Raw genomic sequence first — 57671 nt, 5'->3', positions numbered from 1 at the left:
CATAATTTATCAAGATGGCAATTTAGAAAGCAGTATAGTTAAACCAAATATGTCTTTCTCTTGGCCAAATTTCATAAAAGGGCTAATCATATTAATAGGGTTTGTATTCGAATTAGGATTCTTGATAACTAGTGATCTAGATAATTTTGATGTTGGGATAATACTTTTGGTTCCAATGGTCCTTGTTATCTTGCAACAACGCATTTGGTATAAATCTTACGATTTGAAAAGCTTTACGGATTTGTACGATGCTTTAATGGACAAAAGAATAAAATATTATGATTCTGGTTCATTGTTTTCTGTTTTGACAATACTTTTCATTTTATTCACAGGTTTCAGCATACTTGTTCTAGGATTATTTTTTTAAACTCTAAGGTTGAAAATTCAATTTAAAGAAAAGGTAGCTCCTAACGAAAGCTAAATTTCATGGGTGCTGAAGAACAGTTTGAAAGTTTAGAGTATTTAATAAACACAAGTATATGAGTTTATTCTGCTTTAAAAATCGGCCAGAAGAAATTTGATTCGAAGAAAGAATTTCCTGCCGGCTGGAGTAACTATATTCCTTTTGTGGAGGTTTTTCTTTGTGGTTTTTGTGACTGCTTAGTGTTCCTTTGTGCAATAGCCAATATAAAAACAGAATACAGATTTCTATTTATAAGCACTCCAAAATCTCCCCACAAATAAACTTAGAAGCTTGACCATCTCCAAAAATCCCTTCAAAGTCTTGAGGAGGGTTTGACATGAAGTTTCTATAAGATTTTAAAATGATGTCTTTATCAGCATCACAAATACGAGCAGCGCCTGCTTCTACTATTTCTACCCATTCGGTTTCTGGTCTTAATATCAAACATGGTTTTTTAAAGAAGAAGCTTTCCTTTTGTACCCCTCCAGAATCGGTAATAATCATTTTTGAGGAGTCTTCTAATAAGACCATGTCTAAAAAGGAGACCGGTGCTATCAATTGTAAGTTCTGGCAATTAGTAATTTGTGTTAACAAGTCAGGGGAGAGGACTTCCTGCATCTTTTTCTTGGTGCGTGGGTGAAGCGGTAATATGATTTTATTTTCTTGGGCAATCTCTAATAAAGCTTCAAAAATAGCTGTCAATCGCTCCGGAATATCAGTATTATTATCGCGGTGTATGGTCCCCAGAATGAAACTTCCAGCTTCCAATTTCTCGTCCACCAAAATGCTCGACTTCTCTTTGGCCAAGGTGCTAAAGTGTAAACTATTATCATACATCACATCGCCAGAATGATAAACCTTAGGACGATCTACACTAAACGGGCCCTCCTCTAATTCTTTAAATCCTTCATTTATCAAATTACGATATCCAGTGGGAGTAGGCGAGAATAAAAGGGTAGAAGCATGATCGCACATAATTCTATTGATCTCTTCGGGCATGCTTTTATTAAAAGAGCGCAGTCCGGCTTCGATATGAACTATAGGAATGTGGATTTTGCTAGCAGCAATGGCTCCAGCTAATGTAGAATTGGTATCACCATATAAAACCAGAGCATTGGGCTTTTCGCTAATTAGAATTTCTTCAATCCCTTGAATCATCTTAGCAGTTTGCTCACCATGTTTCCCAGAACCCACATTCAGATTATAATCAGGACGTGGAATACTTAACTCCTCAAAAAACACCTCCGACATATTCGCATCATAATGCTGACCCGTATGAACAATAATCTCTTTCAATTGGTCCTGAAAGTGATTTTTAATGGCTCTGCTTAATGCTGCTGCTTTTATAATTTGTGGGCGAGCCCCAATAATAGTAACGATTTTCTTCATGCTTTTGCTTTATGATGCGAAATTAATAAAAAACCTGTTGAATACTGTAAAGTAAAAGCGTCACTTTGTTCTTGGTTTCATTAGGTCATTGAGCTTGTCGAAATAGCAAAGGTTTTAACAATTTTAAGCCTTTAATGAGTGGCAAATAAATCCCTAGTTCAAACAACTTGGTGCAAATCACACTGCATAAAAAAACCAGACTTCAAGCCTGGTTTTATATCTTAGTTTAAGACAATTTCTATTGTCTGATTTCTTCTACTCTTCATCACATTAAGTGCACGAGAGTAGTTTAGGATGTTTTGTATGGCCATATCCGAAGGTCCAGATTTGATCTTTATTCCTTCTTGTTTACTTGATATGGTTTTTGCTTCTCGAGTGTAAAATTTATTCATAAATCGACTTTTGTTATTATTTATTTCCTAAAGGAAACGGCAAAAGTCGAAGCTTATTGTTTAACGTGTTAAAATAATATCTCTTTCCGAAGCAAACTTACGTAAGTTAATAATGGCATAACGCATTCTGCCTAAGGCTGTATTGATGGAAACATCAGTAGAATCAGCAATATCCTTAAAGCTCATGCCCATATAATGACGCATCTTTAAAACCTCTTTTTGGTCTGCTGGTAATTCTTCTACTAGAGCTTTTACATCCTTATGTATTTGCTCTTCTATTAATAAATCCTCCACAGAAGGGGAAGGTAAATAGATTCTCTCAAAAGGATCTTGATCATCTTTTTGTGATTGAATTGGCATTCTGTTATTTCTTCTGAAATGATCGATAATTAAGTTATGAGCAATTCTAGTTACCCAATGAATGAACTTTCCTTCTTCATTGTAAGTGCCCATTTTTAGGGTGTTGATTACCTTTATAAAGGTATCTTGAAAGATATCATCGGTAGTTTGATGACATTTAACCATGGTAAATATATAAGCGTAGAGTTTATCTTTGTGTCTGAGAATGATTTTCTCAAGGGAAGACTCGCGGCCATTCAAATAATCTCTGATGAGCTCTTTATCACTTGGTGTGAGCGCATTCATAAAACCTCCTTTTTTGATTTGATTTTTCTATAAAGAGTAGAGATTTATTCTATATGGTATCCTCCAAAGATTTAAGATTGTTAATAAAACGTGTTTTAATCAACGCAAATTAAGGAAAAAAAACACTCAGATGCAAATTTAATTAATAATTTTGCTGGAATTTTGTGAAAACAACCTCAAAAAACCTTGTTTTAAATGCAAATCAACCTTGAAAAGCTTGATCCTAAGAAATATATACTTATAAAGAATGCGCATATCCATAATCTAAAAAATGTAGATGTGGCCATTCCTCGTAATAAATTGGTCGTAATAACGGGACTTAGCGGCTCTGGAAAGTCATCATTGGCCTTCGATACGCTTTATGCCGAAGGACAAAGACGTTATGTAGAGAGTTTAAGTAGTTATGCTCGCCAGTTTTTGGGGAGGATGGATAAACCAGATGTGGAGTATATTAAAGGCATATCACCTGCCATTGCTATTGAGCAAAAAGTGATTTCTCGTAATCCTCGTTCTACGGTTGGCACGAGTACCGAAATTTATGAATACCTTAAACTTTTATTCGCTAGAGTTGGTAAGACTTATTCTCCCATTAGTGGTAAAGTGGTGAAAAGGCATGCTGTGGCCGATGTTATTGATAAAACTTTATCATGGGCTGAAGGAAGTAAATTAATGATTTCAGCTCCTGCGGAAGTACCAGAAGGTAGGGATTTCTATGATCAGTTGAAGATTATGCTTCAGCAAGGCTATACTAGAGTTGGATTAGATGGACGAGTGGAGAATATATCTACGGTTATAGAAATAGATGGTCTTGAAAAGAATAGCCTTGTTCATGTTATAATTGACAGACTTGTTGTAAAACATAATAATGAATTTGAGTCGCGCCTTGCGGATTCAGTTCAAACTGCTTTTTTCGAAGGGAAAGGAATTTGTCATCTTCATCAGATGAGCCCAGAAGGAGAAATCATTCATGAGTTCAGTAATAAGTTCGAATTGGATGGAATTACTTTTGAAGAACCTTCCTTAAATTTATTCACTTTCAATAATCCTTATGGTGCTTGTAAGCGTTGCGATGGTTTTGGGACCATCATCGGAATAGATCCCGATTTGGTGATTCCCGATAAATCCCTATCCGTTTATGAAAGCGCTATTGCTTGTTGGAAAGGTGAGAAAATGAGCGAATGGAAAAATCAATTATTGATGAATGCACACCATTTTGATTTTCCAGTACATAAACCCATTAGTGAATTATCTAAGAAAGAACATAGCCTTCTGTGGTCTGGAAATAAATATTTCGCTGGTTTAAATGAGTTTTTTAAAGAAGTAGAAGAGCAAGCCTATAAAATCCAATATAGAGTCATGCTTTCTCGTTATAGAGGAAAAACAGAATGTCCTGAATGTGAAGGGACGCGTCTTCGACATGATGCCAATTATGTAAAGATAGATGAAAAAAGCATTAGTGATTTGGTGAAGCTCCAGTTAATTGATCTTAAAGTATTCTTCGATAAAATAGAGCTTAACGATCATGATTTGCAATTGGGAAGCCGTATTCTTATAGAGATTAAAAGAAGATTGAAATTCTTGATTGATGTAGGATTGGGATATTTAAGCTTAAATAGATTGGCTGGAAGTTTATCAGGTGGAGAATCCCAAAGAATTAATTTGGCTACTTCTTTGGGGAGTAATTTGGTGGGCTCTATTTATATTTTAGATGAACCTTCCATAGGACTTCATTCTCGAGATACCTCACGATTGATTAAAGTATTGAAAGACCTCAGAGATTTAGGAAATACGGTGGTAGTGGTAGAACATGATGAAGAAATCATACGTACTGCCGATCATATTATCGACTTAGGACCCAAGGCTGGATATTTAGGCGGAGAATTGGTTTTTTCTGGCAATATGGAAGAATTACAAAAAGAAGAAAAGGGGCTTACCGCACATTATATACAGAGAAAGATGAAGGTGGCCTCTTTAGAATATACTCGAAAGTGGAGAGATTATATTGAAATCACTCATGCGGTAGAGAATAACCTGAAGAACGTAACTGTTAAGTTTCCGCTCAATAATTATACAGTGGTCACTGGAGTCAGTGGTTCGGGTAAAACGAGTTTGGTAAAAGGGATATTATATCCTGCCCTAAAGAAACATTTTGGGGGCTATGCTCAAAAAACTGGAAACTTTGGTCAGCTAAAAGGGGATTACGATAGAATCAGCGATGTGGAGATGATAGATCAGAATCCAATTGGGCGCTCCTCTCGTTCCAATCCGGCTACTTATGTAAAAGCCTGGGATGATGTTCGACAACTGTTCTCTAAAGAAAAACTTTCGACTATGAGAGGCTATAAGCCTGGTTATTTCTCTTTTAATATTCCAGGAGGTCGTTGTGAAACCTGTGAAGGCGAAGGAACGGTGAAGATTGAAATGCAGTTTATGGCTGATATCAGTTTGGTTTGTGAAGAGTGTAAAGGAATGCGTTTTAAAGATGAAGTGTTGGATGTTCAAGTTGGAGGAAAGAATGTTTTTGAAATCCTAGATATGACCATCAATCAAGCCTTGGAATTCTTTACTGAACATCAAGGACAGTATAAACTCATGACTAGCATTATCAATAAGTTAAAGCCATTGCAAGATGTGGGATTAGGCTATTTAAAAATGGGACAGGCCAGCAGTACTCTAAGTGGTGGAGAAGCCCAAAGAATTAAATTGGCCTATTATTTGTCTAAAGGCCAAAATATTGACCCTATCTTGTTTATCTTTGACGAGCCAACTACTGGTTTGCATTTCCACGATATTGATAACCTATTGAAGGCATTCTATGCATTGATAGACCAAGGGCATTCATTAATTGTGATAGAACATAATTTAGATATGGTGAAAAATGCGGATTGGATAATAGATTTGGGGCCAGAAGGAGGAGACAAAGGAGGAGAAATTGTATTTGCTGGGCTTCCGGAAGATTTATTGAAATCGGATACCCACACCGCTCAATCCTTAAAAATACATTTAGAACTTTAGAAAACGACATATTTTGGAAGAATTATTAAGTGGTTTAAACGATAAGCAGCAAGAAGCAGTAGTAAGAACAGATGGACCAATTATGGTAGTGGCGGGAGCAGGATCAGGTAAAACTAGAGTTTTGACTTATCGTATAGCCTATTTACTGAAAAAAGGAATAGATCCCTTTAATATTCTCTCCCTTACTTTTACCAATAAGGCAGCTCGTGAAATGAAAGAGCGTATCGGTAATTTGGTAGGGCATGGAATTGCTCGTTCCCTTTGGATGGGAACTTTTCACTCTGTTTTTGCTAGGATTTTGAGGGTGGAAGCCAGTTATTTAGGCTTTCCTTCCAATTTTACCATCTACGATACCGATGATAGTAAAAGCACCATGAAAGGGATTGTGAAATCTCAAAATCTAGATCCTAAGGTTTATCAAGATTCTTTTGTTTTAAGTAGAATTTCTTCGGCAAAAAATAATTTAATTTCTCCTGATGCTTACATTCAGAATGGGGAATTGATGAATCAAGATAAAAGCAGTGGGAGACCTCAAATAGCTAGTCTTTATAGACTCTATCAAAAGAAATTATTAGCCAATGCAGCAATGGATTTTGATGATTTACTCTTTAAAATAAATGTGCTGTTTAGAGATTATCCTGAAGTACTTTATAAATACCAGCAGAAGTTTAAATATGTATTGGTGGATGAGTACCAAGATACTAACTTTTCTCAGTATTTAATTGTGAAGAAGCTGTCAGCCAATAATTTAAATGTTTGTGTGGTAGGAGACGATGCACAGAGTATTTATGCTTTCCGTGGTGCTAATATTGAAAATATCCTCAATTTTCAAAAAGATTATCCAGAGCTTTTAACCGTAAAACTAGAGCAAAATTACCGTTCTACTCAGAATATTGTGAATGCTGCCAATACCGTAATTCATAATAATAAGGCTCAGATTTTTAAGAAAGTTTGGACAGAGAACAAAGTTGGCGAAAAAATAAAACTGATTAGAGCCAGCAGCGATAAAGAAGAAGGAAGCATGGTGGCTCATCAGATTTTCTCCGATCAGATGAATGAGAATAAACCATTGGATTCTTTCGCCATTCTATATAGAACCAATGCCCAATCGCGTTCTATGGAGGAGGCCTTAAGGAGATTGAATTTACCCTATCGCATTTTTGGTGGATTATCTTTCTATAAGCGTAAAGAAATAAAAGATTTATTGGCTTATTTCCGTTTGACTATCAATTCTGCCGATGAGGAAGCTTTGAAAAGAGTCATCAATTATCCCGTCCGAGGTATTGGTAAAACCACCATGGAAAAGATAATTGTTGCCAGTGGACAACATGGAATGCCTTATTGGGATATCATGAAGCAATCGAAATCTATGCAGTTGGGATTGAATTCAGGTACCACTAATAAACTAGTAGATTTTGTGACCATGATAGAAAGTTTCAAGGCACAGTTGAAGGATTTAAATGCTTATGATTTAGGGCAAGAGATTGGTAAATCAACAGGATTATTATCCACCTTATATATTGATAAAACGCCTGAAGGAGTCTCCCGTTTCGAAAATGTAGAAGTGCTGATGGGCGGTATTAAAGAGTTTGTGGAGACAGACAATGCTGATCCTGTAACTGGAGAAGTACGAGTGAAAACCCTGGAGGAATTTATGCAAGATATTGCTTTATTAACAGATGCTGATGAGCAAGATAAAGATGATAGACCAAAGGTTTCTCTGATGACCATCCACCAAGCTAAAGGTTTGGAATTTCCTTTTGTGCATATTGTTGGCGTGGAGGAGAACCTTTTCCCTTCTATGATGTCATTAAACTCTAGAGCTGATTTGGAAGAGGAGAGGAGGCTGTTTTATGTGGCTTTAACTAGAGCAGAAAAGAAAGTGAGTATATCATATGCTGAGTCTAGGTTTAAATGGGGAAAATTAGATTATTGTGAGCCAAGTCGTTTTATCGATGAAATAGCTCCAGAATATCTTGATTTACCAAGAAGGCCGAAACCCAAGAAAATGGAACCCATGGGAGGTGGAATTAGAATTAAAGCAAAAACTGTAGAAGCCAAAACTCCTCCAAGACCATCCTACAAAAAAGTAGAAACAAGTACTCCTACATCTAATATTGTAAATAGACCTACATCCTCATTAAAAGCTAGTGATCCAGATGATATTATTGAGGGAATGAATGTAGAACATCAAAGGTTTGGTCAAGGTGTAGTTATTAAATTAGAAGGGCAAGGAGCCAATAAAAAGGCAAAAGTGAAGTTTAAAGAAGGAGAGAAACAATTAATTTTAAGGTTTGCAAGGCTTCGAATTGTAAAATAATTTTATATTTGCAATGATTTCCTACAATAAGCATCAAATATTTACAGGATTTAATAATATTACCCAAAAAAGTGAATCTTTTCACCTAACAAATTTTTAATGGATTATAATACTTCACGAAACAAACTTGTTATTCCAGAATATGGTCGTAATGTTCAGAAAATGGTAGAATATGCCAAGAGCATCGAAGACAGAGACAAGCGAACAGAATCAGCTAAATACATTGTAAAAGTAATGGCTAATTTGAATTCTCAAGCTGGGACCTATGGCGATTACAATCAGAAAATCTGGGACCATTTTTATATTATCGCTAATTTTGACTTAGATGTGGATTCTCCATATCCAATGCCAGACCGAGATAAGATTGCGGCTAAACCCAAACCAATGAAATATGCCGATGATAACTTGAAATTTAGAACTTATGGCAGAAACTTACAAGGTATCATAGATAAAGCATGTGAATTTGAGGAAGGTGAAGAGAAGCAAGCCTTGATTAAATTGATCGCATACAATTTAAAGAAAACATACCTTACTTGGAATCGTACATCAGTTGATGATGATCATATAAAAGATGATTTAGTAAGAATGAGTGGAGGTAAACTGTCTGTTCCTGATGATTTTGTATTTCCTAGTACTCAAGAAATTATTGGTAATAAGAAGTCTACAGGTAGCCAGCAAAAAGGTGGCTATCAATCCAAAAGCAATAGTAAGTACAAGCAAAAGACTGGTCGTTACGATAATAATCGTCCTAGTGGTCGAAGCAATTATACTTCAAATAGAAAAAGAACCAATTAAAAAAAACACCATTCCCATGAGTTCATTTCTGATAGAGGGAGGGCATAAATTATCAGGTGATATTCATCCGCAAGGAGCTAAAAATGAGGCTCTTCAGATTCTTTGTGCTGTTCTGTTAACACCAGAGGAGGTTATTATCAATAACATTCCAGACATTCGTGATGTCAATAAATTAATAGATATTTTAGCTGAAATGGGAGTGAAAGTTGAGAAACTAGCTCCTGGTAAATTTAGCTTCAAAGCTGATGAAGTAAATTTAGATTATCTACATTCTGAAAATTTCATTAAAAAAGGTGGAATGCTAAGAGGCTCGGTAATGCTTATGGGGCCATTATTGGCCAGGTTTGGAAAAGCCTTAATTCCAACTCCAGGCGGTGATAAAATCGGTAGAAGAAGATTAGATACTCACTTTATTGGATTGGAAAAATTAGGAGCTCAGGTTAACTATAATAAAGAAGGTAACTATTATGAGGTAATAGCTAAACAGCTTACCGGTAATTATATGCTTCTAGACGAAGCTAGTGTGACAGGTACTGCTAATGTATTGATGGCTTGTGTAATGGCTAAAGGTAAGACAACTATCTTTAATGCTGCTTGTGAACCTTATTTACTCCAATTGGCACGTATGTTGAGTCGAATGGGAGCTAAAATAGATGGTATAGGAAGTAATTTATTAAAAATTACTGGTGTTGATAGATTAGGAGGAACAGAGCATACTATGCTTCCTGATATGATTGAGATAGGTAGTTTTATTGGTTTAGCAGCAATCACAAAATCAGAAATTACCATTAAAAATGTACATTACGAGGAATTAGGGATTATTCCTCAAGTATTTCAAAAACTAGGAATACAAATGGAATTAAGAGGAGATGACTTATATGTTCCTGCTCAAGATTCATATCAAGTACAAAAGTATAGGGATGGAGCCATCCTTACCATTTCTGATGCACCCTGGCCTGGGTTTACTCCAGATTTAATTAGTATTGCTATTGTTACCGCTATACAGGCTAAGGGTAGTGTACTTGTACATCAGAAGATGTTTGAAAGTAGACTGTTCTTTGTGGATAAACTGATAGATATGGGTGCTCAGATTATTCTTTGCGATCCTCATAGAGCTACAGTGATTGGTAGTGATCATCAAAATAAACTACATGGTATACGAATGACCTCTCCAGACATTAGAGCTGGGGTAGCTTTGCTAATTGCTGCATTATCAGCTGAAGGAACTTCAATTATTGATAATATCGAACAAATAGATAGGGGTTATCAAAATATAGATGAACGTCTTAATCAACTAGGGGCAAAAATAAAACGCATATAAAACGTTTGATCATTATACCCGTACATTAATCCTTAGAAATCCTTGGTTTGTTCAATTGTATATTTTTCTTTTTATATTAGAAGTAATTTTAATCTTTTAATACTCATCTTGAAGATATCATGATATGAACAGTGCAAATCAAATTAATTCTAAGAAAAACAATTTAGAGATTGTTGAGCTTGATTTGCATTTAATAAAGATTACTATTAAAGGTGACTTGTCATTGGTTTCTCTGTTAGAAATTGAAAAATATTTTTCTAAAGAAAAGGAGAATAAGCAAACCATATATGTAATTCTCGATTTAAACGAATTTATTTCCATAGAGTTTAAGGCCAAGCAATATGTTTTTGAAAATAATTTCTTTCCACATAAAGGTTTCGAAATTCTTGTATATGGATTAAAGATAGGGTATAGTGCAAATTTGCATTTACTATTTCATAATGATTCCAATATTACTGTATTTGAATTTGATACTGAAGATCAGGCATTAATCAAAGCTAAAGAGTTAAGTAGCCTAGAGAAAATGAATACTTTAGCCATCGGACCTTCCTCATTTACTGGGATAATAAAGGATAATATTAAAATTATCGATAAGAGTTTTATTATGATTCATGATAAGAGTTGGAATTATCAGCACCCAAGCAATTCATATTATTATAAAATAGATCTCTTAGATGCCAATATTTTTATTTCTCGGCCAGTGGGTTATATAGAAGAAGAAAACTCCCTATCAGCAAATGTGCTTTTTGATAAAGTAGTTTATAAATTATTAGGAACGAAAGCCCATTATTATCGAATCCAGGATTATACGGAGGTATTGAGTAGTAGCTTGTCAGCTCGTAGAGACTTTACCAATTATATCATTAATAATATAAATCGAATAGATTTAATGGTTTTTTATGGTTTGAATTCATTTATGAAGGCCATTGTTAAGTTTGGGAAACTCATTCATCCAAAGTTCTATAAGGTGAAAATCGCTGATTCATTTGAGGAGGCAGTAAAGTTAGTTTTGAATCATAAATATGGCCAAACTTATTTTAAAGAAAACGCTGAAATTGAAGGAAATAAAAAGGAGAATGGTGATGTTTTTAATGAATTATTGGCTCTAAGAAAAGAAAATGAGAAACTTAAAATAGCTAGTGATGTAGAAAAAAGAAAGATTCTCGAAGCTATTGGAGGGGTTTTGTGGTCAGATGATTATGAAATGGAAAATGTTTTGGATAACCCTAGTAGTGATTATAAAGATATATATAATGCCTTAAAGGTGTTAAAGCAAGATATCAATGAGATTAATCAAAAGAGAGAGAAATCAACAAAGCAATTACTCAACCAAACTCAAATTTTGACTAAGGAAGTAAAGGATTGTAAAGAATTTATTTATCGAAGTAAAAATAGTAAAAAGGAATACTTTGATATGTTTAATTTTGAAATTCGTTCTCCATTACAAAGTATATTGTCTAATGTTGAATTGTTAAGTAGAAAAGATAAAACTAAAGAAAATAAGGAGGTGATATCGCAACTAATGGAGTCTAGTATTTTGATTAATAAGCGATTAAAACGGCACTTTGTATTAGGGGATTATCCCTATGATATAAAGGAATACTCCTCCACTGTTTTTAATGTTGATAAAACTATTCAATTAATAGTCAATGCGAATTTGGAGAATTCTATTAGTAAAGGCTTAAACTTGATAATTGAAAAGGATGAAATGGTTCCTAAATATTTAATTGGTGATGAGGATAAACTTCAATTAATTATTGAACAGTTTGTAACTAACGCGATATATTTTACGAATCAAGGGAATATTATTATTAGAACCAAATTGATAGAGGATTATGAGACTTCGGTAAAAATTTCTTTTGAAGTAGAAGACTCTGGTGTTGGAATGACGCAAGAGATGCCAAATCAGATAAGATTTGGTGAGGATTTGAATGATTTTTATACTTTAAATAGCCAAGGTGTTGGATTTGCTATACTCAAGCAATTAGCTGGAATTATTAATGGGGAAATAGGTGTAAAGAGTGTTGTAAATGAGGGTTCTATGTTTTTTATTCAAGTAAAGTTTAATAAAGGTGTATTTTCAAAAGAGATGAATTTAAAACCAAGGACTTTGGTGAAGAATCTTTTTTCTAAAAAGCTAAGCGATAAAAAATTACTCTTTATTCTCGAAGATTTTTCCTTAAAATCAGTGTATTTAAGTCAATTTGATGAAATTGGAATTCAAGCTAAATTTGCTAATAATAGAACTCACGCTTCTGCTCTTCTAAAAACAGGTAAATTAGACTTTATTTTGGTTGAAGCTCCAATAAAGCAAAGTGATGTATTTAACCTTCTTCATTTGATTCAAGAAAATTTAAAACTACAATTAGAGGCAAGTACTAAAGTTGTTTTCATTATGTCTTCGCCAGATATCAAATATAGAAATCAAATATTGAGTGATGGATGTGATGCCATCATCAATAAACCTTACCAAATATTTGAATTAAAAACATTGCTTGAAAGTTTAATAGCTTAGGTAGAAGAAGGAAACGGGGTTATGTTTCTAGGGTAAATGCTACTTTGCATGTAAGCCACATTCTTTTGATTCTGGGTCTTCCCACCACCAACGTCCGGCTCTAACATCTTCTCCTTCTTGTATAGCTCTTGTGCAGGGTTGGCATCCAATGCTTGGAAATCCTTGATTGTGTAATTTGTTATAAGGAATATTGTTCTTTTTAATATAACCCCACATATGTTCTTCGGTCCAATCGATTAGAGGGTTGAGTTTAAGAAGGCCATTATTTTCGTCCCATTCTACTATTTGCATATCTGTTCTAGTAACTGATTGCTCTCTTCTAAGTCCACAAATCCATACATCTAAGCCTTTAAATGCACGCTTTAGAGGCTCCATTTTTCGTGTATTGCAGCATTGTTTGCGATTTTCTATACTGTTGAAAAACAAATTAACACCTTTTTCATTCACCATCTTTTGAACCTCTTCATATTTTGGAAAATACACTTGAATATTAATTCCATATCTTTGGTTAGTTCTATCAATTAGATCATAGGTTTCTGGGAATATCCTACCAGTATCCAATGTGAAAATAGGAGTAGAGGAGTCCATTTGACAAATCATATGTGTTAGCACTTGATCTTCGGCTCCCATACTATTTGATAAAGCAATCTTACCTTTATACTCTTTTAAAAACCATGAAATTACTTCTTCAGGACTTTTGTTAGTTACTTTTTTCCTTATTTCAGAGATATCTGTTGGGGTCATAATGATTCAATTTTGCTGCAAATATATGGATTTCTCAGCGGTAATATATCAGTTATTATTCATTTTTAAATATGGAGAATAGTGATAAAAGAATGCTTTTAGTAGCCTAAGGTTTTAATGCCGATTTACATAGAAAAGTTTCCGAATTAGAATGTGCTATCTTTCTGAAATTCTGTTCTCCTAAAAATGCTCTTAGGTCAACTCCAAACCTTCTTTCGTCAGATTCGGTTTCTACCATGTAATAATCAGAACCAAATAATATTTTAGAATTGATTTTATCATCGCACATCAAGACCTTAAGAAGAGAAAAATAACTCTTGTCATTCATAGTGAAACTAATATCGGTATAGAAATAAGGATATTGCTCTAACATTTCTCTAATAATACTAAACCAATTATCTGGATTCCCAGGCTGCTCTATATATTCATTCCATTGGTCTCCAGAGCCAAAATGGGCAGCACAGATTTTTAAATCCGGAAAATCTGTCATTACATATTTGTAGTTGTTGGGATGTGTAAAATATGAACATAGTTCTTTCTTACTTTTCTTTTTTGTATCAATGTGTAGTTTGGATCTTTTTAGGAGCTCATAAATTTCGTTTTTACTTCCTTTATAATGCACTGGATTTTTCGGACTACAATGAGCTATCACTGGTAGTTTTTGTTTTTGACAATACTCATAAATAGGATAAAGTCGTTCATCATATGGAAATATACCAAGGGGAGGGTAGAGTTTAAGACCGTGAAAATCATGTTGCTCTATGTATTCTTTAAATATTTCTAAGCTATTTGGTCTACGGGGATCTATATGAATAAATGGTAAGACCTTATTGGGATATCTTTTTTTTACTGTGGCAAGTTCATCGAGTTGTTTTATATATGATCTTGGAACTTTACCTGCACCCATATAGGCCATGTCCATAGGAAGAATTGCAAAGCGAGTTTTTTCAGGATAGAATTTAGAGCATTCTTCAAATATCTTCTCTTGGCTTTTTAATTTCCCAATTTTGATAAATTTCACATATCGGTCAAGCAGATCTTTTTCCGAAAATGGATTTGCATGATTTAATAGCGTAGTGAAAATATTGGCACCAAAGTTACTAGCCAATAATCGAACCAATCCTAAAGGTAAGAATTTACGCGGAATATCTATATCTCGGAAAGTGTGGATATGCGAATTGTAAATGGTATATGACATGATGCGAGCGATTTTAAATGATTTGGGCTATAAAGTTAGTGTAAATCTTTATCCCATAATGGTTGTTCGTCTAAAATAATCCTCTTTTGTAAAAAAACAGGTGTGAATTGCAGGCATAAAAAAAGGCGGTAATCCTAAGATTGCCGCCTGTAAATATTTTAATATTGCTTATAAACAAGGATCAATAACTGTGAATATCATTTGGATTGCAGGGTTTTGACCACTATCCCATAAGATAATACCAGCGTATCCACTAGGAGGAACCACGTAACCAGCACCATTAACCATCACATCATTTAAGATGGTTAAAGCTTGTCCACTTGGTGTGAAAGTATCAGCATCAGTAATGCCCCAAATTACATCTTGAACAATTGCGTAGCTTGATGGGTTGTCATAATCCCAACCATCAATATAATCACCAATATGGTTGAAGAAATAGTTAACAATAACGGTTTCTTCAGATGTTAGTGGGAAATTATCAGGAAGTGTTGTTGATAAAGAATTATAAGCTGTGGTATTGCTAAAAGTTTGACCTAAACCAATTGTATTTTCTTTGTCTCCACAATAAACACCGAAAGTACCATTTGAAAGATTATAACCATTTCCTATACCAGAGAATGTCACATCAAAATATGTTCCTTGTGAACCAGGTGAAGAACCGCCAGTTACCATAGTGAATTCACCATCAGGAAGATTCATCCAGTAAGGGAAATTATAATCAGAATTCTGATATTGACAGCTACCAATTACAAAGTCAACAACACCGTCTTCTCCAGCATTTGGACCAACCTCGTCTTGAACGTCCCATACAGTAATCAATTCATAATCGAAAGTATCACCACTTGGAAGTAAAACCCATAATTCGAATGTAAAGTTATCTTCTTTGCTTAAGTCATTAGGCCAGTATATCTCTAAACAAGAACCAACACCTAAAAATGAAGTATTATCAAATACTCTTATAGGAGTAGACTCACCTTCTTTAAATACTTTAACTTGGAAAATGGCTGGCATATCCATTTGAACGCCTTCTGGCTGATCTGCATACAAACTTCCTGCAAAGTCTTCGTAACAACCGGTACAAATATCACCGAAGAAGCATAGTTTTTCAATTTTGATATCGTTAAATTGAAACCATGTGAAACCGAAAGATTCATAGAATAGGTCTTCAAAACATAATACATCAACTGTGATTTGTTTTTTGTAGAAAGCCTCAACAGCAATATTAAGATTTAATTTGTTTTCAATTAGATCATAATATTCGCTACCTGGTTGTGGAGATGCTTTAACTAAAATATCATCAGACTCATCAGCTGGAGTTCCGTTGATATTATAAACCAAGAAGCTAGACATAGTGTATTCACCAACAGGTAATTTGATAACTTGAGTTAGCATTTCACCATCTACAGTATAAATATCACTTGTATAAGTAACACCATCAATAACGAACTTTACATAATCCATTTCAATGTTTGCACATTCTGGAACATCACTTTTGAAGTTGAAGTCTGTTTGTTCAATTTTGAATTCAAAGCCAGATTCAGCAGGAGCTTGGTCTTGTTCTTTGTCTTTGTCGCAAGCTGTAAACAATAATGCTACTGCCGCGGTCATCGATAAAAGTAATTTTCTCATTTTATTTATTTTTAGTTTTGAAATTTTATTTAATTCCTGTTTTGATTATGCTTTTCCTACATTAATAATGATGCCAATTATGTAATGTATTGAAATACAGGATTTAATAATTTTGTATTCAATAAGGAAAGTGTCCATAGATTGGAATCAGTAAGCGTATTGGGAAAATATTATCGATTTTATTAACAGTCAGGTTTTAGATTTGTAATTTTTTATCAATTTAAATACTAATGAAAATAGAATTGCTTAATTGGCGTATAGTAGTCCTTTTGAATATTAATAAATGTTTTTAGTCATTGATGGATAATAAATCATTGGGTAGTTTGTTATAATTATTAATTTTGCAAAGAATCTATTTTAAATGAGAAAAGTTGTTTTATTAATTATTATTGGCCTTTTGGGCTTATTAAATGGTGTGAAGGCTAGTGAGAAGGATTATACGCTTCCTCCAGCCATTATATTGCCAATAGATTCTATTAAAGTATATGATTCTGGGACTTATTGGAGGTGGGAAGGAAGAACTCGTCTTAATATGAATACTATTTTATTAAGCAATTGGGCTGATGGTGGAGAAAGCTCTTTTTCTACAACAGCATATTTTGATTTAGTGGCAAAGTATGAGAAAGGAAATTTTAAATTTGAGAATTATTTAAATACTGCATATGGCTTACAATTATATAGATATTCTGGGACACGTAAATCTGAGGATAAATTAAATTTAAACTCCAGTGTTGCTCATCAATTTGTTAAGAATTATTTTTATAATGCCCAGTTAGATTTCAAAAGCCAATATAGTGAAGGTTTTAAATATCCTAATGATTCTACTGTGGTATCTGATTGGTTTGCACCAGCATACCTAACTTTGTCTTTGGGCATTGAAAATAAATCTATCGAAGGTTTATCTATGTTTTTTGCTCCAGTAGCAGGTAAACTAATATTTGTAATGAATCAAGATTTGGCAGATGCGGGTAGCTACGGTGTTAAAGCAGCTGTTAAGGATGAGGAAGGTAATATATTAGTTCCTGGTGATAATATAAAGGCTGAATTGGGGGTTAATATAAAATTAAGATATAGAAAAGAATTGTTTAAAAACATAGATGTAAGTTCAACTATGAATTTATATAATAACTATGCAGATCCTGACCCTTCTAATCAATGGAATATCGATGTGGATTGGGAAACACTATTCGATTTTACCATTAATAAGTATTTTGTAGCCAACCTTTACTTACATATGATTTATGATCATAATGTAAAAGTTCCTGAATATGAGGTGGTTGATGGTGATAGGATTAAAACTGGAGAAAGTATTAATTTACAAGTGAAACAAAATTATGGTTTTGGAATTGCATTTAAATTTTAATTCTTAACTGAGCTCTCACTTCTGTTTTATTTCCTCCTTCTATGGTATTTAATCCACTACCTATCTCGTTAACATTTTCGTACCATGTGTGTCCTAGCTTAAACCAGAACTGGAAAGTGGTGTTTATTCTGTAGTTGAAAACAAAATATGCACGGACTCCTCTATTATAATAGGCTGGTATGGAGAATACATAAAGCAAATCATTTTCGTAGGCGTATAATCTACTGTTATAGTCTTCTACATCGAAAAGCGCAAATCGCGTACTCATAGCTAAATTCTGATTTTTACTTTTATAATTAATATCTTGATAGATTAAAAAGCCTGGTTTTTGTCCCACATCTTTCGACTCAAATATCTGGTATTCAATTCTGTTTTTCAGCGTAAATAAAGGGTGTACTTGATAGGAAATATGATATCTTAAGCCATATTTTACTTGATTTTCAAGCCTTGATGTCATGGCATATTCTTCAGTATAATTCAGCATTTTGTTTTTATACTTGGCCCTGAATTGCATTTGTACTTTGCGGCTGTATTCATAATTTAACAAGGCCAAAAACTCACTTCCATAGGAAGGTGCATCTGTTCTGTAACGCAGCCAAGGAGAACTAAATAAGTCTACATAAGTATTAAGGTGTAGTTTTTTGGAGATTTGAAAACTTAAGCCTGTATAGATTCCTCTTTCGTTTTTATTGACTGTATTTTCTCCAAATGCTGCACCGAAAAGGTTGTTATACTTCTCATTATAATTTCTAAATAAAATGGCTAAGGCTACTCTATTACTCAAAGGGGCATTTAATCCAGCAAGATAAGCCAGCCCTCCATCAATATTATAACTGAATTCTCCAAAAAAATCAACATTTTTGAACCTAAATTGAAAATCTGAGCCAATCACTGTATTCTCATTTCCAGTGAAATTATAATATTGATAAGGGGTTCCTGTTGGTAATAATTCTTTATTGAGGATGGCATGAGAGGCAATAAGTCCAATGCTAAATAATTTTTTAGTGTATTTAATTCTTCCTCCCATCAATTGTACTTGAATGGAGTTTTTCTTTAAAAGCTCATTTACGGTTCTATGAAACCCTGTTCCATTAATGGATTCTACAAAATTGGTTTCCTGATCTTCGGCTCCATAATAACTAGAGGCGTCTTGTTCTTTAGAAGAATAGAATGCAGTGAATAACCAGCTTCCTTTAGAAATTTGGGCTGCTGCACCTCTTAAGAATTTGTTTTCGTCGGTAGAAGTATTAGCTTTTATGCCTCTTTCGTATTTCTTAATGTTCAGGGCATTGCTCGATTTTCCAAAGGCTAAGGATGACCACATATTTAAACCTTGTCCGAATTGCAGGTGGTAATCTCCAACTACTGCTTGGTCGAGGATTCCAATTTTTTGAACAAATAGATGAGCAGTGTAAAAATCAAAGCCTTTTTTTATTTTATCTCCAATTAATGAATCTAAAACGGGATGATCAATGTTTTCGAAAAACACTTCTCCAGCGTCTTTTTCAGCTACTAAACCGGCACTCACCATATTTGAGTACTTAAATTGATATTTTAAGTAATATTTATTAGCATCTCCCAAGTATTTTGAGTTAGGGCTTGCTGACCAGGTGGAATCGGTCCTGTTTTTATAACCTTCAGCTTCTTGCACCGTTCTCTGGTAACGGGTAAATATCTGATGACTACCATATTTGAATATTCTTGAAGGTTTTACCTGAACAGACTCCTCTAAGGGTCCTGCTTTAATAAAAGGAGTGAGGTTTATAATGTTTTGCGGACTAAAGCCATCAATAAGAAGAAGTTCTTGAGGGCTAAATACATATCCATTGCTATCAATATATTGTCGAAGGTTACGATATTGTAGCTCATCGAGTAAAAATAAGGAAACGAGGCTTTGGCTTTCTGTGGAGTTAATATTTACTGGGTTCTGATTTAAATCTAAAAATTCATCCAGTAAATCTGAATAATCAAATTCGGTCTCCGATTTTTCCGTTAAATCCTCAATGATATTTTTAATGACAGCCTCTTGAGAATAGGCCTGATAAGGTATAGAGAAAATTCCCAAAATGAGAATGATAAAAATCAGCTTCCAAATATGTAGGATTTTAAGATTCATTATTTCAAATTAAACTGTAATGAAACACGTGGCGTAAAGCCTAAAGTCTGATGATAACCTGTTCCAATATCCAAAATCAACCTGTCCCACTTCAATCCGAAACCAAAAGTATATAATCCGGGATTAGTGGCTACACCAATTCTTGCAATGAAACGCTCGACTATCATATACTGTAGTCCAAATTTATAAATAGTCTTTTGATCTAATACTTTTTCGGCTTCAGTGGCAAGATATAAGCGTTCATCAACTTGATAAAGGAGTCCAAGTTTGAAAGAAATGGGTATATCTTCTTTACTTTGTTCTCCTATCTGCATTCCGATAGGATTAAAGAGGTGAGCTCCGAGTTCTAGTTTTTCACTCAATTTACTATATAAACTCAATTCGAAACTTACTGCTTGGGCAGAACCATAGTCATTGCCAATAAAAGTTCTAAAATAATCTAGTTGTATTCCAATGGCTAAGTATTTACCTAATGTTTTACCATAGGCCAAACCAATTTTTTGTTCATTATATTGTTCGTAGCCGAAATACTTCATGTTGACACCGATACTACCAAATCCGGTAGGCATGGCAAATCCCAGTGTTTTTGTGCTCAGATTTTTATCTACAAAATAGCCTTGGTCATAATCTAAACCAATGGTCATTTTATTATAATAGGCCAATGCAGCTTGATTATTATGGAGATTGTTAAAATCAATACCTACCACACTAATGGTTCCTAAAGATGCAGATTTTGCACCAATGGATGTAGGATCGTGGGCAGATTTAACTTGCGCAGAGATTAACAAAAGAATTAGAAAAAACAGTTTATTTTTCATCTTATTGTTTATACTTTTATGATCATAAAAATAGGAAAAAATGAGCGTAAATAAAAACAACATAATTAGCTTTTTAAGTGAACTGAGTGAGAACAACCATAAACTATGGTTCGATGCCAATAAACAGAGTTATTTAGAGGCAAAACAAGAAATGGAGGATTTGGTTCAGAATGTGATTGAGAGAATAGCGGAGTTTGATTCTTCAGTTGCCGACCAACAAGCAAAAAAATGTGTTTTTAGAATTTATAGAGATGTTCGTTTTTCTAAAAATAAAGAGCCATATAAAAATAATATGGGTGGTTTTATAGTTCCTGGAGGTAAGAAGAGTGGCAAAGCAGGTTACTATTTACATTTAGAGCCAGGAAATAGCTTTATTGCTGGAGGAGTGTATATGCCAGAATCAGCCAATCTAAAGAAAATTAGAGAAGAAGTTTTGTATAATACCAAAGTTTTCAAAAGTATTATTGAGTCGGACAAGTTTGTTGAAACCTTTGGACAAGTGGAGGGGGAGAAATTAAAAAGACCACCAAAAGGATTTCCAGCTGATTTTGCCGATGTAGAATTACTGAAATTTAAAAGCTATACGGTGCTTCATAAAGTACCGGATGCAGAGGTGAATAATTCAGGATTTGTAAATCAGGTGATTGAGGCATTTAAAGTGATGAAAGACTTTAATCATTTCCTTAATCAGGCTATGGATTAGTGTTTCCTGAAGCAGTGAGTTATGCTTATGCCTAACTCCATCGGATTTGCAATCCGATGATATAATTAATACTAATTCCGAAATAAAGTTACTCTAAAAGATGATGAAAATTTAATTTAAACGACCGGATTGCAAATCCGATCTAGCTCGTTTGTGGTTATTATATCTATGGCACAGCTCTCCCGAGCAGTGCTACTTGAACTTATGTTTGCATTTATAATTTAGTCCTTCCGAAAAATTGTAAGCGTTCTTTAACTTTGGAGCTATTGTTATTATCCAATTCTTTTTGGGTTAAACGCCAAGTCCAGTTGTCATCAGAAACAGTACCTGGTGAGTTGAACCTGCAACTTTCTGTTAAACCCCAATAATCTTGAATGGGAAGTATGAGTAATTTGGCTGGACCACTGAGGATTCTGTCCACTAACCAAACCACATGAACTTGTTCAACCGTCACTCCGTAATATTTACAGAGGTGTTCAAAAGCATGAGGAGAAAGTGTTTGTAACCAGCCATGTAAGGTGTCGTTATCATGTGTGCCACTATAATATATGTCTTCATTTGGGGCATTATAGGGGAGGTGTTGGTCTTGTATATGTCCACCAAAGGCAAATTGTAGAATTTTCATGCCTGGAATTTTAAAGTCTTTCCTCAAAATTTCAACCTCCTCAGAAATATCTCCAAGGTTTTCGGCTATGAGTCCATTTTCCTTAATACCAGCTATCGCATCTAGTAATTCTTTCCCCGGCGCTTTAATCCATTGTCCATATCTTGCTGTAGGATGGTCACCGGGAACAGACCAATAAGCTTCTATGGCTCTAAAATGATCGAATCGCAAATGATCATACATTTCTAATTGGTGTTTGGTTCTTGCTTTCCACCATTGGAAATTGCTTATTTGATGTGCTTCCCATTCATAGAGAGGAAAGCCCCATAATTGCCCATCTTGCGCAAAGAAATCTGGAGGAACACCAGCTACAGCTTTTGGATTTAAATCATCTTCCAATTGGAATAAATGAGTTTGACTCCAAACATCGGCACTATCATAACTCACATAAATGGGCATGTCCCCAATAATTTTGATGTTTTTCTGATGTGCATATGCTGTGATTTTTTTCCATTGCTTGAAAAATACAAACTGGATAAACTTATAAAATTCAGCAGATTCCATAAAAGGGAGTTTGTCTTCTCGGGAAAGCTGATTGTAAAACTTATATTGATCAGTCCATTGGGTCCACATGCTTCCTTCATGATGGTCTTTTATGGCCATGAAAAGAGCATAGTCATTCAGCCATTTGGAGTTTTGGCTCAGAAATAAATCGTAATCTGTAAGTAGTTTATTATCTGCATACTTATAAAAGTTATTGAAAGCAGTTTTTAGAGTGTTATGCATTAGCTCCTCTACTATTTGATAGGAAACACGGTCTTCCTTCTCCCGAGAGGGCAAAGGCATTTCTGTTCTGTTCAAAAGTTTCATGTCAAATAATTGATCAGGATCAATTAAAGCAAAATATCCTGCAAAAGCGGAGGGTGAGGAGTAGGGTGATTTTACAAAATCTACTGGATTTAAAGGTAGAATTTGCCAATGTGTAAATCCACATTCCGATAAATAATCGATAAAATTAAAGGCAGATTTACCCATTTGTCCTATTCCATAATCTCCGTTTAAAGAGAATAAAGGACATAATACTCCTGATGTTCTGTTCATAGTAATCTTAAATTTCGATATTTATTTTCAAGCAAAATATTATTAATTGAAAATAAAAAAAATGGTTTGTTTTTTTTGCAAAGATAAGCTCCCTTAGTTTTATAACTAAGGGAGCTTAGGCTTTAACAATTTCTTATCACTGCTGTAAATGGATAGCTTTTATTTTACAATGGCATCTTTATCTTTTACAAAGAAAACAGAAGCGGCACCTAATATCATAAATACACCTGCAATGACAATAGCAATGATGGCTTGTGAATCATAAAGCCTTTTAACGATAGGTCCACCAAAAACTCCATTTACAATTTGAGGAAAAGTGATGAAGAAATTAAAAATGCCCATATAAATTCCCATCTTTTTCACAGGAATAGAACCAGCAAGAATAGCATAAGGCATGGCTAAAATACTAGCCCAAGCAAATCCAATTCCTACCATTGAAAGTAGTAACCAATCTTTATCTGTAATAAAATACATACTAATTAATCCCAATCCACCAGCAATAAGTGAAACAGCATGAGTTCTTTTTCTACCAATCTTGGTAGCAATAAATGGTAAGAGGAGGGCGTAGAACATAGCTACTCCGTTATAAACAGCAAATAGGGTGCCTACCCAGTTTCCTGCTTCATTATATTCTGCAGATGAAGCATCGGTGATATCGAGACCATAAATATGTTGTGCAATGGCGGGTGTAGTGAAAACCCACATGCTAAATAGAGCAAACCAACTAAAGAACTGTACCACTCCCAACTGTTTCATGGTTGTGGGCATATTTTTGAAATCGTTGAAAACTTCTAAAAAACCAGATTGTTTTTTTGCTTTAATAATTTCTTCCCCTTCTTCTATCTCTCCTTTTTCTATGGCTTCTTGTCTAGCAAATTCCTCAAAATCTTCTGGAGGATATTCTTTGGTTCTAAAAACGGTCCATAAGATAGTAGCAATTAAAACAGCTGCACCTATATAAAAACTGAAAATAACATTGTCGGGGATTCCACCAGTGACGCTTTCCTTACTTATACCAACCCATTCGGCAAGTATATAAGGCATAAATGAGCCAAAAACGGCACCAATTCCTATAAGGAAAGTTTGTATGGAAAAACCAAGTGTTCTTTGATCGGATGGAAGTAAGTCAGCAACAAGAGCTCTAAATGGCTCCATGGAGATGTTAATACTGGCATCCATAATCATTAGCATACCAGCTCCAATAATCATTGGTGACATATATACGGCAAGATTCCCGGAGTTAGGCATCAAGACGAGTGCGATGGAGGTCAAAACAGCACCAAACAAAAAGTAGGGGCGACGTCGACCGAAGCGATTCCATGTTTTATCGGAAAAGTGACCAATGATAGGTTGAACTATCATTCCGGTTAAGGGAGCAGCAAGCCAGAACCAGGAAAGGTGCTCAACATCGGCACCAAATGTGCTTAATATTCTGCTTGCATTTGCATTTTGAAGGGCGAAACCGAACTGAATTCCTAGGAATCCAAAGCTCATATTCCATATTTGCCAAAAACTGAGTCTTGGTTTTTTTTGCATATTAAAAGTTTTGTATTTGTATTTATTTGGTTCGAGCCCAAAATTAATAATAAAACTTTATTGCGCAAGACACAAATAGGGGATAAATTCTAAAATGAATTTATGATAGTCTAGAAAAAAATTTAGAGCTGTCCTTAATTTATTGTTTTAAAGAAACTGTCAATATTGGTAGTTAATGTAAAGAAGTTATAAGAAGGGCCGAGGTATTGAGCACTACGAGAATAGGCTACTTCGAATTTATAAACTTTTACACCTAATCCCCATGACCAACCTACAGTTCCGGGTTTGCTTTCTATGGCCATTTCTTGTCTTCTTAAATAATTATAGCCAATTCGTAAACGGATAACTTTAAATGGTCTAAGTTCGGCTCCAATCACAATATGACGCATTAATTTGTCACTAAAATCAGCTATTCCACTTTTAGAACTTTCTTCACTATTAAACGAACCAGATGATGATTCTGTTTCTGGGTAAGTTAAATCCCATTTCTGAAGATTCGTAAATAACACAGAAAAAGTTAATGGAATATGTTGTAAGGTCTTAGAAAGACCAGCTTTTATTTCGAAAGGAAGGGTTTCGTTATAGCCATTATAGGTAGTAATTTGACGACCAATATTGCTAAAGATTAATGAGGCTGTAAATTTTGCCTTTTCATTATAATAGGTTCCTGCCACATCAACAGCTAAACCAAAACTATTATAACTTTCTAAGCTACTATAAATTCCTTTTAAATTGGCTCCAATGAAGAAAGTACTATCTAAAGAACGTCCCCAACCTATATTCATGGCATATTCGCCAGCTGAGAAATTACCTTGCACATCGCCGGTTTCATTCGCATAATCGAATGTTCCATAATCAATAAACTGCATGGTTCCAACAAAACTTCCAATTTTATTGAAATGTCTACCATAGGTAGCATATCCATAATTAACATCGGAGTGATAATCCACAAAACTCATCCCAAGGTTATTGTGCATTTTAGGATTAATCAAGGAAGGATTGGCAACAGCCATATTAATGTCATTATCATTAATGGTTGCAAAATTTCCTCCTAGACCTGCTATTCTGGCTGAGTTTGGAAGCGTAAGGAATTTATAAGTATGTTTTTCTCCACTTTGTGCAAATGCTAAAGTGCCAAATAAAAGAGATGTCAGAAGTAAGCTTAAAGTAAATTTTCTCACAATAAAATATTTGTTTATGAATTGCTCTACTAACGATGTTTATAATGGTTATATTGTTCCAAATTAAAAAAACATCTTCAAAAAATGAGCAGATGCAAATATATTAAATCCTATGAAAAAGAGTTGTATTTTAAATGGCTTATTACTATAGTAATTAGCTAGTTTGTGTTTTTTACAAAATTAGTGTGAATATCATTTATTATTGCCTTGTTAATGAGATTGTTGGATTTGGGTTTGTCTTTAGGCAAACCAATAGATTTAAAAAAAACAATTGGAGCTTAAACTATTTACTATTTTTAAAGTCTAATTCCTTTGCAACCATTTTTAGCCCTAATTATTAATATTAAAAAGTATTAATACGTGAGGATTAAGAATGGATATATGTCTGAGGTTTTAATAGAATTGTATCTTTGTTCAAAATTTACACAAACTGTATAATAAAAAGAATACTCATGAAAAAATGGTGGTCATTGGGCTTATTGGCAATAATAATAGTTATTTCTTCTTGTACAAAAAAAGAGGGTGAAGGCGGAACAGCATCTATTTCGGGCACAGTAAATATGAAATTGGTTAGTGATGATTTTCAAACCACTTATGCTAATTTCCCAGCTCTATCTCAAGATGTTTATATCGTTTATGGTGATGATGATTTCTATTCTGATAAAACAGAAACTCATTATGATGGAACATATCATTTTGGATATTTGAGAAAAGGTAATTATCGTGTATATACTTATTCTGATGATAGTACAGGTCAATCTACAAGTGGTAAAGTTGTAGTAGAGAGAGATGTTGCTATTAAAAAAAATGGAAAAAAAGTCACTGTTGAGGATATGTTGGTTTTGGATAAAGTAACAAATTATGAAGGGTCAAACTCCATTTCTGGAAGGCTTTTTGCTTATGACTATAATTCAGAGATGACTATTTTAAAAGATAGTTTTTATGTGAGAAATGAATACGTTTATATAGCTCGTAAGCTTGATAATTATTATTTTGATAGAATTAGAACCTACCATGATGGTTCTTTTGTATTTCAATTATTACCACAGGGTGAATATGAAATATTCGCTTATAGTCGTGATCCTGAAATGTTGGATCCTCAAGATGAAATACCGGTCATTATTAATGTTAACATTGAAGAGAATAATCAAGCAGTTAATGTTGGTAGGTTAGATATAATAGATTAATATGAGTGATTTAAAGGAAGCTATTGCAGTAGTTGACAAGATGGAAGCTATTTCGTTGAAAGAAATGGATAGAGTGAGTTTGATGGATAGGGTAGATACCAAGTTCTATTTTGATGAAGAATATCTAGCTCCTATTCTAGAATCTATAAGGCAGTATTATCATGTACTAGAAATTGAAGGCATTAGAATAATGCCCTATGAAAGTGTTTATTACGATACTGCAGATAGGCAAATGTTGCGTTGGCATCAAAATGGGAAACTGAATAGATATAAGATTCGTCGAAGAAAATATATGTTGACAGGTCAGGATTTCTTAGAAATAAAATTCAAATCCAATAAAGGAAATACTGAGAAAACTAGAAGGTTATATAATGTCAATACAGAAAAGGATAAGAAGTTTATCCTTGAAAATACTCCTTTTAGTATGAATGATCTCGAACATGTGCTCAATAATAGCTTTCAAAGAATCATGTTGGTGAATAGAATAAGTGCTGAACGTGTAACCATAGATTTGAATGTGAGCTTTGGGGAGAGTGACAATGATGAAATGACTAAATTAGAGAAATTAGTAGTTTTAGAGGTAAAGTCGGAGCGTTCTGGTGGAATGAGTGAAATCCAGCGTAAGCTAAAGGAGTTTCATATCTATCCAAATGGCTTTAGTAAATTTATCACTGGTATGTATATTTTTCATAAAGATCTTAAATTTAATCGGTTTAAGAGACGGTTTTCTATGATCAGTAAAACCATGGGAACTGACTCTTTATAAGCAAATTCAACCAAAATGATTAATCAATTAGTCTATAAATATTTATCTATCTTACTTTTTGTGATGATTGGGTTTGTAATAGCATTTCCAGTTACTGCTCAAGAGGAGGATTTTCAAATCTGGGGAGATATTTCAGCGAAATATAAAATCAATAAGAAGTTTCGATTGGATACCCAACTGGGAATTAGGACGAGAGAAAACTCGGAATTATTAAAACAATACCACTGGGACCTAGGTGTGAAATACAAGTTAAATAAACGCTTTTCTTTAGGAACTCGATATCGTTTTATTGATTATTACGAATTTGGTAAGACCTCTATTCATCGATGGAATTTAGACTTGGTTTATGATAATAAATTTGGACGATTCTCTTATGATATTCGTGGACGCTACCAACAACAATGGTTTTATAGCAATTATAAACAGGAATATAGCGAACAATTATTTCGTTCAAAGTTTGAGCTCAGCTACGATGTTAGAAAAAACAAGATTGAGCCTTTTATCGCCATTGAACATTATCTAGGTTTAAATGGTGAATTGAAATGGTTAACTGCGCAAATGCGATATACTATTGGAGCCAGTTATCCAATAAATAAATGGTCGGACTTAAGCTTGGCATATAGAATTCAAAGAGAATATTACAAATATATGCCATTGCGAGCTTATATTTTATTGGTTTCCTATTCTGTTGATTTGAATTAACGAAAAACATTGATGATTTTTGTTTTTCATTTATTACTAGCGTCTACCAAGAACCTAAATATCTTGTTTTGCTTAATAAGGAAACAGCAGGTTTGAGACGTATGAACCGACCGAAGGGAGCTCACGAACGCAGGAAAATATTTATCTGTGAGAACTCTGAAAACAAATAGTATGCTAATGTAATTGCGATGTGCTGAACTTATTCGAAGTAATTGGTTTCAGTACAAGTCTAACAAGAAAAGACGGCATATTATGGCAAGCAATAAAGCTACTTCATCCACTCGAATAACTGATAATGCTCCCCATTCATACCAACTTTGCTATAGGTATTTTGAGCTGAAACATTAGTTTTATCTACATAAAGTCTAAGTCCTCCAATAGTAACGTCTTCTTTTACAATTGTTTTTATATGTTGATAGACCTGACTGAATACACCTGTTCGCCTGTATTCTGGAATCACAAATACACTTTGTATCCACCAAACTTTGGCATTTCTCCAATCGCTCCATTCGTAGGTAATCATTAATGAAGCAATTACTTTATCATTATCCTTGGTTATAAAATACTGGCCTAAACTCTTGTCGTTGAAAACTGCGGAAACTCCTTTTAAAACAGTAGGTTTGTCAAGATGAATAGACTCTGTTTCGAGAGCCATCCTTAACTGAAAATCAGTTATAATTTCTATATGTTTTTCTGTGGCATTTGTGATTTGATAGTTCATAATTACGATTTTTTTGAGATAAGGAATAAACCCAAGAACATAATTGCTCCATTGATAATTAAGAGTTCAAATCCGATTTCGTATCCATCTATAATTTGAGGAGCGTAAACTTTAATAAAATAAGAGAGAAGCGGAGCAAGAATAGCGATAAGTGGAGTCCACGAGTCTTTAATTCTTCGTTTTGTAAATAATCCAAAAGCAAAAAGGCCAAGTAGTGGCCCATAGGTATAGCCAGCAATAGTGAATAATTTTGTTATAATCGCCTGGTCATTAATTAATTGATAAGCAGAAATTACTAAAACCAAAACAGCAGCCATTCCCAGGTGAACTCTTTTTCTTTGCTTTTCTTTATCTTTTATAGTGAGCTTGGTATTTCTTTCAATTCCGAGAATATCAATAGAAAAAGAGGTGGTTAATGAAGTTAAAGCACTATCTGCACTAGAATAAGCTGCAGCAATAAGCCCAATGATAAAAACGACTCCTGCACCTATTCCTAAATGATCTAAGGCGATGGTTGGGAAAAGATTATCTGTAGTTCCTTCTATGATAATTCCTTTGGTTTGAGCATAATAAAAAAGAATTCCTCCAAGGCTAAGGAATATGAAATTTACAGGAACCAAAGCCCAGCTTAAAGAGATGATATTCTTTTGAGCTTCTTTTACATTTTTACAGCTTAAGTTTTTTTGCATCATATCCTGATCTAAACCAGTCATCACAATGGCAATAAAGGCTCCAGAAAAGAATTGTTTAAGGTAATGTGTTTTGCTATTCCAATTATAATTTACCATTTTGGTTAAGCCTTCGGCATCAATGCTTTGGTATAAGTTTCCAATGCTGATTTGTAAATCATCAGAAATAAAATAAATAGTTATACCTACAGCAAGAAGCATAAAAGTAGTTTGAAGGGTATCTGTCCAGACAATCGTCTTTATACCTGCTTGATAAGTATAGAGTAGAATGAGGCCAACAAATCCAAATACAGTAATCCAAAATGGAATTCCTAAAGCATTGAACACAAATAATTGAAGTACATTTATCACTAAAAACATTCGAAAAGAAGCTCCGATAATACGAGATAATAAAAAGAAAGAGGCTCCAGTTTTATAACTAGAATTACCAAATCGATCCAATAAATAGGTGTAAATGGAGGTTAAATTGAGTCGGTAATATAAGGGTAGTAATATTTTAGAAATAGCAAAATATCCCAATAAATATCCCAAAACAATCATCATATAGCTAAAGCCATTTGAACCAACTGTTCCTGGGATTGAAATGAAAGTAACACCACTTAATGAGGCGCCAATCATTCCGTAAGCCACCACATACCATGGCGATTTTTTATCTCCTAAGAAGAAACTTGAGTTACCTGCTTTTCTACTTGTCCACCAGCTGATGACAAATAATAAAAGCGTATAAAGTGCAAAAACAAGCAATATGGTTGTGTGAGTCAAGTTGTTTTATTTAAGTAGATTAGAAACTTCAGTTAAAGTTTTGATTGAATAATTACTCAGTGTTAAGTCGGATTCAATGGTATGCTCGTTTTGCAAAAGGATAGCAGTCATTCCAGCATTTTTAGCGAAGTTCATATCGCTAGCCGTATCACCAATCATCATACTTTTGCTCATGTCTATTTCTGGGAAATCTTCTTGAGCTTTTAAAGCCATCTTTATACCTGGTTTCCTACAATTATCGGCTTCGGATTTCAGCATGGGACAATAATAGAATGCATCAATATGGCCATGGTTTTCTTCTACCAATTTCCCAAATTGCTCATGAATATATTGTAACGAATCGGCTGACATTAAACCTTTACCGATACCTTGTTGGTTAGTGACTATGATGATACGATCGAAATAGCTACTGAAAACAGTAATAGCTTCTAATACACCGGGTAGTATTTCAAAATCTTCCCATTTAGTAATGTAGCCGCCAACCTTTCGCTTATTGATCACCCCATCTCTATCGAGAAATAAAAATCGTTTAGTGGTAATAGTATTCTGCAAATTCATATTTTGCTTTTTCTAAGTCTTTATTTTCTTCCATTGTGATAAAATATTGTCTACATGCCAAACAATATTGAGGATTTTCTTTATATTCTTTTTTGAGGTAATCATTAAAGAGAGAGAAGCTTAGCTTGGCAAATTGTTTCTTAAAGTAGACTTTATTGATAAGCCAAGTGTTTGTATTGTAGGCGTTTTCCTCTTCTGTAATAATTGATTCGGATATATTAGTGATTTTTCCTTTGAAATCTAAAAATAGCTTGATTTTATCAATTTCATAATCTGTTGTCTTTTTTCCGATGAGAAGAATTTTAGAATCTCTCATTCTTCTAAAATCATCGGCTTTTCTTAAATTCAATCTGAAATAATTCTTTGCAGAGAATACAAAAGCAAAGGTGTCTTTTATAAAATCTAAGGCATTGAATATATTCCCTCCATTTCCGAATTTAGGATGCCAATCTAGATAAGTTATTTTTATATCCATGTATTCTTCACCAAAAAGACGTTGAACTCTATTGTCATTTTCTGGGATTAAGAATACAATATGCTTGAAGAGGTTTTCCGCCAAATAGCTGAGTTGATAATGTAAGAATGGTTTTCCTTTTATCTCTTCAAATAATAGTTGATGATTGTTTTTTAAATCATCTGGATCTAAAATAATTATCGCTTCATTGGTCATTTCTAGGAAACATTTTTTGTTCAACAATCTCACAAAGGCTGTGGCCTAATAGCATATGGACTTCTTGTATTCTTGGAGTATCCGTACTAGGTATCTTAAATATCATATCAGCTACTTCATTCATTTTTCCACCAGTTTCACCTGTGAAAGCTACTGTAAGGACCCCTTTTTTATTGGCCTCTTCAAATGCTCTAATTACATTTTTAGAGTTTCCACTGGTAGACAAGCCTATCAATACATCGGCAGGTTGGCCAAAAGCAATGAATAGTCTAGCATATATTTCATCATAGCTATAATCATTAGCTACAGCAGTAAGGTAGCTGGTGTTCACATGAAGTGCTTCAGCCGCAAGAGGAGGTCTATCGTAATAGTATCTTCCGCTGAGTTCTGCCGCAAGGTGTTGTGCATCGGCTGCACTGCCTCCATTTCCGCAAAAATAAACGCGTCCTCCTTTTTTAAAACTATCGACTACTTTTTGGGCTAATATATTTAAATCACTAGTAATACTAGGATGTTCAAGTACTGTCTTTTTTAACTCTATGCTTTCTTTTAAAGCTTTTTCTACTGACATATATAATTGTGTTTGCTGCAAAACTACACATTTATTTTATTTTTTACGGAGCTTATATGCTGATTCTAAAAAACTAAAAAATGCTATTTATAAATGGTCTTTTTAGACTTTTTTATCTTTTCAAATCCCTTCGTTTTTATTAAATTTGCCTTTTATAACAAGCATATTTGAAAATAATAAAAACACAATTTTATGGCATTCGATATAGAAATGATCAAAGGAGTTTACTCTAAGCTCGCTGAAAGAGTAGATACTGCTAGAAAAGTGGTTGGAAAACCATTAACACTGGCCGAGAAGATTCTTTATTCTCATCTTGATGAAGGAAACCCAACAGAAGCTTTTTCAAGAGGAGAGTCTTATGTTGATTTTACTCCAGATAGAGTTGCTATGCAAGATGCTACGGCGCAAATGGCTTTATTGCAGTTTATGCAAGCTGGAAAACAAACAGCAGCTGTTCCTTCTACAGTACATGCCGATCACCTTATTCAAGCAAAAATTGGTGCTGGTAAAGATTTACAAGAAGCCATCAATAAAAATAATGAAGTATATAATTTCTTAGAATCCGTATCTAATAAATATGGTATAGGTTTTTGGAAACCTGGAGCAGGTATCATTCATCAAGTAGTTCTAGAGAATTATGCATTTCCTGGGGGAATGATGATAGGTACAGATTCTCATACAGTAAATGCCGGTGGTTTAGGTATGATAGCTGTTGGAGTTGGTGGAGCCGATGCTGTTGATGTCATGGCTGGTATGCCTTGGGAACTGAAATTTCCAAAGTTAATTGGTATTAAATTGACTGGTCGATTAAATGGATGGACCGCTGCAAAAGATATTATTCTTAAGGTAGCTGGAATACTCACTGTAAAAGGTGGAACAGGTGCTGTTGTTGAATATTTTGGTGAAGGTGCTCAATCTTTATCAGCAACCGGAAAAGGAACCATTTGTAATATGGGAGCTGAAATAGGAGCAACCACCTCTACTTTTGGTTACGATGAAAGCATGGAGCGTTATTTACGTGCCACAGATAGAGCCGATGTTGCTGATTTGGCTAATGGCGTAAAGGAATATCTTACTGGCGATGAGGAAGTATATGCCAATCCAGAAAAATATTTTGATCAAGTGATTGAAATTAATTTAGATGAATTAGAGCCCAGTGTGAATGGTCCATTTACACCAGATTTACAAACTCCAGTTAGCGAAATGCGTGCAAAAGCAGAAGCTAATGGATGGCCTTTAAAAGTGGATTGGGGTTTAATAGGTTCTTGTACCAACTCTTCTTATGAGGATTTGGCTAGAGCAGCTAGTATTGCTAAGCAAGCTGTTGATAAAGGCTTGGTTGCAAAAGCTGAATTCGGAATTAACCCTGGGTCTGAGCAAGTAAGGTTTACAGCTGAAAGAGATGGTTTGATTAAAATATTCGAAGATTTAAATGCTAAAATCTTCACCAATGCTTGCGGACCATGTATTGGTCAGTGGGATAGAGATGGAGCCTCAGATGCTAAGAAAAATAGTATTGTTCATTCTTTCAATAGAAACTTTGCCAAGCGTGCTGATGGAAATCCAAATACCCATGCTTTTGTAGCTTCTCCTGAAATGGTGGCTGCTATTGCTATTTCTGGTGACTTAGGTTTCAATCCGTTAACAGATAAGCTGATTAATAAAAATGGTGAAGAGGTGATGTTAGATCCTCCAAAAGGAGATGAATTGCCAACTAATGGTTTTGCTGTTGAGGATAATGGTTACCAAGCCCCATCGGCTGATGGAAGTGGTGTTGAAGTTGTAGTGAGCCCTGATTCAGAGAGATTACAGTTATTAACTCCGTTTGAGCCATGGAATGGTGAGGATATTAAAGGCATGAAACTTCTGATTAAAGCTAAAGGAAAATGTACTACTGACCATATTTCTATGGCTGGCCCTTGGTTGAGATTTAGAGGACATTTAGATAATATTTCCAATAATATGCTCATTGGTGCAGTTAACTATTTTGGTGAAGCTACCAATGAAGTAGTGAATCAGTTGACAGGTGAAAAAGGAGAAGTGCCAGCCGTTGCAAGAGCATATAAAGCTGCTGGTATGGGAAGTATTGTAGTGGGAGATGAGAATTATGGCGAAGGTTCTTCTAGAGAGCATGCAGCTATGGAGCCACGTAATTTGGGCGTTAAAGCTGTTCTCGTTCGTTCTTTTGCTCGTATCCACGAAACAAACTTAAAAAAGCAGGGAATGTTAGGTTTGACATTTGCTAATCCAGCCGATTTTGATCTGATCAAAGAAGATGATAATATCGACATTATTGGACTTACTGAATTTGCTCCTGGAAAACCATTAACAGTGGTATTAAACCATGCAGATGGAACGAAGGATGATATTTTAGTAAACCATACTTATAATCAAAGTCAAATTGATTGGTTTAAAGCAGGAAGTGCTTTGAACTTGATTAAAAAGCAGAATGCTTAAACTATGATTAGTAAGGTTCTGTAAAAAGAAAAGCCGAGAACATATTTGTTTTCGGCTTTTTTTATGTGTGAAATCGAATTTGGGTCAGGGCAGACTCATATCTTTAGGTTCATGATTTAGAATCGACATATATTTTAATAAAGAGAAAATCTAAGCACGGATTCCGCTAACCGAAGCGAAGCGAGCTCACTGAAAGTAATTTTCACAAATTAACACGGATAAAATAAAAGTAGGCGTTTGCCCTGGAATTTGGGTTTTAAGGGATTTGGTATTTGAATACTTTTTTATACTTTTGTCCATCTTTCCGAATCTCTTGTGTGAAATCACTCTAAATAAGTATCTAGTATCGCGAATACCTAAATTATTGTTAAATTTGCAGCAAACAAACCTATCATGTCAAAAGTTGTAAATATATCTGAAGCTGCTTCACTAGCCATACATGCGGTTGTGTTAATAGCAGCTAGTGATAAACTCATTAACGTAAATCAAATTGCAGAGGCTACTGGAGCTAGTAAGAACCACCTGGCAAAAGTGATGCAAAGACTCGGAAAGCAAGGCTTGGTTGCTTCAAGTAGAGGTCCTAATGGAGGATTTAAGCTCAAGAAGAAACCCAATGAATTCACACTTTATGATATCTATGAAAGCATAGAAGGACCAATAGAAATTGAAGGTTGCCCTATGGAACGTCCCGTTTGTCCTTTTGATAAATGTTTGATGGGTGGAATTATACATAAAGTTACTTCTGACTTAAGAACTTATTTGGAAGCAGAAACTATTGATAAGTATATATAGCCCAGTCTATTGAGTCCTATTTTATATATTTGTTTGCCTGTTCTGAATGAATATGAAAATCTCCCTGATTTATTAAAATCTTTCAGATTACAAAGTTATCAGAACTTTAAGCTTATTGTTTGTGTGAACCAAGCTGATGAATGGTGGAAACATGATGAGAAACTTGAGATTTGCCATGATAATGCCAATAGTATAAAGTTTTTAGAGGAGTCTAGTGATTTAGATATTCATATTATTGATAGAAGCTCTATTGGAAAAGGTTGGATTGGTAAAAAGAAGGGAGTGGGTTGGGCAAGAAAGTTAAGTATGGACTACGCTTCTGAGCTTGGGGAAAAGAAAGATATTATTCTTTCTGTAGATGCCGATACTTATTATCCTCCGGACTATTTTGAGTCCATTATTTCTATTTTCAGTAATGATAAATCATTTTCTGCACATAGTAATCCTTATTTCCATCGTTTGACTGGTAAGCAAGAAGAGGATAGCGCAATATTAAGATATGAGCTCTATATGAGAGTGTATGCCATTAATATGTTGCTCATATCAAATCCTTATGCCTTTAGTGCTATTGGTTCAGGAATGGCTTCTTCAATTGAGAATTATACTAAGATTGGTGGAATCAGTCCCAAAGCCAGTGGTGAAGATTTTTATTTTTTACAACATATGAGAAAGATGGCTCCTCTTCATCAATATAATGAGGTGAAGGTATACCCACAAGCTCGTTTTTCTGATCGTGTGAATTTTGGCACAGGTCCTGCAATGATAAAAGGGAATAGTGGTGATTGGTCGAGTTATCCTTTTTACCCTCCTCCATTATTTCAACAAATCAAGCAGAGTTATAATGTTTTTTCTAAACTCTTTTTAAAAGATATTGATTTTCCGATGTCCGAGTTTTTAAAGAAACAATTGAAAAAAGAGGATCTATGGTCGCCACTGAGAAAAAACAATAAAAAAGAAGAAAAATTCATTCGTGCCTGTGAAGAATTGGTAGACGGATTACGTATTCTCCAGTACCTCAAAGAAAAGCACACTTCTTATTCAAAAGGAGATCTTGAAGATTTACGTTTAAACTTGAAATGGTTTGCGGAAAACGATGAAGAATTTGCTTCCTTTTATCTCGATTTTTCAAATACTGATACCCCTCTAAATAAGGAGAATATGATTATTTTGAGAGAGGAATTGACGAAATTAGAATATAAATACCGCAGGATACAATCTTTGTCTTAAATTTGCACTTTTAATTCATTTATGATAACAATATTAGGACCCACAGCCACCGGAAAAACTAGCTTTGCTGTTTATGTGGCCGCTCAATTAAATGGAGAAATCATCTCCGCAGATTCCCGTCAAGTGTACCAAGGAATGGACATAGGAACAGGGAAAGATCTTAGTGAATATGAATACCAAGGTCGACAAATTCCTCATCATTTGATTGATATCGTTGAGGCAGGATATGAGTATAGTGTTTTTGAGTTTCAAAGAGACTTTTTAAAGGCTTATGAGCAAATAGAGCAAAATGGAACTTTCCCTATTCTCTGTGGTGGTACAGGAATGTATATAGAATCTGTGCTCAAAGGCTATAAACTGATTAATGTTCCAGAGAATGAATTATTAAGAGAGGACTTAGAGTTAAAATCCGATTTAGAACTAGAAGAAATTCTGGAGAACTTCAAAGCATTACATAATACCACGGATGTTTCTGATCGCGATAGATTATTAAGAGCCATTGAGATTCAAACTTATTATGACGAAAATCCTGATCTAGATACCAGCTTCCCTGAGATCAATACGATTATTCTTGGTTTAGATTTTGATAGGAGAGTAGTAAGGTCAAGAATTACAGATCGGTTAGAGGAGCGTCTAAAAGGCGGAATGATTGATGAGGTAGAAGATTTGCTAGCACAAGGAGTGAGTGCAGAAAAGCTGAAGTTCTATGGTTTAGAATATCGTTTCGTTACGCAGTATTTAAGCGATGAAATCAGCTACGATGAAATGTCTCGTAGACTAAATACAGCTATTCATCAATTCGCAAAAAGACAAATGACCTGGTTCCGAAGAATGGAAAAACAAGGCTTTGAAATTCATTGGCTTAATGGAAACCTGACCCACGAACAAAAGATGATGGAGTTGATGCCTTTGTTGAGGTAATTGAAAACATCGATTGAAACGTCTGAATAGTTTTATGTGAGAAAAAGTTAGATTTACTTTCACACCTCGCTGTTGCTATGTGGCTTCAATGCTCTCCCTGTGGTCGATGTGCTCGCTGTTGGGAATCTGTTTAATATGAGGAATACCTAAGGCAAATTAATAGCATTTTTCAAATAAGAACTAATGCTATATATAATCAGGTAGTTGATTATGCTTCTGAATATGCTTTAGTAGTTGAACAAGTGAAGGGCGAATTTCGATTCCATCAGATTTGGCTGTCTGGAGCTCTTTGAGGATAATATCTTTTAATTGATAGGTGAATAAAATAGAGATATAGATATTCAATACAATTTCTTTGTCTATTTCAATATACTTAGCCTTGAATTCCTCAATAGCTGTTTCGTATTCGGATAACTGGAGGGATAATCTAAATATTAATACAGAATAATTGTTCAAGGTGTCAATTTTTTCAAAATCACTATTCCTCCAAGATGTTTTCTTGGTTTTATTCTTATTTGTACTATCCCATAGCTTTTTGGTTCTTTCTATGGCTACTTCTTTCATGTTTGGTGTTTGACAATAATTGATAAATGTTTCCATTAATCCACTATATAAAGTATAGCGGCTTAGTTCATTATTGAAAATTAGCTTAATTCCCTTGTCAATAAATTCCTTATAATCCATGCTATCACGATGATATTTGATCATTTGATCAAAAAACTCAATTTGACTAATGCCAACAGATTCAAAAGGGTCGTAGGCTGTAAAAGTTTGATAGGCACAAGCATAGCATAGGGTTTCATACAACACTTGCAATTCTTCTGCACATCTACGTCGTGAATTCCCATTTTGTGCAGCTAGGTTTATTTCCTTTACTAATCTCTTGACCAAAAACCGCCATTTTGAACGGTCCTTTTTAGGAACATGAGAATTGGGATACAGATAGTTTTGGTTAATGGCATTATTATGAAATAATTTGACTTCACCTGATATTTCCTCAATGGTTCTGATGGCTTTATTTGCCTTAGATACTTTCTTTTCTTTAACTGGTTTTGTTATCAGTTCATCTATTTGGTTATCCTCTTTTTTATTCTTCGGAATGAGTTTGTACAACTCTGCTACAAGGAATTCCAAATCTTTTTTTTGGTGACCTTTTACAATGGTTCTTAGCTCTGCAATTTTCATTTCAATATCTCTTCACTATCAATAAATATCCTCAAAATCTTCCTGGGCTTCTTTTAAATTAAACTCTTTGGCATCCCATTCTTCACCGTCTTCTAAGCCAAGCCATTCTTTATATTCTTCATATTCAGGGTGGCTTTTGTCACTAAGGGTTTCTTTCAATTGTTCATAGCCCCAAATTCCACCGCAATCTTCCGGAGGACATTTTCCTTTTCCTGCTAAGCATACCGGTTTTTCTGAGGCTTCTTCTATGATTTTCTCAAGGGTGATTTTATGAATCCAGTCATCGCCAAAATCGTAGATATAGGTGTATTTTTGCCCTTCTTCTACAAAGATTTCTGATAGTATAGTTTCTTCGGCATCTATTGGATCGTCAAAATCAGAGAAGCTAAAATCTTCAATTACTTCCTTAATTTCTTGTATCACTGGATAGGAGCCATAACCTGTTGGAGAAAAGCTATACATATGATAAGATTCCCAACCAAAAGCATATTGGATGATTTCGTGCATATCCTCAAAAGTATAATAACTAGGTATCTTTACTCTCCGCCAAACAGGAGGTTTCGTTATTCCTTGAATTTGAATTTTAAATTGAAAGGTTTTACTTTCTTTGATGTCTTTTTCTGAATAAGGGCTTCTTTCCTCATCAAGGTCGGAATCCTCTTCGAAGTCATGATTTAAGTCATTGAAATCAGAATTAGCAATTTCGAAATTTCCAATGCCCACGCTTTTTGTTAATTGAGCTATTATTTGGAGGACTTGAAGGTCAGTTTCATAAGGTCCACGGATATAAAAAGGTTTCCCGTGACGACCACATTCAATGTCAAGCAATTCAATATCATCAGTGTCCTCTTCAAGGATGTATTCTGCTATTCTAAAGTCTTTATGAGGCTCGAATCCTAGATCTTGAGCATATTCTTCTCCAGCAAATATAATATTATGAACTAGGTTATATTCAACAAGTTCCATTGGCATATTATCCTTCATCTTATTTAAAAGCTCTTGATATTCTCTAATATCCATATTAAAGAAGTACATAGCATCTTTAATGCCTAAGCATTTTAAATCGACTAAATACATACCGACCGTAAAATGGCCATTGCTATGAATTCGTGCAACTAATGTCTGAGCCAGACCTTCATCTTTCCACAAAGAATTAATCCAACATTCTTGAATAGGTAATGCTCTAGCTTTTTGCTTGATATAGTTTTCAGGGGATAGCATTTGAATGACTTTCCCTTTATTTTTTTTTCTTTTTGCCATAGGAGATGTTTTCGAAATGCTAAATTAAAAGAATCTTAGAAACTTGACTAGAAAATACCTTGTTAATTTGTAAGAAATAATATGTTTGATTTTTCCTGATTGTCCCAAGCCCAAGGGAAGTGAGGGAAAAGGTTTAGCAAAACTATTAGATTGAAAAATAGGTATTCTAAAATAATTTGATTTAGACTGATTCGTAAGGAATATTTTAATGCAGTATGAGCTTATGCAACAAGGAGCTGTCCAAAAAGTGATATTAAGCCTTAATGATTGAATTTCAGGATTGCCCCATTTCCTAAAGGGAGCCTGAAATTCAATGACTTCTCCCTTCTGGGTCGGGGCAAAAAAGTCATTGAATTCCTAATGCAGTACCTTTTTGGACAGCCTCTTGTTTAAAATTGACTAGTCAAATGTCTATCGATTTATTGGATTATAATTCTACATAAACTGATAAAGCTCAGCTAAACACAAGTTCAAATCTCTCTCCATTTCTAATAAATTATTCTGACTGGTATAATAAATAGACAACTCCAGCATATAATCGATAAGGGTGATTTGTCCTTTATCTAGAGCTTTCTTTAGTAATTGAGAATGCTCATATTTGCTTAATTGAACACGATAATCCTCGGTATTCAATTGCAAGCTTTTAGCCTTTTCATATAAACTCATCAGGTGATTATAGAAAACGATTTTATTATCCACAGCATAGCTTTGCATAGCATCGGTATTGGCTTTGGCGTATTTTACCGTGTTTTTATTTTCCCACAGTGGAATAGATACCCCCACAATTAAGCCTTGGAATTGTTGTCCACCCGCTTTTTCACTCATATAACCTGCATTGAGTTTGGGTAAGCTCATGGCTTTACTCAGTTTTTCTTGTCTTTGACTCAATTCTACTTCTTGTTTAAACCAATTCAGCAATGGATTATTAGATTCCGCTACTAAATACCATTGTTCAAAGTCAGAGGGTAAACTCACCAGCTCGTAAGACGAATTTTCGAAGACGATTTCTTTTCCTCCATTAAGACTCCTCAGTTCTGCCAATAAGCTTTCTTTTTCAATCTTTACAGATTCCGATTCTTTTTGAAGGTTTAATAAACTCAACTGTGATTTGTTATACTCAAGCACATTGCATTCGCCTACTTTAAATTTAGCTTGATAAGAGGAAGCAATACTTTGCGCATGCTTTAGTCTTTCTGCTAATTGTTCTTGTTGAGCATTATGAAAAACCAGTTGAAAAAGTATTTGCTTAGCTTGAAGAATAATGGCTTTTTGCTCTTTAATATATTTGAGTTCTATTTGTTCATTCTTCAAATCGGAAATCTTATTTTGATGTCCATACACGGTAGGGAAATCAAAAGATTGCTTGATAGAAATATCTGTTCTTTGTCCCATGCTCGTTGGGTTTCCCCATAAGTAATGAAATTCAAATTCTGGATTTTCTAAATAGATTCCGGTTCTGTTTTCTAATCTTTCTGCTTCATTAGCTTTTTTAAGTGCAGTAAGCTTGGTATTATTTTGTTCTATTTCTGCCAAAAGCCTAGCTATATCCTGAGCAAATAATGGATAAGCCAACATGAGCATCATAAAACTGATGATTATCTTTTTCATATTTTCTCCTTTTTAATGATACTTTTATCTTTTAAGCTGCTATAAATAATAGGTACCACAAAGATGTTTAATAGGGTGGATGTTAATAAGCCTCCCAAAATCACTTTTGCCATAGGGCTCTGAATTTCATTGCCCGATAAATCACCATTCATAGCCAAAGGAATAAGAGCGAGAGCAGCCGTTAATGCAGTCATCAAGATGGCATTCAATCGGTCGGTAGAACCTTTTAAAACCCTTTCATATCTTTTCATTCCTGAAGCTTGAAGCTTTTGGTAATTGGAAATTAACAGTATTCCATTTCTGGTCGCAATTCCAAATAAGGTGATAAATCCAATAATGGCTGGAATACTCAAAATACCCGAAGTAAAATAAATGGAGAATACTCCACCGATCAACGCTAAAGGTAAATTGAGGAGGATGATACCGGCTAATCTGAAGTTTTTAAATTCTTGGAATAGCAATAAGAAAATAATCAGCAAGGCGAGGGCAGAAGTAAGTAGGAGCGTACGAGAAGCTTTGGCTTCACTTTCAAACTGACCACCATATTCTAACCTATATGCTTCTGGTAAAGTGATATCTCTATCAATATTCCTTTGAATTTCTTCTACCACAGAACGAAGATCTCTTTCTGCAACGTTAGCAGAAATTACTATCTTTCTCTGTACATTCTCTCTGCTAATAGAACTAGGCCCCGAAACAGATAAAATTTCTGCAACCTGCTCCAGAGGAACTTTTTTACCATCATAAGTTTCTATTAAAGCTGATTTAATTCCATCTATACTTTGGCTATAATCTTTATTGAGTTTTAAAACCAAATCGAAGCTCATTTGTCCTTCATAGATATCCGCCATCTTCTCCCCATTAAAAGCTATGTCGACAAACTCATTAAAGTGAGCCAAACTAATGCCATAATGAGCCAGCATTTCTCTATGGGCTCTAATCTGAATTTGAGGCACTTCAATCTGTTGATCCACATTTACATCCACTAATCCTTCTATGTCAATGATGGAAGCTTTAATCTGGTTTCCGATCATGAACATTTTGTTTAAGTCGGTTCCAAACAGTTTAATGGCAATATTGGCTCTAGTGCCGGAAAGCATATGATCTATTCTATGACCAAGTGGTTGGCCCACCGTAAAGGCGATGCCTGGGATATGGGCCAGTGTTTCTCTCACATCTGCCATAAATTCTTCTTGACTTCTTTCTAATAAGTCAAAATTCACATCAATTTCAGCACTGTTTGTGGATTGTGAATGCTCGTCCAACTCTCCTCGACCTGTTCTTCTGGCTGTGCTAAATATTTCTGGAATGGCCAATAATTCAGTCTCTACTAGATTACCAATCTTATGGGTCTCCTCTAAAGAAGTACCTGGCTGATTGACAACAGATAAGGTTAATGAGCCTTCGTTAAACTCCGGAAGAAAACTTCTTCCCAATCCAGAAAATACATATAATGATATGATGAATAAAATCAGAGTAGGTATGAGAACCCACTTTTTATGGGTGAGCGACCAAGCTAAAGCACTTCCATACCTTTCGCTTAGTATTCTAACGATCCATTTTTCTTTCTTATTCTTGTCTAAGTATTTTTCATTGCTCAAAAGAAGTTTGGAGAGTAATGGCGTTAAAGTCATGGCCACAATAAGAGAGGCAAATAGGGAAATGATAAATGAAATTCCTAGAGGTTGTAGCATTCTTCCTTCCATTCCACTTAAAAAGAATAAGGGAACAAAAGCCACCATAATAATAAGGGTAGCATTAAAGATAGAAGAACGTATTTCTTTGGAAGCTTCAAAAACCACTGTAAATGAAGATTCTTGTTCTTCTTTAGGTTTGAGATGGTTTTCCCGAAGCCGTTTATAAACATTCTCCACATCAATAATAGCATCATCCACCAGAGAACCAATAGCGATTGCCATTCCCCCTAAACTCATGGTATTGATATTCAAACCTAAATATTTCATAACCAATATAGCACTCAATAATGAAATGGGGATGGCCAATAGAGATATTAATGTGGTTCTAAAACTTCCCAAGAACACAAAGAGGATGATAATAACGAATATACCGCCTTCTAATAAAGCACGTTGAACATTATTTACAGAAGTTTCTATGAAATCGGCTTGACGGAAGATTTTAGTATCTAAAATCACATCTGCTGGCATCGATTTTTGTAATTCGGCAAGATTGGACTCAATCCTTTCGGTAATTTCTAAGGTATTGGTTCCGGGTTGTTTAGAGATGGACAAGATAATAGCGCGTTCGGCATTACGAGAAGCATAACCCATTTTTACAGCAGGTGCAATTTCTACATCTGCAACATCTCTAATTCTAATGGGTTTCCCATTCTCCGATTTGATATAGGTATTGGCCAAATCATCAATATCAGAAGTTCTTCCAATTCCTCTAATGGCATATTCATTACCATATTGACGAAGAACTCCACCGGTAGAATTTTGAGAAATGCTTTGGCAAACTTCAGCTAATTCATTAAGTGAAACGCCATAGAACTTCAATTTGTCGGCATTGGCTAGAACGTGATACTGCTTAAAGTCACCGCCAATAATGGTTACTTGAGAAACGCCTCCAGTAGCTAGAATGAGTGGTTTTACATTCCATTCGGCAATGGTTCTTAAGTCCATCATAGAAGTACTATCTGCCTGCATACCAACGAAGAATATCTCACCCATCACACTGGATTGTGGGGCCAAAATAGGCTGCCCAACGCCCAGCGGCATTTGGGTAGTCACGGTAATGAGCTTTTCGCTAACGATTTGTCGGGCTTTGTAAATATCCGTACCCCAATCAAATTCTACCCAAACAAAGGAATATCCTTGTGAAGAAGCAGAGCGAACTCGTCTGACATCAGTGGCTCCATTTACTGCTGTTTCTATAGGATAGGTCACTAATCTTTCGACCTCCTCAGAAGCCATTCCATGGGCATCGGTCATTACGACAACAGTGGGTGCAGTGAGGTCGGGAAATACATCTACATCCATTTGGGTAGCTGTACGCGTTCCAATGATGAGAAGAAAAACAGAGCTAAACAGAATAATATACTTATTCTGTAGCGAGAATTTTATCAATTGATTCAACATAAGACTCTATTTTAATGTACGTGACCTGAATGAGCATCTAATCCACCAGTAGCTTGAGCCAATTTAATGAGGATGGCACCTTTGCTTACTATTCTTTCATGGGCCGAAAGCCCTTTAAGGATTTCTGTTCTTTCGCCATCGCTAGCTCCTATAAAAACCTCTCTTTTTTCGAATAACTCCGGATGGACTTGCACATAGACAAAGAAATTTCCTTGTTCTTCTAATAAGGCTGAATTAGGAACGTTCAAGTAGGACTCATTACCCTGATATTTTAGGTATAATTCTACAAAGCCTCCTGCCACAAAATCATCTGTATTGTCAATTTCTATAGATATGGGAATGAGGTAATTATTGCTGTTGGTGGTTTTTCCATAGGATAATATATGTCCATTAAGCTCCTCCAAACTATAAGTATTGTTATTATAGATGTTTTTAATATTCGCTGTATAAATTTGAGGAAGGATAGCAGCATATTTTTGCTGTACATCGGCATTTAAAATCAATCGTTGATTTTTTGTGATGGCCAATAGAGGATAACCTGCTTCTACATATTCACCATTACTCACTCTTAAATTATTGATATAACCATCGATTGGAGAGGTGATGCTTTGGCCTTGCAAGCTAAAGTTGGCTTGTAGGTTATCAAAAATGACCTTGGTGTTTTCGAATTCATTTTTGGCTTCCAATACTTCTTTTGAAGTCACAATCTTATCTTTCTCTAATTCCATTATTCTTTCAAAATTAGAAACTGCTTTTTCATAGTTATTCTTGGCTTCCACATAGCGAACGGAGGAATTATCGTTGGCTAAATCGCTTCCAGATATGACGAAAAGCTTTTGACCTTTCTTCACTTGCATTCCTTCAGTAATATGATTGGATTGCAAATCAACAATTCCATTTGATTTAGAAGAGATAATGGCTTCGCCAGCCACACATGGTTTTGTTAATGCTGTAGTTTTTATGGTTTTTCCGAAAGGCTGAATTCCTACTCTTTCAGTTCCAAAGGCTACTTTCCAAGATTGTTCTTTGGTAAAAGAAGTTGTATTAGTTGTGTTGGCTTCTGGAGCATCCCAATGCATGGCAGCATGCGCATCGGCGAATACTTTTATCTCCGGGATATACATACTGTAAACTCCATTTTTGGTTTCAATATGGAAGCTTAATATAGCATCTCCAGCTTTTTTTGCTTGAATATTGAATCGATATATTCCGGGTCTTAACATTTGGGTTTGAATATCCTGAGATATTTGTCCATTTGTGTTTATTTCTGCTTTTATACGAGCATTTTGTAGAGGAGAAAAATCATCGAGCCATGTGAAATGTGCTAAAATAGAAGAGCTTCCTTCATTGGAAAAAGGGTCTGTTTCAGCAAATAATTCAAATTCATTAGAATAAGCTGTGATTTGATATTTTACTTCATCATGGGCATGTCCACCAGAATTTGCTGTTTCAGCTGCATGATCATGAGCTGCTTCTGACTTTAGAATTAATACTTTCTCTGGATTTCTTTCTATAATTTGATTTTGAGGTTTTTGATGCTCCCCGTTTTCTCCATGCTGATGTCCGTTAATGTGATTATGATGATGCGATTCTATAGCTTGATGGGCTTGTTCTTCTGCATGTTCATGATTACATTCTTCACCCTTTTGATGTTGATGTTCACTTTTATGGTCATGCTTGTGATTTTCTTCAGCTGCATGGGTGTGTTTCTCTGCTTGGTCATGATTGCATTCTTCACCTTCTTTGTGTTGGTGCACATTTGTTTGTTCATGATCGTGTGTTACTCCAGCTACATGTTCATGTTCTGTAGTGTTATTTTGAGAGGAATTGTTTTTGCAGGCCACGAAAATAAGCATCGTTGCTACCATTAAATATATTCTATAATTCATATTATTTTGTTTAAATAAAATCATTGATAAACCATTTAAAAAAAAACAAATTTTTTAAATAATTGAAATTAAGATTGTTATGATTTAAACAAAAGAAGGAGGGCCGCGAAGACCTGCACTGTAATTTATGAAAATATGATAAAGCGAAAGCTTTAAAGGGATTTGAGATTTGAGATCTCTTTGATTGAAGTAAGTTTCTGGTAAGTTATTTAATTGAGAAGTTAGACTGAAATTAGCCAATGGTAAATGGTTTAATTCTAATATGGCAACCTCTTGTCTTGGATTGATATTGTTTGGAATGATAACTATTGAATTTAGTTCACACTGCATGTTACCATTTTCTTCATGATGTTCATGTTTTTGGTGATTATGGTTTTCGTGGCTATCACATTCATCTTCGCAAGAAGTGCTTATATAACAAAAATCACCTTCATGATAATGGTGAGGAATAGCCGCGTGAACCAATAATGTAATATTGGCTAAAAGAAGAAGTACGATGGCTAAACTCTTTTTCATTTTATAAATTTTAGCAAAAGTAATTATTCTCTTCAAAAGAAGACTTAATTTTAGGTTAAAATTGGGTCAAATATTATAAAATACAGAAATCAGGTGATCTACTTATTCAATACTTTAGCGAAAATAGATAGAATTCCAACAAATGTTAAATTGATAATGATACTAAGTATCATTAGAAAATAGAAGCTGAAGAAAAGCATAAATGAGTCTAAAAGCAACCACAGCATAAAGTCACCAATCCAAGAGGAGAAAAGGTTGAAAATAAATAAAGCCAACACAAAATAGATAAAACCACCTTGGCTTCCTTTGATATCTGATGGGCTTAATGTGATAGAAGAGCCAATGGCATAAAGGAAATAGATAAGCAATAATACTTTAAGAAAACTGGAGGATGGCCCAAATGCTAAACTCAAGTAAATAACAATATTATCCCAAGTATTGGCAAAAAGTCCAGTAAAGTTGGAGAAGCTAAAGAACGAGTCTGCTTGAATTTCATATACAGCCATTTTGGAGAACCCAAAACCAAAAAGTAGCCAGCTCATGAAGTATAAAAGGATAACTCCAAAAAGAATTGGGCCTATTCCGATAAAGAAATTACCAATTCTTTGATAGGTGCTCATGGGATTAAAAGAATGATTTACATGTCCTAGATTTCCATCTTCTGAATTGGGAGTGAATAGCGCCATGTCGGTGATTTTATGACGGAATATTTTAGCGAAAAAAGCATGGCCCAATTCATGAATAGAAGTTCCTAGCCAGGCAAATCCATATAAATATAGTTTTCTTCCCATAACTCTATAACTGAGTTTTTCATTTTTCTTGGCTACTAAATGCATGATATACGCTAATAAAAGAAGTGGACCTAATAGAATAAAAACTTGTGTAACAGTAGTTAATACCACTTGCCAAAGATAGGAGAGGATGTCGCTGATTAATGAACCCATAATGATATATTTATATGATTGATTTTCTCAAATCTGAAAATCAATTTGTTATATGTCTTTAATCATAAATATGCTACAGCCAAAGTGACCAGTATTCCCTAGAGCTTGAACGATATATTTATAGCCCGCCATTTTGTACATGCCAACTGCTTTTCCAAACTCAGGGAAACTCTCTAAGTATATTTTTTGGTATTTTAATTCTTTGGCAGAAACATGACATTGCTCCATTAATTGTTTTCCAAGGCCCAATCCTCTTGCCTCTTTATGTAAATAGAATTTCACCAACTCACAGCAATCTTTATCTAAACCTAAAGTAGGAAATATACCGCATGCTCCCATCACTTGTCCATCTATTTCACCCACAAAACAAGCGGAGCGTTTTTCTTGGAACAGACTAAATAAATCATCTGTAGTGGGATCTACATAAACAGTCCCTTCTTTTGGAGCATCAAACTCCTCAAAAACTCCTTTAATGATTTTAGAGAGTTCTGGATTATCAGATTCTTGAATTGGCCGAATATTTATTTTCATTCAAAAAAGCATTTATCGATTTACCTCTGTAAAATTACTTTTTTTCTAATACTTTCTAAATCAGATTTTAAATTAATAATATAAACGCCATTTTTCAAATCCTTTGATGGCGTCCAAATGGTAGTTTGGGTGTTTTTTAAGGGGTGGGTTTCGATTAAAACTCCTGTTGAACTATAAATCTCTATTTTCAGATTTTCGGCACTCGAAAGTGTAGTGGTGATTTGAGTTTGATGAGTAATGGGGTTGGGGGAGATAGTCAGGCTATTATTGTGATTTGCCAATTCATTTTCTCCAAGCCAAAAGGATACTTTGGACATAAATAATTGTTGTTTATTATTTCTTTCAGACTGAAAGGTAAGATAGGTAGTGTATAGATAATCTGAAGGAAGGTAGAATAATCTAGGTTTTGAGTCTATTGCCGAAGACTGAGAAATATTAAAGCAATATTGATAACCAGACCAAAGGTTATTTACAAAAATATCCGAATTTTCATTATCATTAAAAGTATATGCGAAATAATTAAACCAAATATCTTTTTTTTTCTTCTTAATTATGACATCAAATAAAACGGCATCTGGAGTTGTTTTAGTTTCGCTAAATAATTCTAAACTTTCTATTTCTTCTCCCATAACATCATAAGCATAAGGTTTCCATATTCCATTTTCAAGAGATTCCCAAAGAAATACCACTTCTTCCGTAATATCAAGTGTTAATATAGAAAGTGAAGAATTTATGCCATCAAAAAATCCGATTGACTCATGCCATTCTCCCAAAGGATAATTCCAAGTGCTTCGGTAAATATTGTTTTCATCATTTATTTCTTTTAGATAAATGATTTCAGACTCACTGATACATGGGTTTGAGCATCCTCCCTCATCAATGGTCATAATAGGATGGAAATAATAATTAGAGCTGTTTCCATCTAAATAAGTGGTTTCAATATTTCCACCTCTTTCCCAAACTAAATTCCTGCCCATTATTTTCAAGTCCTGACAACTGGTATATCCAATTTCTAAGCTTTCAGGTGCACTGAAGTTACCATCTTGAGAATATTTTGAATAATAGATATTGAATATGCCATTAGTTGTTAAATCACTCTCAAAAACTAGATAAAACAGGGTGTCGGGGTCATTTGGATAGCCTGAGAATTTAATGATCTGAGGGTTCCTAAAAGAGACATTCTCCTGATTCAAAACTTCAATAGCTTCACTCATTTCAGTGATATTCCGCATAAAAATGCTATAGCTATTCTCACTGGTTTGCTTTTCATAAAATACAAAATCTCGGTGAGTGATTCTAATCATTACTGGATTGCTATTGTTTGTTAATGAATCTGTGATTGGGATAGGTGTTGACCATTCTCCTTCTTGTGCTTTTGTATAACTGATAGATGAAACTAAAAGGATAGCGAATAGAACTATAATATAAGAGGAAATAAATTTAGTAATCATGATATATGTTTTATATGGTTTACGAAGATAGTAAAATAAATGTGAATGATATGTTAGTATTTGAATATTAGGTTAATTAGGTGATATTCCCTTGTAATTGGAAAAAAAATAGCTTAATTTTATCAAACCATTACGATCAATTATTCCTATCTACAATAATCACAATCATTAATGAACTTTACAAAAGTTATTATAAATTATATATCTGGTGATGATAGAGTAATTGACCTTAGGCATCAGCTGCTCAATATTACCCTAGCCATAGGGATTCTATTTTCGGGTTTAGCGGCACTGTCTAATTTCCTTCTCGACTTACACTGGATATCCATTGTGATGGCGCTATTAAGCTTAATAGTTTGCAGCATAGCCTATTATTTTACAAGGTTTAAGCGAAAACGATATCCTGCTATTGAAATGCTAACTCTTGGCTTTATCGTTTTTATCTTTTTGCCGGTTTTATGGTTTTCTACTGGAGGGAGCAATGGTTCTATACAATACTTTATTCCCTTAATGTTAGTGGCTATTCATGTGGTATTTACCGGAACTACCAGAGTAGTTTTAATAGCCATGTTGATAGCTTCAAGTTTAATTTCTTTGGTGGTAGGTTACCTTTATCCTCAGCTGATCATTCCTTATGTTGATGAACATGCTCAGTATATGGATATGGTTTTAGGTTTTTCATTTTCGGTAGCTGGTATTATTATTTATCTAAACATATATTATAATATGTATACTCGGGCAAATGGAAAGTTGGAGAAACAGAATATGCTTTTAATGAATAAACAAGAAGAGATTTTAGCCCAACAAAGTGAAATTGAGGAGCATAAGTTTGAGTTAGAAAGAAAGGCTCAAAGTTTACAGGAACTGAATGCTACAAAAGACCGATTCTTCTCAATTATCTCACATGATTTGAAAAATCCTTTTAATTCAATTTTAGGTGTTAGTAATGTGTTGATGGAAGCAAAACAAAAAATTGATGATCCTGAAATATTACAATATATTGATGTGTTAAATTCCTCATCTAAAAAGTCATATCAACTATTATTAAACTTATTAGAATGGGCTCGTCTTCAATCTAATGATATATCATATGTTCCTGTTAAATTGGATTTAAAAGAGCTTATTGAAGAGAATGTGAATTTAGTAGAAGCCCAGATTTTAAGCAAGGGTTTGTCAATAAAATTTGAATATAAAGAGGCGCTTAGTTATATTGTTTTGGCAGATGAGCATATGATAAATTCTACAGTGATGAATTTAATCTCAAATGCGATTAAATTTACCAAAAAAGGAATCGTCGAAATTATTCTCGAAAGCAATCAAGATGCTGTTATTATTAAGTTTATCGATCCTGGTCTAGGAATGAGCAGAAAGCATGTGGATTCACTATTTCAGATTGATAAGAATATCTCCACTCCAGGTACCAATTTTGAGCAAGGCACTGGATTGGGCTTAATACTGTGCAAAGAATTTGTAGAAAAAAACGGTGGAAATATTTCGGTAACCAGTATTCCTGATAAAGGGAGTGAATTTATCGTGCGTTTACCATCTTATTAATGAGTTTAGAATTTAAGTTTAGTTGCTCCCCAGTTTTCTTCTTTACTGATCACGCCTTTGCTATAACTCACCAATTCCATTGAAATGGGCATGATTTTAATTAAAACCATATCTGTTTCCATGTTTTGATAATAGGCTTTCCAGCCTTCTTTCCAGCGTGCTTTTTTTGTTTCCAAATCATTTACTAATTCTGCTATTCCTTGAATACTGACATACCCTGTTGAATTGACTTCAGTATAATAGATACTTACTTTTTCATTTGCTTTGATATGTTCGGCTTTTCTTGTTTTAGGATTTGTTGCCAACCAAATGATAAAGTCCTTTTCTGTGGGCAGGGTTTGCATCATTCGAGCTATTGGCTGACCATCTTGATCAATAGTAATTAATGCACAAGTGCTAGCTTGGTTGATGATTTCTAGAGCAATGTTTTTATTTTTATCCTCCTCTGAATTTGTATTTTGGGCAAGTATAGAAGTAAGGCCAATAAATGAAAACAATAGCGTAATGAGTATGCATGAGAAATTGATTTTCGTTTTCATATCTGCTTAGTTTTTTGTTTGATGCTTATTGCAAAATTAAGATTTTTGATTTAATTGTGAACTACTCATTAAAATGTAAAATCTATTCATAATTTATCATTATATTCGCTTATGCTGGTTTGGTTATCAGATAAATACTATCTTTATAAATATAAATGATAAAACGATATTATAATAGAATCAATTCAAAGCTTTCAATAAGGTATTTTATTATACCTGTATTAATGCTCGTGTTTTATCTTCTTTTCCATCTGGCATATGAAAAAAGGAAGAAGGAACAATCAATGATTTTAATACAGAACAAATAACTCTTGCTCAAACAGCAGCTCAAGGAATTACATCTTTCTTTAATGATTATCAATCGGAAATCACTTTTATTTCCGAACTTGAAAGTATAAAAGATTTTGATGCAGAAGGTAGTGCTCTTTTTAAAAGCTATTTTAACAATCGAAAAAATCTTATATCTGCTATTACTAGAGTAGACTCCAATGGAATTATCCAATATACCTTTCCCTATGATAGTTTATCAATAGGGAAAGATATTTCTTATCAAAAACATGTAGAGTTGGTTCTGAAAACACAAAAAATAGTTATTAGTGATGTGTTTCAAGCTGTTCAAGGATATCTTTGTATTGCTATGCATGTTCCCATTTTTGATAAGGCCAGATTTATAGGAAGCATTGCTATTTTAATACCAATTGATAAGTTAGGACAGCGTTATTTTCAAAAAGTAAAAATTAGAGAAACTGGCGTAATATGGCTGCTCAGTAAAGATTTGATAGAGATATATTGTCCATATAAAGAGCATTTGGGAAGATCATATCTTGAGAATTGCAATTTTGAAGATGAAGCGATAAAATTTAGCAAGGTTATAAAAAAGGATAGTTCAGGAACAATAATTAGTCATCATCAACAAGTGTTATTGAAAGAGGAAGAGGTTCAAAAGAAGCATATGGTCTTTTATAGAACTCCTATTGGGAATACATACTGGACCATTATCATTTCATATGAAGAAGAGGATATTTATTCTGAATTACATCAACTACGTAATAGGCTTATTCTCATTTTCTCAGTACTTTTCCTATTTATATTATACTTTTTTTACTCAAGCTCAAAAATAAGGGCTTTTCTAAAAGAGGAGAGAAAAAGAAAACTTGCTGAAAAAATACTACGTGAAAGTGAAGAAAAGTACCGTACCATGATTGAAACATCTAATGATTTTATTTGGATGTTAGACCTTGAAGGAAAAATTACTTTTATCAACGATCGAGCGGTAGAGCAAACGGGACTTATACGTGAGGAATGGTATGGTAATCATTTTAGCCCATTAGTATTGGCAGAAGAATTAGCTTTTTTGCAAGAAGTTGTTTTGAAGAATTTAAATGGAGAATCAGTAAATTATGAATTCAAACTAAAAACAAATCATCAAAAGCTATTAACGCTTTTGGTAAATACAGCACCTATTTTTAGTGATGATCAGATTATAGGCATGATTAGTTTTGCAAAGGATATTACGGAACATAAAAGGCAAGACAATATCAGACAAATTATTCTTAATATTTCAAATGCAGCTAACTATAGCAAAGATTTAGGCCAGTTTGTTGGTATTATTCATAAAGAGTTGAATACAAGTATAGATGCCTCAAATTTTTATCTGGCGCTATATAATAATAGCAATAATGAAATTACTATTCCTTATTTAAAAGATGAATTTGAAGATGATAAATCCTTTCTAGAAGGAAATACATTAACTCATTATGTGATTAAAACTCAATTACCATTATTAGCCAATAGTCAAAAGATAAGTCAGTTAGCTTCTGATGGTGAAATTCACCTTTTTGGTAAGACATCATTAATTTGGATGGGCGTTCCTGTAAAAATAGATAAAAAAGTAATTGGTGTAATAGCAGTTCAAAGCTATGCAAATGAATTGGCCTATGATGATTCTGATTTGGAAATGCTAGAATTTATTTCAGATCAAATAAGCATGCTGATACATAGAAAAAGAGCAGAAGAACACTTGATTAATGCCTTAATGAAGGCAGAAGAAAGTGATCGACTAAAATCCGCTTTTTTAGCTAATATGAGTCATGAAATTAGAACCCCAATGAATGGCATCTTAGGTTTTGCTAGTTTATTAAAGGAGCCTGATTTAACTAAAGTTGAACAAGAGGAATATATCAAAGTAATTAATCGGTCTGGAACTCACTTACTAGATATCATTAACGATTTAATTGATATTTCTAAGATTGAGGCAGGACAGATAGAGGTGATGATTTCTTCTTTTAATTTGAATGAGCAAATGCAATTACTCTATAGTTTCTTCAGAAAAGAAACAGAGAAGAAAGGAATGGAATTAAAGCTAAGTATTCCGCAAGAACATAAAGGCACGATCATTCAATCTGATAAAGAAAAACTATATGCTATTCTTACCAATTTAATAAAAAATGCCATTAAATACAGTGATAAAGGCATAATTGAGTTTTGGTTTCAAAGAATAACATTAATGAATAATGAATACTTTGAGTTTCATGTGAAAGACAATGGAATTGGAATTCCACTTGAAAAACAAGAACATATCTTTGATAGATTTATCCAAGCAGATGCCGATGATTCTAGAGTGAATGAAGGTTCAGGCTTGGGACTGACTATTTCAAAAGCTTATGTGGAACTACTAGGAGGAGAGATGGGCTTGCATAGTGAATTGGGCAAAGGATCAGATTTTTTCTTCATTATTCCCATATCGTAATATAATATAGAATTCAGTTTATTATCAAGATCGCTTATTCTTTATCTTACCTTGGAGACATTTTTATGAATTTATAAGAGATGGGTAACATTCCACTTGAAAATATACTAAACCCCAAAGATTCTGTATTACAATAAACATCTTCATAAATAGATTTGTCTCTTGCAACCCAATGAACAGTATAAAAACCTTTGGTAGCAGTATTGTTGAATATGGCTTTAACATCACCACTTTCCCAGTCGCTAATATTCTTAGCTCCAGATAAATAAACCACTAAAAAACCATCATTAACAGGGTTTTTGATGATACCCACTGTATATTTACCTGCTGAAAGATCCTCAAATGAAAGACGAACTCTTTCATAAATTCCCTCCATTGGGTCTAGATTTCCTTTGTTTTCAGCAAAGTATAGGTTTAGTTTTTCTCTGGTCCAAATGGTTGGGTTGGAAGGGAGCTGAAGTTGATTAGAAGCTTTGTATATCCCTTTCGATTTTACAATGCTTTTCCAGTCTTCCACAAGTTTGTTCTCCACATGTGTAAACTTTCCATATTTAAAGGTTTTATCCGAAGTAAAAGAAAAGACATCGCCATTACATGAGATAAAAGAAATGGTCATGTCTGAAACTGAGTTTTTATTGATTTCACCTCCAAACATTACCAAAGAATATTCACAATAGGATTTGATGGCAATACTGAGTTCTGTTTTTTCTTTGGAAGTAAGGGCCACATATTCAAAGCCCATTTGCTGTAAATACTTTTTTGCCAAATAATAAAAACCTGCAATTCCAGTTTTATTGTCTACTTGTTCTTGGTTAAATGGATTAAGGCCTATTTCGGCATATTTTACTCCTGAAATATACTTTTCAAATGATAGGGAAGGGTTTGAAGAAAAAGTTAATTTCTGATTTTGGCAATACCCGCTAAATATAAAAGTGCTCATCGCAATTAATAGGAGGATGGTTCTTTTCATGTTTTCTAAATTAATATTAATTAACTCAAGTTGCTACTTATCTTGCTGATTTAAAATGTTTATGGAATTGTGAAGATGTTGTGATGTTAACAAGAAAAAGAAAGTTTTTAACAAAATACGCCTGATAATCAGTTAAGTATATGTTTTTACAAAAAAATCCCCCAAATTGTTGCAGCGAAACAAATTAATCTGGAGGATATGATTAAAAAATCAACAGCAATATACACAATAATTGATGACCTACTAATAGAAATTCAGGGCAAACGCATCTAAATATTTTTAACATTTAATCTTCACATTTTCAGATAATTATCATTGCTATATGCGATAAATATCGTATATTTACCTGATATTCAAACAGATAAGTAATGGATTCAGGAATCAATATTTTATCGTATTTTTCGAAAATGGAAGATCATCGAGTAGATAGAACAAAGCGTCATTTAATAGGAGATATTATTTTCATCGCCATATCATCAGTTCTGAGTGGCGCCGAATCATGGAATGATATGGAAGATTATGGAGAACTAAAAAAAGATTGGTTAAGTAGCTTTTTAGAATTGCCCAATGGTATTCCTTCACATGATACCTTTAATAGGTTTTTCTCAGCTTTAGATACAGAAGCATTTGAGCGTTGTTTCTTATCTTGGATAAAGTCAGTTTATGTATCTACACAAGGAGAGCTAGTTAGCATAGATGGTAAGACAATGCGAGGCTCACGAAAGCAAGGTTTTAAGTCATCAACACATATTGTCAGTGCTTGGGCTGACAAGAATGAATTGATATTGGGGCAAAAAAAGTTGAAGAAAAGTCCAATGAAATAACAGCGATTCCAAAGCTTTTAAATACATTGCTATTAGAAGGCTGCATCGTTACCATCGATGCAATGGGTTGCCAAAAAGCAATTGCAAAAAAAATCATAAGTCGAAAAGCCGATTATATTTTGTCTGTCAAAGGGAATCAAAAAGAGCTCTATGAGGATGTTCAAGATAGTTTTAAAATGCTACCATCTATAGATACATCAGAAGAACTTGACTATGGTCATGGAAGAATTGAAACAAGAAAATGTTCCGTGATTACAGATTTAAGCTTAGTTGAAAATACTACTAATTGGAAAGGATTAACATCTATTGTTAAGATAGAACGTAACCGGTATTTTAAGGTAACTTCAAAACAAGAAACCGATATTAGCTATTACATTAGTTCTCTTGATAATGCTGAAGTTATCGCTAATGGCATCCGAAAGCATTGGGGAATTGAAAATAAAGTCCACTGGGTTCTTGATGTCGCATTTAATGAGGATCTTAGTAGGAAAAGGCAAGGAAATGCTGCGCAAAACTATTCAACTCTTAATAGAATTGCCCTTAACCTACTCAAAAAAGATGATTCCAAAGTAGGCATCAAAAGCCGTAGAAAAAAAGCTGGTTGGAGTAATGAATACCTTCTAAAACTTCTTAGCTATCAAAATTAGATGCGTTTGCCCTGAATAGAAATTGAGCATTAAAGAACCTAAAAACAGGCGAGTAATTGATTCTGAGATTATCACAACAGCCTTGATATCAGCAC

The 57671-nt window shown here is 34.2% G+C and carries 43 protein-coding genes and 1 pseudogene; 17 read left to right on the top strand and 27 right to left on the bottom strand.

The features are described from left to right. Positions 1-652 precede the first annotated feature (652 nt). The 3 genes from wecB to HNS38_RS06800 form a co-directional block, all read right to left on the bottom strand. Complete coding sequence (gene wecB, locus HNS38_RS06810; RefSeq protein ID WP_172346180.1) at positions 653-1792, bottom strand: non-hydrolyzing UDP-N-acetylglucosamine 2-epimerase; 1140 nt, start codon at positions 1790-1792, stop codon at positions 653-655. 221 nt (positions 1793-2013) lie between these two features. Beyond that, on the bottom strand, positions 2014-2184 hold the full coding sequence (locus tag HNS38_RS06805; RefSeq protein ID WP_172282241.1) for a hypothetical protein: 171 nt from the start codon (positions 2182-2184) through the stop codon (positions 2014-2016). Between the two features lie 60 nt (positions 2185-2244). After that, the gene (locus HNS38_RS06800; protein WP_172282239.1) at positions 2245-2829 is read right to left on the bottom strand and encodes an RNA polymerase sigma factor; all 585 of its coding nucleotides are present in this window, start codon (positions 2827-2829) and stop codon (positions 2245-2247) included. 195 nt (positions 2830-3024) lie between these two features. Between HNS38_RS06800 and uvrA the strand changes: the two genes are divergently transcribed. The 5 genes from uvrA to HNS38_RS06775 all read left to right on the top strand — a co-directional run bounded on the left by uvrA (position 3025) and on the right by HNS38_RS06775 (position 12795). Beyond that, positions 3025-5844 (top strand): excinuclease ABC subunit UvrA, encoded by a 2820-nt coding sequence (gene uvrA, locus HNS38_RS06795; protein ID WP_172282237.1) that lies wholly within the window; start codon positions 3025-3027, stop codon positions 5842-5844. Between the two features lie 13 nt (positions 5845-5857). Further along, a complete protein-coding gene (locus tag HNS38_RS06790) occupies positions 5858-8164 on the top strand; it encodes an ATP-dependent helicase (protein ID WP_216663651.1) in 2307 nt (768 codons plus the stop codon). A 99-nt stretch (positions 8165-8263) separates the two neighbouring features. Beyond that, positions 8264-8959: a DUF4290 domain-containing protein gene (locus HNS38_RS06785; RefSeq protein ID WP_172282235.1), complete on the top strand. Its 696-nt coding sequence runs from the start codon at positions 8264-8266 to the stop codon at positions 8957-8959. 16 nt (positions 8960-8975) lie between these two features. Further along, a complete protein-coding gene (gene murA, locus HNS38_RS06780) occupies positions 8976-10280 on the top strand; it encodes a UDP-N-acetylglucosamine 1-carboxyvinyltransferase (protein WP_172282232.1) in 1305 nt (434 codons plus the stop codon). 124 nt (positions 10281-10404) lie between these two features. Continuing rightward, positions 10405-12795 carry an ATP-binding protein gene (locus tag HNS38_RS06775; RefSeq protein WP_172282230.1) on the top strand — a complete coding sequence of 797 codons (2391 nt, stop codon included), beginning with the start codon at positions 10405-10407 and terminating at the stop codon, positions 12793-12795. Positions 12796-12834: 39 nt separating this feature from the next. Here the strand turns inward: HNS38_RS06775 and HNS38_RS06770 are convergent, their stop codons facing one another. From HNS38_RS06770 to HNS38_RS06760, 3 genes are all read right to left on the bottom strand, one after another. After that, positions 12835-13539: a phosphoadenylyl-sulfate reductase gene (locus HNS38_RS06770; protein ID WP_172282228.1), complete on the bottom strand. Its 705-nt coding sequence runs from the start codon at positions 13537-13539 to the stop codon at positions 12835-12837. A gap of 106 nt (positions 13540-13645) precedes the next feature. Then, entirely contained in the window at positions 13646-14737 is a 1092-nt protein-coding gene (locus HNS38_RS06765; protein WP_172282226.1) for an amidohydrolase family protein, read from the bottom strand. A gap of 168 nt (positions 14738-14905) precedes the next feature. Beyond that, positions 14906-16366 (bottom strand): hypothetical protein, encoded by a 1461-nt coding sequence (locus HNS38_RS06760; RefSeq protein ID WP_172282224.1) that lies wholly within the window; start codon positions 16364-16366, stop codon positions 14906-14908. Between the two features lie 361 nt (positions 16367-16727). Between HNS38_RS06760 and HNS38_RS06755 the strand changes: the two genes are divergently transcribed. Continuing rightward, on the top strand, positions 16728-17729 hold the full coding sequence (locus HNS38_RS06755) for a DUF3078 domain-containing protein (protein ID WP_172282222.1): 1002 nt from the start codon (positions 16728-16730) through the stop codon (positions 17727-17729). Here the strand turns inward: HNS38_RS06755 and HNS38_RS06750 are convergent. Both HNS38_RS06750 and HNS38_RS06745 read right to left on the bottom strand, forming a co-directional pair. Beyond that, complete coding sequence (locus HNS38_RS06750) at positions 17719-19845, bottom strand: hypothetical protein (RefSeq protein ID WP_172282220.1); 2127 nt, start codon at positions 19843-19845, stop codon at positions 17719-17721. The two genes, HNS38_RS06755 and HNS38_RS06750, sit on opposite strands and share 11 nt — an antisense overlap. Then, positions 19845-20663 (bottom strand): hypothetical protein, encoded by an 819-nt coding sequence (locus tag HNS38_RS06745; protein WP_172282218.1) that lies wholly within the window; start codon positions 20661-20663, stop codon positions 19845-19847. The genes HNS38_RS06750 and HNS38_RS06745 overlap by 1 nt, the downstream gene beginning before the upstream one ends. Before the next feature lie 40 nt (positions 20664-20703). Between HNS38_RS06745 and HNS38_RS06740 the strand changes: the two genes are divergently transcribed. Beyond that, positions 20704-21366, top strand: coding sequence for a DUF2461 domain-containing protein (locus tag HNS38_RS06740; protein ID WP_172282216.1), 663 nt, complete (start codon positions 20704-20706; stop codon positions 21364-21366). Between the two features lie 214 nt (positions 21367-21580). On the opposite strand, the gene malQ is transcribed toward HNS38_RS06740, so the two are convergent. The 3 genes from malQ to porQ form a co-directional block, all read right to left on the bottom strand. Beyond that, positions 21581-23071 (bottom strand): 4-alpha-glucanotransferase, encoded by a 1491-nt coding sequence (gene malQ, locus HNS38_RS06735; RefSeq protein ID WP_172282214.1) that lies wholly within the window; start codon positions 23069-23071, stop codon positions 21581-21583. Positions 23072-23230: 159 nt separating this feature from the next. Next, positions 23231-24607 (bottom strand): MFS transporter, encoded by a 1377-nt coding sequence (locus HNS38_RS06730; protein WP_172282212.1) that lies wholly within the window; start codon positions 24605-24607, stop codon positions 23231-23233. Between the two features lie 134 nt (positions 24608-24741). After that, the gene (gene porQ, locus HNS38_RS06725) at positions 24742-25788 is read right to left on the bottom strand and encodes a type IX secretion system protein PorQ (protein ID WP_172282210.1); all 1047 of its coding nucleotides are present in this window, start codon (positions 25786-25788) and stop codon (positions 24742-24744) included. A 452-nt stretch (positions 25789-26240) separates the two neighbouring features. On the opposite strand from porQ, the gene HNS38_RS06720 reads away from it, so the two are divergent. The 3 genes from HNS38_RS06720 to HNS38_RS06710 are packed head-to-tail and all read left to right on the top strand — an operon-like array spanning position 26241 to position 28443. Further along, complete coding sequence (locus HNS38_RS06720; RefSeq protein ID WP_172282208.1) at positions 26241-26975, top strand: hypothetical protein; 735 nt, start codon at positions 26241-26243, stop codon at positions 26973-26975. 1 nt (position 26976) lies between these two features. Continuing rightward, a complete protein-coding gene (locus tag HNS38_RS06715; RefSeq protein WP_172346179.1) occupies positions 26977-27741 on the top strand; it encodes a polyphosphate polymerase domain-containing protein in 765 nt (254 codons plus the stop codon). A gap of 15 nt (positions 27742-27756) precedes the next feature. Next, a complete protein-coding gene (locus HNS38_RS06710) occupies positions 27757-28443 on the top strand; it encodes a DUF2490 domain-containing protein (protein WP_172282204.1) in 687 nt (228 codons plus the stop codon). 268 nt (positions 28444-28711) lie between these two features. Here the strand turns inward: HNS38_RS06710 and HNS38_RS06705 are convergent, their stop codons facing one another. From HNS38_RS06705 to HNS38_RS06685, 5 genes are read right to left on the bottom strand one after another with little or no spacing between them, the layout of a single operon-like run. Further along, the gene (locus tag HNS38_RS06705; protein WP_172282202.1) at positions 28712-29164 is read right to left on the bottom strand and encodes a GNAT family N-acetyltransferase; all 453 of its coding nucleotides are present in this window, start codon (positions 29162-29164) and stop codon (positions 28712-28714) included. A gap of 2 nt (positions 29165-29166) precedes the next feature. Further along, positions 29167-30615, bottom strand: coding sequence for a sodium:solute symporter (locus tag HNS38_RS06700; RefSeq protein WP_172282201.1), 1449 nt, complete (start codon positions 30613-30615; stop codon positions 29167-29169). A 6-nt stretch (positions 30616-30621) separates the two neighbouring features. After that, positions 30622-31173, bottom strand: a complete 552-nt coding sequence (locus HNS38_RS06695) for an HAD-IIIA family hydrolase (protein WP_172282200.1) — start codon at positions 31171-31173, stop codon at positions 30622-30624. Beyond that, a complete protein-coding gene (locus HNS38_RS06690; RefSeq protein ID WP_172282199.1) occupies positions 31145-31843 on the bottom strand; it encodes a hypothetical protein in 699 nt (232 codons plus the stop codon). Before HNS38_RS06690 ends, HNS38_RS06695 begins: the two co-directional genes overlap by 29 nt. Further along, complete coding sequence (locus HNS38_RS06685) at positions 31833-32414, bottom strand: SIS domain-containing protein (RefSeq protein ID WP_172282198.1); 582 nt, start codon at positions 32412-32414, stop codon at positions 31833-31835. Before HNS38_RS06685 ends, HNS38_RS06690 begins: the two co-directional genes overlap by 11 nt. A 192-nt stretch (positions 32415-32606) precedes the next feature. Between HNS38_RS06685 and HNS38_RS06680 the strand changes: the two genes are divergently transcribed. The 4 genes from HNS38_RS06680 to miaA all read left to right on the top strand — a co-directional run bounded on the left by HNS38_RS06680 (position 32607) and on the right by miaA (position 37811). Further along, a complete protein-coding gene (locus tag HNS38_RS06680) occupies positions 32607-34871 on the top strand; it encodes an aconitate hydratase (RefSeq protein ID WP_172282197.1) in 2265 nt (754 codons plus the stop codon). A 393-nt stretch (positions 34872-35264) separates the two neighbouring features. Further along, complete coding sequence (locus tag HNS38_RS06675; RefSeq protein ID WP_172282196.1) at positions 35265-35663, top strand: Rrf2 family transcriptional regulator; 399 nt, start codon at positions 35265-35267, stop codon at positions 35661-35663. A gap of 9 nt (positions 35664-35672) precedes the next feature. Further along, positions 35673-36890, top strand: coding sequence for a glycosyltransferase family A protein (locus HNS38_RS06670; RefSeq protein ID WP_172346178.1), 1218 nt, complete (start codon positions 35673-35675; stop codon positions 36888-36890). A 21-nt stretch (positions 36891-36911) separates the two neighbouring features. Then, a complete protein-coding gene (gene miaA, locus HNS38_RS06665) occupies positions 36912-37811 on the top strand; it encodes a tRNA (adenosine(37)-N6)-dimethylallyltransferase MiaA (RefSeq protein ID WP_172346177.1) in 900 nt (299 codons plus the stop codon). A gap of 186 nt (positions 37812-37997) precedes the next feature. On the opposite strand, the gene HNS38_RS06660 is transcribed toward miaA, so the two are convergent. The 9 genes from HNS38_RS06660 to HNS38_RS06620 form a co-directional block, all read right to left on the bottom strand. Continuing rightward, a complete protein-coding gene (locus HNS38_RS06660; RefSeq protein ID WP_172346176.1) occupies positions 37998-38996 on the bottom strand; it encodes a hypothetical protein in 999 nt (332 codons plus the stop codon). A gap of 18 nt (positions 38997-39014) precedes the next feature. Next, positions 39015-40256 (bottom strand): plasmid pRiA4b ORF-3 family protein, encoded by a 1242-nt coding sequence (locus HNS38_RS06655; RefSeq protein WP_253939363.1) that lies wholly within the window; start codon positions 40254-40256, stop codon positions 39015-39017. Between the two features lie 435 nt (positions 40257-40691). After that, a complete protein-coding gene (locus HNS38_RS06650; RefSeq protein WP_172282613.1) occupies positions 40692-41864 on the bottom strand; it encodes a TolC family protein in 1173 nt (390 codons plus the stop codon). Beyond that, entirely contained in the window at positions 41861-44962 is a 3102-nt protein-coding gene (locus HNS38_RS06645) for an efflux RND transporter permease subunit (RefSeq protein ID WP_172282615.1), read from the bottom strand. The genes HNS38_RS06650 and HNS38_RS06645 overlap by 4 nt, the downstream gene beginning before the upstream one ends. Before the next feature lie 11 nt (positions 44963-44973). After that, positions 44974-46851, bottom strand: a complete 1878-nt coding sequence (locus HNS38_RS06640; protein WP_172346175.1) for an efflux RND transporter periplasmic adaptor subunit — start codon at positions 46849-46851, stop codon at positions 44974-44976. Between the two features lie 84 nt (positions 46852-46935). After that, on the bottom strand, positions 46936-47367 hold the full coding sequence (locus HNS38_RS06635; protein WP_172282621.1) for a DUF6769 family protein: 432 nt from the start codon (positions 47365-47367) through the stop codon (positions 46936-46938). Positions 47368-47465: 98 nt separating this feature from the next. Then, on the bottom strand, positions 47466-48311 hold the full coding sequence (locus HNS38_RS06630) for a hypothetical protein (RefSeq protein ID WP_172346174.1): 846 nt from the start codon (positions 48309-48311) through the stop codon (positions 47466-47468). Between the two features lie 48 nt (positions 48312-48359). Then, positions 48360-48842, bottom strand: coding sequence for a GNAT family N-acetyltransferase (locus HNS38_RS06625; RefSeq protein ID WP_172282626.1), 483 nt, complete (start codon positions 48840-48842; stop codon positions 48360-48362). Between the two features lie 20 nt (positions 48843-48862). Continuing rightward, positions 48863-50293 (bottom strand): T9SS type A sorting domain-containing protein, encoded by a 1431-nt coding sequence (locus HNS38_RS06620; RefSeq protein WP_172346173.1) that lies wholly within the window; start codon positions 50291-50293, stop codon positions 48863-48865. A 171-nt stretch (positions 50294-50464) separates the two neighbouring features. Between HNS38_RS06620 and HNS38_RS06615 the strand changes: the two genes are divergently transcribed. Further along, positions 50465-51847, top strand: coding sequence for an ATP-binding protein (locus tag HNS38_RS06615; protein ID WP_172282631.1), 1383 nt, complete (start codon positions 50465-50467; stop codon positions 51845-51847). A 5-nt stretch (positions 51848-51852) separates the two neighbouring features. Here HNS38_RS06615 and HNS38_RS06610 read toward each other — a convergent pair whose 3' ends face one another. Then, a complete protein-coding gene (locus HNS38_RS06610; protein WP_172282633.1) occupies positions 51853-52386 on the bottom strand; it encodes a pyridoxamine 5'-phosphate oxidase family protein in 534 nt (177 codons plus the stop codon). Between the two features lie 280 nt (positions 52387-52666). Between HNS38_RS06610 and HNS38_RS21070 the strand changes: the two genes are divergently transcribed. Continuing rightward, positions 52667-55135 (top strand): ATP-binding protein, encoded by a 2469-nt coding sequence (locus HNS38_RS21070; RefSeq protein WP_371823813.1) that lies wholly within the window; start codon positions 52667-52669, stop codon positions 55133-55135. 46 nt (positions 55136-55181) lie between these two features. Here HNS38_RS21070 and HNS38_RS06600 read toward each other — a convergent pair whose 3' ends face one another. Further along, complete coding sequence (locus HNS38_RS06600) at positions 55182-56105, bottom strand: hypothetical protein (RefSeq protein ID WP_172282638.1); 924 nt, start codon at positions 56103-56105, stop codon at positions 55182-55184. Between the two features lie 368 nt (positions 56106-56473). Here HNS38_RS06600 and HNS38_RS06595 point away from each other — a divergent pair. Beyond that, positions 56474-57576 (top strand): annotated as a pseudogene (locus HNS38_RS06595) (ISAs1 family transposase). The last annotated feature ends 95 nt before the right edge of the window (positions 57577-57671 follow it).

Source organism: Lentimicrobium sp. L6 (assembly GCF_013166655.1).
In the GTDB taxonomy this organism is placed as follows: Bacteria; Bacteroidota; Bacteroidia; order Bacteroidales; family UBA12170; genus UBA12170.
The sequence above is the reverse complement of the archived record's forward strand: the minus strand, read 5'-3'. Positions and strand labels throughout refer to the sequence as shown.

Excerpts from the sequence above, each read along its gene's own strand:
- HNS38_RS06775 (WP_172282230.1), top strand. The coding sequence starts at position 10,405 with ATGAACAGTGCAAATCAAATTAATTCTAAGAAAAACAATTTAGAGATT.
- HNS38_RS06685 (WP_172282198.1), bottom strand. The coding sequence starts at position 32,414 with ATGTCAGTAGAAAAAGCTTTAAAAGAAAGCATAGAGTTAAAAAAGACA.
- HNS38_RS06645 (WP_172282615.1), bottom strand. The coding sequence starts at position 44,962 with ATGTTGAATCAATTGATAAAATTCTCGCTACAGAATAAGTATATTATT.
- HNS38_RS06640 (WP_172346175.1), bottom strand. The coding sequence starts at position 46,851 with ATGAATTATAGAATATATTTAATGGTAGCAACGATGCTTATTTTCGTG.
- HNS38_RS06635 (WP_172282621.1), bottom strand. The coding sequence starts at position 47,367 with ATGAAAAAGAGTTTAGCCATCGTACTTCTTCTTTTAGCCAATATTACA.
- HNS38_RS06750 (WP_172282220.1), bottom strand. The coding sequence starts at position 19,845 with ATGAATCTTAAAATCCTACATATTTGGAAGCTGATTTTTATCATTCTC.
- HNS38_RS06755 (WP_172282222.1), top strand. The coding sequence starts at position 16,728 with ATGAGAAAAGTTGTTTTATTAATTATTATTGGCCTTTTGGGCTTATTA.
- uvrA (WP_172282237.1), top strand. The coding sequence starts at position 3,025 with ATGCAAATCAACCTTGAAAAGCTTGATCCTAAGAAATATATACTTATA.
- HNS38_RS06705 (WP_172282202.1), bottom strand. The coding sequence starts at position 29,164 with ATGAACTATCAAATCACAAATGCCACAGAAAAACATATAGAAATTATA.
- HNS38_RS06680 (WP_172282197.1), top strand. The coding sequence starts at position 32,607 with ATGGCATTCGATATAGAAATGATCAAAGGAGTTTACTCTAAGCTCGCT.
- HNS38_RS06805 (WP_172282241.1), bottom strand. The coding sequence starts at position 2,184 with ATGAATAAATTTTACACTCGAGAAGCAAAAACCATATCAAGTAAACAA.
- wecB (WP_172346180.1), bottom strand. The coding sequence starts at position 1,792 with ATGAAGAAAATCGTTACTATTATTGGGGCTCGCCCACAAATTATAAAA.
- HNS38_RS06650 (WP_172282613.1), bottom strand. The coding sequence starts at position 41,864 with ATGAAAAAGATAATCATCAGTTTTATGATGCTCATGTTGGCTTATCCA.
- HNS38_RS06770 (WP_172282228.1), bottom strand. The coding sequence starts at position 13,539 with ATGACCCCAACAGATATCTCTGAAATAAGGAAAAAAGTAACTAACAAA.
- murA (WP_172282232.1), top strand. The coding sequence starts at position 8,976 with ATGAGTTCATTTCTGATAGAGGGAGGGCATAAATTATCAGGTGATATT.
- HNS38_RS06730 (WP_172282212.1), bottom strand. The coding sequence starts at position 24,607 with ATGCAAAAAAAACCAAGACTCAGTTTTTGGCAAATATGGAATATGAGC.
- HNS38_RS06675 (WP_172282196.1), top strand. The coding sequence starts at position 35,265 with ATGTCAAAAGTTGTAAATATATCTGAAGCTGCTTCACTAGCCATACAT.
- HNS38_RS06695 (WP_172282200.1), bottom strand. The coding sequence starts at position 31,173 with ATGAATTTGCAGAATACTATTACCACTAAACGATTTTTATTTCTCGAT.
- HNS38_RS06745 (WP_172282218.1), bottom strand. The coding sequence starts at position 20,663 with ATGAAAAATAAACTGTTTTTTCTAATTCTTTTGTTAATCTCTGCGCAA.
- HNS38_RS06765 (WP_172282226.1), bottom strand. The coding sequence starts at position 14,737 with ATGTCATATACCATTTACAATTCGCATATCCACACTTTCCGAGATATA.
- HNS38_RS06610 (WP_172282633.1), bottom strand. The coding sequence starts at position 52,386 with ATGAAAACGAAAATCAATTTCTCATGCATACTCATTACGCTATTGTTT.
- HNS38_RS06785 (WP_172282235.1), top strand. The coding sequence starts at position 8,264 with ATGGATTATAATACTTCACGAAACAAACTTGTTATTCCAGAATATGGT.
- malQ (WP_172282214.1), bottom strand. The coding sequence starts at position 23,071 with ATGAACAGAACATCAGGAGTATTATGTCCTTTATTCTCTTTAAACGGA.
- HNS38_RS06720 (WP_172282208.1), top strand. The coding sequence starts at position 26,241 with ATGAAAAAATGGTGGTCATTGGGCTTATTGGCAATAATAATAGTTATT.
- HNS38_RS06760 (WP_172282224.1), bottom strand. The coding sequence starts at position 16,366 with ATGAGAAAATTACTTTTATCGATGACCGCGGCAGTAGCATTATTGTTT.
- miaA (WP_172346177.1), top strand. The coding sequence starts at position 36,912 with ATGATAACAATATTAGGACCCACAGCCACCGGAAAAACTAGCTTTGCT.
- HNS38_RS06625 (WP_172282626.1), bottom strand. The coding sequence starts at position 48,842 with ATGAAAATAAATATTCGGCCAATTCAAGAATCTGATAATCCAGAACTC.
- HNS38_RS06690 (WP_172282199.1), bottom strand. The coding sequence starts at position 31,843 with ATGACCAATGAAGCGATAATTATTTTAGATCCAGATGATTTAAAAAAC.
- HNS38_RS06630 (WP_172346174.1), bottom strand. The coding sequence starts at position 48,311 with ATGGGTTCATTAATCAGCGACATCCTCTCCTATCTTTGGCAAGTGGTA.
- HNS38_RS06660 (WP_172346176.1), bottom strand. The coding sequence starts at position 38,996 with ATGAAAATTGCAGAGCTAAGAACCATTGTAAAAGGTCACCAAAAAAAA.
- HNS38_RS06715 (WP_172346179.1), top strand. The coding sequence starts at position 26,977 with ATGAGTGATTTAAAGGAAGCTATTGCAGTAGTTGACAAGATGGAAGCT.
- HNS38_RS06710 (WP_172282204.1), top strand. The coding sequence starts at position 27,757 with ATGATTAATCAATTAGTCTATAAATATTTATCTATCTTACTTTTTGTG.
- HNS38_RS06655 (WP_253939363.1), bottom strand. The coding sequence starts at position 40,256 with ATGGCAAAAAGAAAAAAAAATAAAGGGAAAGTCATTCAAATGCTATCC.
- HNS38_RS06620 (WP_172346173.1), bottom strand. The coding sequence starts at position 50,293 with ATGATTACTAAATTTATTTCCTCTTATATTATAGTTCTATTCGCTATC.
- HNS38_RS06800 (WP_172282239.1), bottom strand. The coding sequence starts at position 2,829 with ATGAATGCGCTCACACCAAGTGATAAAGAGCTCATCAGAGATTATTTG.
- HNS38_RS06615 (WP_172282631.1), top strand. The coding sequence starts at position 50,465 with ATGAACTTTACAAAAGTTATTATAAATTATATATCTGGTGATGATAGA.
- HNS38_RS06600 (WP_172282638.1), bottom strand. The coding sequence starts at position 56,105 with ATGAAAAGAACCATCCTCCTATTAATTGCGATGAGCACTTTTATATTT.
- HNS38_RS06740 (WP_172282216.1), top strand. The coding sequence starts at position 20,704 with ATGAGCGTAAATAAAAACAACATAATTAGCTTTTTAAGTGAACTGAGT.